Genomic DNA, 57,671 nt, shown 5'->3' on the forward strand with positions numbered 1-57,671 from the left:
GAGAACCTTTCGGTCCTTCTGGACCCTGAGAACCCTTCGGTCCTTCTGGACCACGAGGACCTTTTGGTCCTTCTGGCCCTCGAGAACCCGTTGGTCCTTCTGGACCTTGTGAACCTTGAGGCCCCTGAGGCCCCTGAGGCCCTTGAGGCCCTTGCAAGCCTTGCGGCCCTTCTGGACCACGAGCACCTTGTGAACCCTGAGGCCCTTGGGGTCCTTGCAGTACTTGAGGCTTTAAAGTTCGAGTAAAACAGTATAGCCTAACTCTTCTTGGAGGGCGACACTTTTTCCTCCTTTTAATGGTATAAGATTTTCTGCTACATTTATTTTTAGTTCTTTTTTTTCTTGAGGTAATGGATTTCACCCGTGTAATCACCTCCTCAGTATACGTTTATTTAACATATGTGGTTGAACGTTTAGATGAGTGGACATCTACCTGTCTTATAGAGGGGATGTAGCTATGTTTATGTTCAACAGATCGATGTAGTTGAAAAAAAAGTAATTATGTCGGAAGCAAATTAAAAATATGAATCATTTACTATTATTGGCTATCGTTTCTGCCATTGATTAAAAAAACAAAAGAAAGGAGTGAGAACATGCCAGTTATCAAGCCGGTATTTAATGCAGTCGCCACTGCTCCCGTAGCAACTGGAGGAACAATTAGTACTTCGGTGACGCCTGAAGTAACACGTTACTTTGCTTCAATCACTGCTGATATGATAGGTGCAGTTTCAACAACGATGCCTGCAACTAGCTTTGTAGATGATGCAAATGCAGCGATTACCGCATTTCCAGCCTTAACAGGGTCCGATTATTCCAATGTTTATATCAATGGAGTGCTGCAGCAAAGCTCTATCGGAACACTTACGACTGCCCAGTTGGTTCTGGATACTACAGAAGTTCCAGCAGGTGTTCCGATTCTTGTGGAAATTTCTAGTTTTGCGGACACAACATCAACAATAACAACACAGCCGACGATTTCTGCACCAATTATTACTATTAGTTAAGCGTAAGGGCTGTCCCATAAGTATATGATTCATCAACAATGGAGACAGCTCTTGCATTTTTTCAAAAGAATGAACTTATGTCTGTTGCGTTTACATAAAGGGCTAGAGAGATAGTTTGTGAGTATCTCTCTTATAAAACGAGGAATCTACGTTATTCTACGATTTCATTCCAAAAAAATATTATTGGGTAAAATGAGCAGGAAAATGCTATTGAAGGAAAGAAAGATCTTTCATATAGCTATCGTAAACTGTCTGTTACGCAGGATGAGATCGATACGATTCATTAGTCATCACAAAAAGGATATTATGCGACCCAGCCTAAGAATGTATCCAACAGGAGAGTAATCTGGTCGAGAATTATTACGACCTTGGCTCGAATTGACATGTAGGGGAGGATAAAAAATTTGAACAGCGAGCGATTGAGCGTTACGGCAATGTCGGAAGATGGAAGTAGCGAATCGGTTCGGGAAATCGAAGCCTCAGAAGGTAGAGAGTCCTTGAAAGGCGCTGTAGGATCGACCGATATGCATTATGTAGTAGAGAACTTATTTGATGATTATAAGAGAGTTGATTATAACGAAATTGTTCAGATGGCGGAGAAAACATGGAGAGGAAATGCATGGAAGGGTGACCGTGCAAGTGCACAGCTGGTATTATGGTCGACTAACCAAGGACAGGAGCAAGTTACCTTATCCGTAGGAGATTTGAAAGGGGACAACAATCATAATATTGACGGCTCCCGAATATCTGTTCACTTTGTGAAATCGACCAAAGCTGCAAGAGGAAATCCCTCACAGGGGAATCCGCAGGAGATCATACCGGATATTCTGGGTTCTACAGATCCTGTAAACATCGAACCCTTCAGCGTACAGCCCATTTGGATTTCCATTGATGTTCCAAAAGACGCAGCAGCTGGATGGTACAAGGGTCATGTGACCGCAGCCTCGGCATCCGGTGACAGCGTGAGCTTCAACTTTGAGCTGGAAGTGCTTGATTTGACCTTGCCAGATGTAAAAGATTGGGGCTTTTTTCTTGATTTATGGCAAAATCCGTATGCCGTAGCCAGGGTGAACAATATATCGTCAGATCAGCTGTGGACAAAAGCTCATTTTGATTCCATGAAACCGCATTATGAAATGTTGGCTGCAGCCGGTCAAAAAGTAATTACAACCACCGTAACCTATGATCCCTGGAATGCACAAACGTATGATATCTATGACACGATGGTGAAATGGACGAAAAAAGCTGACGGCACTTATGAGTTTGATTTTGATATATTCGATAAGTGGGTTCAGTTCATGATGGATCTGGGAATCAATAAACAGATTGATGCCTACAGCATGGTGTCATGGGCAAGTAAAATTAAATATTATGATGAATTACAGAATCAAGAAATCACTGAAATCGTATCGGTCACCGATCCCAGCTGGTCCGGTATGTGGCGAGCTTTCCTGGAGGCATTCGTGCCTCATCTGGAGGAAAAAGGATGGTTGGATATTACGTACATGGCGAATGATGAACGCTCGTTAGACGAAATGATCAAGGCCGTGGATTTAATTGAAGAAGTGTCCGGAGGCAGACTGAAAGTGTCGGCCGCCATGAACTACAATAATCTGAACGATCCGAGACTGGATCGCATACATAATATTTCTGTAGGACTTATCTACATTGAGCACGACAGTAAACAATTATACTCGGTATCCGAACACCGGAGATCACTCGGGTTAATCACTACCATCTATAACTGCGTAGGACATTATCCGAACAGCTTTATCCGTTCTAATCCTGCAGAATCGGTATGGGTTATATGGTATACGATGCGCCACAAAACAGATGGTTATCTGAGGTGGGCCTTCGACTCCTTTGTTGAGAATCCGTTCGAAACGACCGACTTTAAAACATGGGAATCAGGGGATTCAGCCCAGGTGTATCCGGGGGTATTAAGCACTGTTAGATTTGAACGGATGAAGGAAGGAATCCGGGATGCTATTAAGGTAAATTACATCACAGAACAAGATAGTGCTTTGGGTGAAGCCATTGAAAAGGAGATTTGGAAGATGGAAGCCGTCGGTTTCGCAGTTGATCCTTATAATGGTGTAAAAGATCCGGGCAAGGTTAATATTCCCCAAACGGTAAACCGGTTGAAGGCTGTTTTGGATGACGCATCCAAACAGTTGATCGGTGCAGTTCATTAGCCTGAGGATTCGGTTGGAAAGCAAGAGGCTTCAGATCATGAAATTATAACGGGCCATCCGAGAATGTATCCTCGGGTGGTCCGTTTGTTTCTTCCTTCCGCTTATTTCATTCTTTTTTAACGGTTTAGAGGGTTTTTGTCCTCTGTTCTCGAATCCGTAACATAATCAGTTAATGGCGGTGAAAATATGAAACGTTAATTTGTCATGACAAATCTTATGAATCGTATAATCAGGAGGTCAAATATATGCTACTAGATAAAGAGACTTGGATTGTTGAAGCAACAATTACCGATATGCAACAAGCGATGGGGAATGGCTGGATCACTTCAGAAGAAATAGTTCAGTTATATATAGATCGCATAGACCAATATGATCCGAAGCTCCGTTCTATCCTTGAGGTCAATCCGGATGCTGCCGAGATTGCCAGAAGCCTTGATATGGAACGTCGGGAAAAAGGAAGCCGGGGCAAGCTGCACGGAATACCGATCGTGCTAAAAGATAATATTGATACAGGTGACCGTATGCACACGAGCGCTGGGTCGCTTGCATTGGCTGATTCATATGCTTCTGAGGATTCTTTTGTTGCCGCTAAACTGAGGTCTGCTGGGGCAGTGCTGCTCGGAAAGGCCAATATGACCGAATGGGCCAATTTTATGTCAACGACCATGTGGGCAGGCTACAGTTCGCGTGGAGGACTGGTGTTAAATCCGTATGGTCCCGGAGATTTATTCATTGGCGGATCAAGCTCGGGCCCAGCAGCGGCAGCGGCGGCTAACTTGTGCGCAGCTGCCATAGGCACCGAAACATCCGGCTCCATCATTAGTCCGGCTAGTCAGACTTGCCTTGTCGGAATCAAGCCAACGGTTGGTTTAGTCAGCCGTACCGGAATCATTCCGATCACATACACACAGGACTCTCCTGGACCGATGACGAGAACGGTTAGCGATGCGGCCATTATCCTTAGTGCATTAACAGGCGTGGATGACCGTGATGAGAAGACGCTGGCAAGTGCGGTGCATGTGAATCAGGACTATACGGCGTATTTGGATGAAGACTATTTGAAGCAGGCACGAATAGGAATTCCCCGCCATTATTACAAGGATTTGGACAAGGACAGACTCGAGGTCATTGAGGCAGCCATAGAGGTATTGAAGGAGCAGGGGGCAACCATCATTGATCCGGTAGACCTTCCAAGCCAAGAAACACAATGGGATTCGGTCGTTCTTAAGTATGAATTTAAAAAGTACCTCAATGATTATTTAGGCAAACTGGAAAAATCCATTCCTGTGCATTCATTGGCGGACGTGATCGCTTTTAATGAAGAGCATGCTGACAAAGCTCTGAAATATGGGCAAAATCTCATGATTATGTGTGAAGAAACGAACGGTACACTTACAGAGCAGGAGTATTTGGACAGTATCAAGCAGAATTTGGAGCTTGCAGGTGAGCAAGGGATCGATTTTGTTTTAAGAGAATACCAGTTAGATGCGATTATGTTTCTGGGAGATGAAGACTGCAACGATCTTGCTGCTCAAATGGGTTATCCGGCTATCACCGTTCCCGGCGGTTATGCGCAGGAAGGAGTTGTTACATCTGACGGTTACAACACAAAGGGACCGCAGGGTGTTACCTTTGTAGGAACTGCTTTCAGTGAGCCTACATTATTCAAGCTTGCTTATGGTTACGAGCAGGCAACCAAGCATCGCAAACCTCCCGTTATGGATCCGTCGTGTTAATGATTCTCCAATAATGGGGAATAGTTAAGTAGGACAGCACGATACGAGTTAACAGTAACATCAAGAGAGAGGGGAGAAGTTGTATGAAACGCAATTTACAGCATGTTCCGTACGGCTACGAGCCACCAAAAGAAGGAGTTAAAGGAACCTTAATATATTATGATATATTTGAAAATGCCCGGGAGTCGGACTTGGATATAGCACTTGGGCTGCTGGAAAGCCAGTCTTTTGCCAAGCTGGTTCTATATCCGCTGCATGAAGAGACCGTAAAACGGATGTCGAAGGAGCCAGCCAGTGCATTTTATAAACGAGAAAAGCCGTTGGTTGCATGGACAGAGGAGTTAAACCGCCGCAATGTCATTGTAGAGTCGTGGGAAGGGAAGCGTAAAAAATATACCCCGATTGATGCGGCGCTTCGTCATCTGACAGATAAATACCAGGCACCACATTTTATTTATATGTCGCCGGAGATGGCTAATGTTTTTGCTTCCTTTTCTTCATTCGAGGAATGGATCGTTAAGTTGAGACTTATATTGTCGTCGAAGCCGGAACAGGTTCATTCGCGCCTTGAGAAGTTCAGCCATCGCTGGGATTCAGTAGAGGAAGTACAAGCTCGAAAAAGCTAGTCTATTTTTGATCCAATGATGTACCGAAAAGAGCCTTGAATTTGATTCAAGGCTCTTTTTAGTGTTCACATCACTGGGAGCAATGAAATCGGATTGACGGGCAGAACAAGAATCGAAACTTTAGTAAAATCTGGAGTGAAAGCGAACATAACCTTACAAAAAATTAAGTTTGGCGTAAGCTGTATCGATACTTCCGATAGGAGGTGCGGATTAAAATGTAACTCAGGACGTGAAATACATCAGACTGAAAGGGAGTTTATGTTGAAACGAATAGATACGCTTGATTATATACGGGGATTTGCTTTAGTCGGCATTATTTTTATTAATATATACCAAATGGTTCCGTATTTTTTTGACCCGAGTGCGACGGACTTTCTTAGTATTATAGATCGTAACATCAGAACATTTATTAACAATGCGGTGTACCAACGTTTTTACACGATATTCAGCTTTCTGTTCGGCATCGGTTTTTATTTATTTATAACACGGGCAAGGGCGAGAGGGGAAAAGGCCAACATTCTGTTTGTCCGCAGACTGATCGTATTATTTGTTATCGGTTTTATTCATCATCAGTTCCAGCCAGGAGAAGCCTTAGTTATGTATTCGATACTGGGTTTTCTGTTATTGCCGTTATATCGTTTAAAGTCTAAGGTGAACTTTGGGATTGCGATTGTGTTGTGGATTCCAGCTCTATGGCTGGGGGCTATAGGATCAACGATCGTTATGTTTATACTAGGCTTGGCTGTGGGTCAGAGCAGAGTCTTTGAGAACATTCACCAACATAAGAAGATTTTTAGAATCATGCAAGTTCTCTCCTTGCTGCTTATTCCTCTGGCTCTGTGGGCTCAAGAACAGATTATCTCTCATACGGGATATGTGGACATTGGAATGACTGTAGGCGGCTTGGTGCTCGACGTGTTCTACGTGACTACGTTAACTCTTCTTCTGGAACGTACTTCGGTTCAGAAATGGCTGATGCCTCTTAACAAATTAGGCAGAATGGCATTAACCAATTACCTGATGCAGACTGTCATTATTTTAAGTTTAAATGCCCTGTTTGATTTAGAAAATAACGTCTTCTACATGACGCTTGCATCCATTGCAGCAGGTATTCTGATCTTTCAAATGGTGTTCAGTTCCATCTGGTTAAAAAAATTCACGATGGGGCCGATGGAGCTGCTGTGGAGAATTGGAACATATGGAAAAGTACCTGATCAATACAAGAGAACATCCAGGGTGTAGCTGCTATTTCATTCCAAGCTCTGTTCCAGATTTCTTCAACGGTTTCCTCAGGTGTCAACTTCGATGTGTCCAGCCATAAACCGATATGGGGTGATGTCCTTCTCTCTAGGTACCTTAACAGCCGCTTAACATGCTTACGAGAAATTTATAAAAATTCAATGTCTGTTAAGATCGTGTTTTTGCTGCCATAAGGTTCCAGGTTTATACTGTTGCTATAGATATGGGAAGGTGCTGGATTGGAGAAAAATATAAAAAAATACAAACATTCAATCCGGCAATAAATTTTTACATTGGAGGATATGTTCATGTTACAAAAAGTATTTATAGAAGATATACCAGCTTTAATGATGATAGGGCAGCACAGCCAAATCTATCAAAACATGAGTGAAGAACTTCAATCTATTGTAACTTTTGACCAATTCAAGTCGATGAGCGACGAATACATACAAGGTGTAATTTCATTTCAGGTGGATTTGAAGAGTAATTTCGATGGAATCACAATAATGAACTGGATCGACGATAGTGGTTTGAAGGGGATTCAAGCTGCTATGGATGGCTCGGGGACGATAGTCGGCCTTTTGTTGTGTCCGCTTGAAAGGTTTCCGGAGACCGATCAACAACAGACCGAGACGACATTCAAGCTTCCTTTTCGAGGGGAGTGGTTTGTGTTTTGGGGAGGCCATCACGTGATGAACAACTATCATTACGAACATGAAAGTCAGCGTTATGCGGTGGATTTGGTACAGATTAAGGATGGGTACACGCATCAGGGTGATTTAATGTACAATGAAAGCTATTATGCATTTGGTCAAGATATAATAGCCGCAGCTGAAGGTAAAGTTTTAATGTCGGAAAATGATATTGCGGACAATACTGCGGTAGGTGTTACGAACGAGGATCAGCCTATGGGTAATTACGTAATTATTGATCATGGGAATAGCGAATACAGTATATACGCCCATCTGAAACAGGGTTCTGTTATAGTGAAAGCGGGAGATCAGGTGAGCCAAGGTGATCTGATCGGATTATGCGGCAACTCAGGTAACTCTACGGAAGCCCACTTGCATTTTCAGGTATCAGACAATCCTGATCTTTTTGAAGACGGATCGATGTCCTTGAACATTAAGTGGGAACAGGAAGCAGCTGTTATACGGGGCAATACGTTAGATGGTGGGAAGTAGACTGCGATTAGAAAGATAGCGAAAAAAAAGATTATACTATGCTGGTGCCGATCATAAATCGGGCCAGTTTTTTTGTATAAGGCCAGCTTTCTCGAGTGCCACTATGTGATGCCGTATCACGCTTTGGGGGCTCATCAAAAGAATATATTATGCGATATATGATATTTGATTATTTACAATAGTGTGTGGCATACAGTATGATAACAATAGGAGTTGATCATATGACTGAAGTGAATGAAATCATCAATGGTTTAATGCAGGAGCTGCGGCGTGGAACGATTATTCTCGGTGTCTTAAGCCAACTTTCAGAGCCTCAATACGGATACTCACTTGTATCTGTTCTAGAGGAAAAGGGAATCAGTGTAGATCCCGGAACATTGTATCCGCTTCTTCGCAGGTTGGAGAAGCAACAACTCTTAGAGAGTCATTGGGATACCAACGAAGCACGCCCGCGAAAATACTATTCACTTTCCCCTTTAGGTCAGACAGTGTACCAACAGCTTTGCGTTGAATGGAGAAATATGATCAACAGTCTGGAAGGCTTAATTGATCATGGAGGAGGATAAGACATGGAGCTTATAAAAAAGTATGTTTATGCGGTAACACAAAAGCTGCCTGCACAACAAAGAGTGGATATTGAGAAGGAATTGAACGGTCTGATCGAAGATATGTTAGACGAACGGACTCAGGGCGCGCCGGTACAAGAAAGCGACGTGGAAGAAGTTCTGATTGAACTCGGTGACCCATCTTCCTTAGCAGACAAATATCGGGGGAAGGAACGTTTTTTAATCAGTCCGGAACGGTTTGACCCTTATCTGTCTGTTCTTAAGATCGTGTTGGTTTCAGTTGCGATTGCAATAAGCGTTGGATTTGTCATCGATTTTTTTATGGGTCCGGTCAATATAGCAAAACAGTTTGCAGAATACTTGGCTTCCTTGTTTTCCGCAATTATTCAGGGCTTTGCTTGGGTAACAATCGTGTTTATTTTGATTGAACACCGGGGGAATCGCACTTCAGATAACAGAACGAAAAAGCCGTGGAGACCATCCGATTTGCCGTCTATTCCTGATCCCAAAACCGTAATTAAGCCAATAGAACCAATTCTCGGAATTATTTTTTCAGTTGTATTCCTTATACTGTTTGCCTATATGCTGAACCTAGTTGGAGTACATCGGTTCTATGACGGTCAATCTACAGTAATACCCGTGTTCAACGAAGAGGTATTCCGTAAATACATTCCGTTTATTTGGGTGCTGACAGCGATTGGTATCCTCAGGGATTGTATGAAAATGATTACGAGAAAGTGGACCCGACAAATCGTTGTTTTTCATCTGTTTTTTAATGTAATGTCCCTGATTTTCACTTTGATCATGTTTACAGACCCATCCATTTGGAACCCTCAGTTTATGAATGAGCTAGTGCAGGCAGGTGCTATTACAGAAGGCAGTGAGGGTTTTCAAACGGTTAGTACGATCTGGGATCGTTCAAGGGAAGGGCTTATTTATGTCATCGCACTCATCACAGTAATTGATTCCATTGCAACAGGTATGAAGCTTTATCGCATTAAATGATCGATCCATTAAGAATATGGGTGAAAGGTAAAGGCCTCTTCGTCAAGAAGGAGGCCTTTTGTATGTTTTCAGGGTTATTATACCAATTCATTCTTTTTGCGAAGATAAAAATACAGAACAGCACACGTAGCTGAGCACAGAAGAGCAAGTATAGCAATAAAGCCATAACCTGCTTGAAGCCCTAGCACGGAACTTTCCGCTGCTCCCCGGCTGGATTGGAAGAACGCACGCACTCCGTCGATAATACCCCCAATGAGCAGATTACCAATGACACTGGCAATTCCCATTAGCGTAACGGTAAACGTAATTGCTGAGTCGGTGCTGCTGGGGTAGCGTTTGGCCAAAAGAGCCATGACCGTCGGATAGATTGGCGCAATCCCGATACCTGCCACTGCGAATAAAATAGCACCTTCCTGACCGATCAGAATTGCAGCAAGACTGCATAGTCCCGAAAAGGCGGATAACAGCATGATCGAGAGTGTATAACCGATTTTGTCTGTGACTGGCCCCAGAAAAAGACGTGACAACATAAAAAAGAGAAAGAAGATAGACAGCATCCCTGAAGCGGAATCAAGAGACCAGCCATAGGCTTTTTCCAAATAGTAAACGAGCCAGCCTCCTACAGCCAATTCCGAAACTACTCCGAAAGACAAAATAGCGACGATCAGCCAAGCGATCTTATCCTTAAAGAATTGCTTAAGTGGGATTCGGTCCTCAGCCTTTAGGTCATCACTTGGAAACTTGCCAATGACAGAAGGAATAATGGGCAGCAACGAAAGAGACAGCATGATCAAATACATACCGCGCCAACCAAGCTCGCCGCCAAATACATTCCATCCCATCATGGAGGAGGCGATAATCGGTGCTATCGTGGAGCTAAGCCCATAGAAGAAATGGGACAAATTCATCATCGTGCCTGTATTTTTCGTGAAGATACGGGCAGCCATAATGGCCAGTCCGATCTCGAGCATACCGTTGCCTATGTACATAAGAAAATAGGATGCCGACAAAAATGCATAACTCGTTGATGAATACATCAGCACCCCGGAAACGGTCATAGAGCTGAAAGCTAGAATTCCGGTCCATTTGATGCCAATCCGTGCGGATAGTATACCCGTGAACGAACAAGCAATCAGGTAACCAAGAGAATTGAAGGCGAGTAATAATCCGAGCTGCATTTCATCAAGCTGGAACTCGGACTGCATCCGAGGAATCGCAGGTCCCTTAATGTTCTCGGAGAAGCCAAAGATGAGAAAGCCACCAAATACAACAAGTAACAATATAAAATAGTTCAGTTTAGGACGTTCCCGCATTTTGATCTTAGATGAATTTTCCAAACCGTAAACCCTCCGTAATGATTTCTGAAGAAATTATAAAAATAATACTACCGCAAATCGGGATAATGAAATACATAATTTTCATCAATCCATAGTCGATTTGTGATTGAGATCAATAAAATTTATTAAAGCAAGAATATTCACGAAAAATAATTGACGAAAATGTGGCTTAATTGTGTCTAAATTATGTACAACGGTGGTATAATAAGGTATGATTAATTGTAAGCACTTTCATTCAATGGATTAATTCACACAGATTGGAGTGTATTTATTATGAACTATCAAATCAAATATGCCACCCGTATGAAAGAAGTTATTTTCGTTTCCTTGGTATTCAGTATCATCATGTTCCAGATCGGGGTTTGGTCCCAGCAATCGTTCCCGGTGCTGTTCTACGCTCAGATGGCAGTGAACGTCATCATGGTGATCGCACTCATTGTGGAATTATACGCCAGAATGGTAAGACGAGGTGTTGAAATTCAAAGCGACTCTAATGTAATTCGTATTCATGGAGAGATCATAAAGGCTGAAGACATTGAGGTTATCCGGGTTTCAGGCTGCCGAAGTGCAGCATTCAGCTTTAAGCTAAAGGGGAAGAAAAGTCCGTGGGTTCGGAGCACATTTAAATTTATGGATGCCAATTGTGAAGGAATCCGTGAAATTTTAAAATGGGCCGAGTCACACAACATTGAGGTTCTTAAGATCGGACCTCAATCCCAGATGGTTACTGTGTAGATCAGACGCAAGTAAAAAGACTTTGACCCGTTGTAAAGCGGTCAAAGTCTTTTTGCGTTTATTTTTCAATATGTTCTTCAAACCAGCGGACGATATGGCTTAGTCGTCTTACGCGAAGGTGCGGGTGACCGGCTCGGGACAAATTGTGGTCCGCGCCAGGAAAACGGACAAATTGAGTATCTTTGCCCAGTCGCTTTAGCGCCACAAACAACTGCTCACCTTGCTCAATCGGGCAGCGCAGATCCTGCTCTCCATGAAGGATGAGAAGAGGAGTACGAATATCCTTCACATAAGCGATAGGGGAATGCTTCCAGAGCTTCTCTAGATCATCCCAAGGGTTGCTCCAAATTTGATCTTCAGTGAAGTAATATCCAATATCACTCACCCCATAAAAGGATATCCAGTTCGATATGGAGCGCTGAGTAACGGCTGCTTTAAAGCGGTCTGTATGACCAACAATCCAGTTGGTCATGAAGCCTCCATAGCTGCCGCCTGTTACACCGAGACGTGTTTCATCTACATAAGTGTATGTCTTCAGTACATAATCCACTGCTTCCATGAGATCCTGATAGTCTCTTCCGCCGTAATCACCGCGGACCGTATTCACATGAACCTGTCCGTAGCCATGTCCACCTCGGGGATTTGTATAGAAGACAGCATAACCTGCGGCAGCAAGCAGCTGGAATTCATGCATAAAGGTATGGCCATACATTACTTGAGGACCACCGTGAATTTCCAAAATGGCTGGAACCTTAGAGCCTTCCTTGAAATTTGCTGGCTTCATCATCCATCCCTGAATCGGCCAGCCATCTGAAGTTTCAAACGTGAACACTTCCGGTTCGCTGAGCTCAAGCTCTGCCCATAACTCTTCATTGCAGCGGGTCAAGCGGTTCTCTTCACTGTTGGTTCGGTTGTATGTAAACAAATCACCTGGCTGCAAAGGATCTGCGGCTGCAAATACGATGTTCTCGTCTTGCGTCAGAGCGAACTGGTAAATCTCACGGTCCCCGCTGACCTCTACATGATGCTCCGAACCATCCAATGCAAAGCGTCCAATATGAACACCGCCATTACGGCTGAGCTGTACGTAGACATATCGCCCATCTTGGCTGAACAAAGGCGCTGTTCCGGCTCCAGAACGCATATCGCTGACACAGCTGTGACCGAGCTGAACATCAATATCATCGTACAGTGCGCGATATAATCCGCCGTTTGTAGGTATCAGATAGATTCTGGTCAGGGTAGCAAATCCATGGGACAAGTCATCTGCCAGCATGAGAATGGAATTTCCATCCGGTGTGTATGTTATGGAATCAATCGATAATTTTCCGTCCGTCATTTGTCTAGTCGACTTGCCTTCACGACCTACAATAAACAGATCACTCGTAAGCCTCAAATCAGGATTCTGATAATCTTCGGATGAAATTTTAGCGGTATAGGCAATATCTTGTCCATCCGTTGACCAGGCAAAGGAAAATACATCAAATGTTCCGGAAGTAAGTTGAGTACAATGCTCCGTTGAGAGGTCCCACAGGAAAAGATGACTTCTACGGCCATTCCATAACCCGCCGCCATCGGCTTTAAATTTAATGCGATCTATCGTTTTTTCCTCAGGCATTTTAGGCTGATCAGCTTTTTCGTTTCCAAGTTCCAGTTCTTCCCCATCAGCTGTTTCAGCTTTGAGCAGTAAAGATTCTCCATCTGGAGACCATTTAAATGCGCTGACTCCATGCTCAACATTTGTGATTACGCGCGCTTCGCCGCCATCAGCGGGAATGATCCATACTTGTCGTGCGTCTTCATGTTTTCGAAGAAAAGCGATACGGGAACCGTTTGGTGACCAAGCCGGTGCAGCATCTTGTTCTCCCGCCGTAAAAGGAATATCACGGCTTCCATCTGCATCCATCAGGCGAATATGGGAGCGATAACCGTCATGCTTATCGCTGACTGTTTTTGAGACGTACGCTATCGCGCCGCTTTGTTGAGAGACGACCGGATCATTCACCCAGTGCATACGGTGCAAGTCTTCGGCGGTAATGACACGTTTTTCACTCATGCTAAAATCCCCCTAAATATGATATGTGTAGATAAATAGAAAATAAATACTATCCCACATTATCCCAGAGAAAAGAACAAAAATCCATCCATATGTATAGAAAAACCAACTGCTTAATCAGCAGCTGGTCAATTATGAGGCCTTTATGAAAGGTGACTTGATTAGCTTAACTGCTGCATCCGCCTCCGCAGCTGCTGCAGGATGAACCGCCACTGCAGGAGGAACCTCCGTCGCAGCCTGAAGTATTGCTGTCATGATCATGCCGGTCATCATTGCCGGAAGTGCACGCAGTACCGGAATATACAGCTGCTCCATCTTTCTTGATCATTTCGGCATCTGGAACCATATGACGTGTAAAATCATCTGGATCATTCCATGAAAAAAAGACAGCGGATGCAAGCAGGATCTCGGGATGATGGTAATTCACTTTGTGTTGATTGACAGGACGCCTAATTGAGGTATCAATCCGCTCCTGTAATCCTGTTAGTACCGCATCGATAGCCTTGTGGGCTTCACTGGAATGTTCATACGTCCAAGCGTTGAATCGTCTATCTGCTGGTAGGGAGCCTGACTTGTACTGATACGGCTCCATCTCATGTCTTGGTACAGGATTTCGAAAGAATGGTCCCCATAGCAGAGCACTTTGTGGCGTCCATCCAAACAGTTCAACATAAACGAGGTCAAACCATGCTCTTTCCCCGGGTATAGGTACCGCTTCAGCAGCATTAGGGCTGTGATGAAGCATTCTTCCAAGAAAGCGTTCTGAGAATCGTTGGTATTCCTGTGTATACATCAGCATCTCATGCCACAACTCATCTACCGCCTTACTGAACATGGGCACTCGATCAAGAACAGCACAAAGAATGAAGAACCGTTGTAGCTCAAGCCATCGCCATTCGTACTCACGTTCGGAGATGCCTGGATGCTCAGACATCATTCTCTGTCTTAATGCATCTTTGAAGCTTGCAGGAATCGATTGTTTCAGTTTGTTAGCCAGATCTACCGCTGGGCTGTCTACTCTGACCAGATCAGGTGGTGGAGGAGCATTCCGCAACCTACGGGTAATATTTAACCTTGAGCGGGATCGTACTTCTTTCAGACTTTTACGTAAAAACAGGCTGATCGAAGCCAAGCTGAACACGACCATGATAATGAGAATTATAATAAGACCTTTGCTCATATCGTTATGTCCTTTCTTAAGGGCTTTAGTGCATTATCACAAATTTATACATTTTATGCAAAACGTTTTGAAAAATGGTTAGCATGTTTCCTTGACCTGAAATGCTTTTCATGAATTATGCTTGATAGGTGACTCAAATATGAGGAGGAAATAAATATGGACAAAAAACTAGTTTTTTTTGATATAGACGGGACTCTATTGGACTATGATAAAAAGGTGCCCTTGTCAACAAAGGAAGCGATTCATGAATTAAAGGCAAACGGACATGAGGTTGCAATTGCGACGGGGCGGCCTCCGTTTCTGTTTAAGGAGCTACGGGAAGAGCTAGGTATCGATTCTTATGTCAGCTTAAACGGTCAGTATGTTGTTTATAAAGGAAACCTGGTTTACAGCAATCCGATCCCGCCTGAGGTTCTTCATTCACTTAATGAATATGCTGTAAGCTTGGATCAACCGATCATTTATACCAGTGAAGAAAATACGAAAATGAACATGACTTACCATAAGCGCGTTGAAGCCAGCTATGCCCCACATAAATTACCTATACCGGAATGTGATCCCGACTACTATTTGGGCAGACATATTTATCAGGCGGCTCTCTTTTGTACTAAAGAGGAAGAGACATCATATATCGTGAAATTCGATGATCTGCTCCGGCTTGTGCGGTGGGATGAAGTGGGCGTTGACGTAATTCCGAACGGAGGCTCCAAAGCAGCTGGAATCGAGAAGTTTATTCAGCATCTCGGTTATAAGCGAGAAGAGGTTATTGCTTTCGGAGACAATCTGAACGATCTGGAAATGCTGCAATTCGTCGGCCATGGTGTGGCAATGGGAAACGCGGACTCCGTAGTCAAGGAAGTAGCCAGATATGTAACAAAGGATGTCGATCAGGACGGCATTATGCATGGACTCCGGCAGCTCGGTTTACTGTCCGTTGACAGCGCCGTAGTATAGCTAGGTTTTCTGGATCCTTTGTACATGTTATATTTAGGTAAAATGAAGGATGAAGGAGAGAAATCTCGTGCACAGCCATCTAATAACATACTGTTTAGCCAAAAAAGGAGCTGCAGAAGACTACCCATTCGGTCCATCTCCGCTCGTCATGAAGGTCGGGGGTAAAATGTTTGCACTGATCTCCAAACCTGAAGAGAACGGGTTTACCCATATAGCATTAAAGTGTGATCCGGAAATCGCTGAGAATCTTCGGGAACAGCATGCTGCCGTTCAGCCCGGCTATCATTTGAACAAGAAACATTGGAACACTATCATCTGTGACGGCTCCTTAACGAATTCAGATATGCAGGATATGATTGATCACTCCTACGAGCTGGTTTTTAAAAGTCTTCCAAAATCTATGCGAGATTCGATTAGTGCGGTGATTTAAACAAGGGTATCGCATTGGTATATGATATATGGATTCGATTTAAGAAGCGAGGAGCCATTCATAATGCTTAAAGGTTGGAAATTTTCTGTGCTGGGTATCGTTATCGTTGGAATTGCCGCAGCGGTTGTGCCACAGTTCGGACTGATTGACTATGGAAGATCTGTTTCTTTGTTCATTTTGTTCGTTTTGTTTGTAGCGGCGCTGGAAATTATGGAACGGCTTGGCAAACGAAAAAAAGGTTAAAAATTCATCTACAATTAAAGGTGCGCCCCTCAGCAAAACGTGATATATTAAGAAAAAGTCACTATGTGTAACTGGCGTAACATGGAATACCATGAGGGAGCACATAGATAACAGCCGTACGCCTGGGCAGAGGTAAGGAGATTCCATAGGATCTCCTTACCTCTTTGTGTTTCTATAAACATAAATTGTCGAAAGGGCTGATCACATGAGCAAGGAAACGTTGATTTTGGATGGCAATCAAGTGGCGAACAGCATTAAAGAAGCATTGAAAGAGCGTGTGAAAAGATTGGTTCAGGAAGGGACAACACCTTGCCTGGCGACGGTCTTGGTCGGAGATGACCCTGCTTCGGAAACGTATGTCCGTATGAAGGGCAACGCATGCAAGAGGCTGGGGATTGACTCCAAGCGTGTGGTATTGGATCAGATGACTTCTACTGAACAGTTAATCCATGTAATAAATGAGCTGAATAACGACCCTTCTGTGCACGGGATTTTGCTGCAGCATCCTGTGCCGCATCACATTGATGAGCGGGCCGCGTTTGAAGCGATTTCGATTGAAAAAGACGTAGATGGTGTAACAATGCTCGGTTTTGCTCAAAATGCGTTTGGTCAGGCTCTATTTCCTTCCTGCACGCCTGCAGCGATTATGGCAATTATGGATGCTTACCACATTCCGATTGAAGGAAAGCATGCGGTTGTCGTTGGGAGAAGTCCGATCCTCGGCAAACCGGTATCTATGATGCTTCTGAACCGGAATGCAACGGTAACAATTTGCCATTCCAGAACACAAAATTTGGATCACCTGGTGTCACAAGGTGATATCGTGGTGGCAGCGGTCGGAAAACCGAACTTCATACAGGGAGATTGGATTAAACCGGGTGCTGTAATTATGGATGCCGGTTATAACGAAGGAAATATCGGAGATTGCGATTATGAAGCTTGCTTCCCGCATGCAAGTGCAATTACCCCAGTTCCGGGCGGAGTAGGACCTGTTACGATTGCAACACTGCTGAAACATACGGTTGATGCCGCTGAAAGATCGATGAAAGCATAAGTTTGAGCGCAAGTTGAGAGGGCAGTCCCAAAAGTGATTTTTAATTAATATCAGGGACAGTACGATTCGTACGCGTAGCGTCTTCAGTTAATCATTTTATGCTCTGCCCCGGTGTCTGAAATTTGTTATGCATGCGTTTACTATGATATTATGCACCTGACGATGGTTGAGGCTTGATTTTTGTATCATTATTCTCGAACTAACTTATAAGGAGGGTGAATATGGAGTGGTTAGCTGTACAACCCTATTATAAGATTCAAAGGGAAGTTGGAAGTACGGAACAAGTGATGTATGAGGATCATCGGACGTTATATTTGTATCGCGATAAGATCGTAACACATTATCGTGAATTTCCCGTCGCAGATGTGTTTGACCTATCTTTCCGTCAGATGGGGGATGTAGGGGGTTTTTTATACCTGCACACGAAGCTTGGAGTTTATTCTTATACTGTAAAGGAAGACCCATCCGGATTCATTGGAGCCTTTAAAAGTTTAAAACAATGAATAGTAAAGTGATAAAAATCGTCAGCGCATAGCTGGCGTTTTTTTTATCTTACGGGGTCTGTAAAGATCGCACGGTCCAGTAAATAACTGGACTAATGTCGGGAATGAAGACTTGGCTCAAGCAGGTTCCCAGAATATGCCTGTTTTTATAAACTGATAACACCAAAATGAATTGCAAGAATTTGCAAGGTAATTGTTGTCAGGAGGATTTGCATTGGGATGAAGGGGATGTCATATCCGAGATTCGCCGTATATTCCTATTCGGCAGCTTTTCTCTGGACGGCTGCATATTTCTCCCTCGGTATGTTTGTGTTCGGGGATAATTAGTCAGCCGAACGTTGAATTATACGGATATATTCACGTGGACGAAAGGATTGGGTTCCTATATCCGTTTCCAATGTGTTGATTGTGTTTATATTATACTTGGGACTGTGTGGTGCATACTTTGGTTCCGGGTAGTGTAAACGGTTGACATGCCAGTCCAGCACAGCGGCCCCCAGCACAAGTAAAGCGAACAAAATACAGCATACTGTAATCTTTCGGACGATCATTCTAATCACTCCTCACTTAAGAGTGATGCCCACTTAGTGTATTTTCATTCACAATACCTTTGACAAAAGTATTATTCATAGGCTATACTGATTCACAGTTTGAGATGTGTTTATTTTTGAGTTAATAACTACATATGGAAATAACCGGAGGAGCCTGCCAACAGCAGGCTCTTTTTGTGTTTTTTTGGTCTTACGAATTTTTGATTGGTAATACTGAGAAAAGATTAACATATTGGGGTTAAGGAGGAATCAACTTGTCGCTGCTTCATGTCGCCATTATGGCACCTATTATTTTTGCCGTTCTGGTACCTCTTATTTACAAGTTTACGAAACGTATTCACACAGGATGGTTTGTCCTTCCTGTACCGGTCATCTTATTTGTTTATTTCCTAAGCAGAATTCCTTCTGTACAGGAAGGTGAGGGAGTGCTCTCAAGCTTACCGTGGATACCTTCCCTGGGCATCAATTTTACGGTATACCTGGATGGGCTCAGCCTTTTGTTCGCCCTGTTGATTACCGGAATCGGCTTACTTGTCATTCTATATTCTGTCTTTTATATGGATAAGAACAAGGAAGCGATTCATCGGTTTTATGTATACCTGCTTCTGTTCATGGGTGCGATGCTTGGTGTCGTTTTGTCCGATAATGTGATGGTTCTTTACGGATTTTGGGAGTTGACGAGCGTTTCATCCTTTCTGCTGATTGCTTTCTGGTATTCCCGTGAACGATCAAGATACGGAGCTCTGAAATCGATGCTCATTACAGTATTCGGCGGTCTTGCCATGTTTACTGGCTTCCTGATGCTTTCTATTATGTCCGGAAGCATGAGCGTAAGGGAGATCATTGGTCAGGTCTCTGAAATGACAGATCATACATTATTTATTCCCGCCATGATTTTGATTCTGCTTGGCGCCTTTACGAAATCGGCCCAGTTTCCGTTTCATATTTGGCTGCCGGATGCGATGGAAGCACCGACTCCAGTCAGCGCCTATCTTCACTCGGCAACAATGGTTAAAGCAGGGCTTTATTTGGTTGCACGCTTTAGTCCGGTGTTTGCCGGGCAGGCGGAATGGTTCTGGCTGGTTACAGTTGTCGGCCTTACTACGTTGATTTACGGATCCATCCGGGCCATTAAGCAGACTGATCTAAAGGCACTGCTTGCGTTTTCAACGATAAGCCAGCTCGGTCTGATTATGAGTTTGCTCGGGCTTGGCTCGGCTGCCGCTTTTTATTCCGGGAGTCCCGAATCTCTGATTTACACGAAAGCAACGACAGCCGCTATTTTTCACTTGATAAACCATGCCACCTTTAAAGGTGCGCTGTTTATGGTGGTTGGTATTGTCGACCACGAAACCGGAACGCGTGATATCCGGAAGCTTGGTGGTCTGATGGCACTGATGCCAATCACATTTACGGTGGCTGCTATTGGGGCTTTCTCCATGGCCGGGTTACCGCCGTTCAACGGATTTTTGAGTAAAGAAATGTTCTTTACGGCCGTTCTCCATGTAACGGAAATGGATTTCTGGAATGTACAGACTTGGGGCGTACTCATTCCTGTTGTGGCTTGGATCGCGAGCGTATTCACATTCCTGTACAGCATGATTTTGGTGTTCAAGACTTTCACAGGCAAACTGCAACCGGCCAAGCTGGATAAGAAGCCGCATGAGGCGCCTCTTGGAATGCTGATACCGCCAGTGATTTTGGCATCACTTGCCGTTGTATTCGGTTTGTTCCCAAACCTGCTGTCCTACTCACTTATTGAACCGGCGATGGCTGCCATTATGCCAGATATGCTCGCACCAGGCGAGAAATTCATGGTGAAGATCGAGTTCTGGCACGGGTGGACAACCGAGATTTTTATGACGATAGGCATTATCGTGCTGGGGACGATTCTGTACAAGTTTTATGGAAGACTTCGTCTGCTCAATCGCCCATTATTCAACCGGGTTACGTTTAACCGGATATACGACCGGGGATTAAATTCTCTTGAACAGGGCGGGAAAAAGCTGACAGGTAGCTATATGACCGGGTCTATTCGGCACTACATGATTTATATTTTTGGGTTTATGATCTTACTTTTAGGATATGCCATGGTGTATTCGGATGGGATCAAGATTAATATTTCACAATACGCTCCGATATCGTTCTACGAATCGATCGTCATTATCGTGCTTGTGATATCGGTTCTTGCGCTTCCATTTGTCCGCTCACGTCTAGTTGCCATTATTTTGACAGGCATGTCGGGCTATATGGTCACATTGTTCTTTGTATTGTTTCGGGCGCCGGACTTGGCTCTTACACAGATGGTTGTGGAGACAGTCTCCGTTATGCTGTTCCTGCTGTGCTTCTATCATCTGCCGAAACTCAAGAAGGAGCATGTTCCACTGAGATTCAAGTGGACCAATGCGCTAATCTCGATCGGTGTAGGCGTTGTGGTGACACTCATTGCTTTGGGAGCAACCAGCGGCAGAATGTTTGAACCTATTTCAGACTTCTTCTTGAAAGAAAGCTATACGTCAGCTGGAGGTAAAAATGTCGTCAACGTCATTCTAGTAGATTTCCGTGGATTTGATACGATGCTAGAAATCACGGTGTTATGTATTGCAGCTTTGGGTATCTATGCCATGATCAAGATCGATCCGGGCGATGCCATTCTGGGGCAACGGGAGATGAGACAGGATATCCTCTTACCGAAAAGCAACGACGTAATACTGAAAACGATCTCGAAAGTGGTCATCTTTATCGTCTTGACGTTTGCTCTTTATTTATTCCTTGCCGGACACAACAGCACAGGTGGAGGCTTCGTCGGGGGACTAATGACTGCCTCAGCGTTGGTGCTACTTTCGATGGCCTTTGGTATGAATGTAAGCCAGAAAATGATTCCGGTAAACTTCAGAACGGTCACGGCTATAGGCCTTCTTTTGGCGTATTTTACAGGTATGGGATCCTTCCTGTTCGACATGCCGTTCCTCAGTCATGCTTTCGGGCATTTTGAACTGCCGCTGCTGGGAGATACTGAGCTTGCTACCGCTCTGCTGTTCGATATGGGTGTATATTTGGCAGTTGTAGGAGTCACCATGACGATCATTTATTCAATTGGGAGGGACAACTAGCCATGGAATTATATATGTCACTTGCGATCGGTGTTTTATTTGCTGTTGGGGTATACTTGATTCTCTCCAAAAGCCTGCTTCGCATTATTTTGGGAACTTCTCTAATTTCACACGGGGTTAACTTGCTGCTGCTGACAACGGCCAAGCTTAAGACAGGTGCAGCACCGCTGCTTGGGGAACAGGCGAAATCGTATGTTGATCCGCTCCCTCAGGCGCTTATTTTGACGTCCATTGTTATCAGCTTCGGCGTGACGTCGTTCTTTTTCGTACTTGCTTATAAAGCGTATCAGCGGCTCGGGACTGATGATATGGAAGAATTGAGGGGGGAAGAGGATGAATAATCTGATCGTTCTTCCGCTCCTGATTCCATTGCTTACAGCAGTTATCCTCATTTTCCTGTCCAAAAGAGTGAAGGTGCAGCGATGGATAAGCCTGATCAGTATCTTCCTTAATGGGGTATCAGTTGTGCTCATTATGGATCAGGTTCAGGAAAAGGGAATCCAGACGTTATATATGGGTGGCTGGTTGCCGCCTTACGGCATCGTGTTCGTGGCGGATATGTTTGCGGTGCTGCTTGTGCTGACAACACTTATTGTGGCGGCAGGATGTCTCCTATACGCTTTTCGCACGATTGGCGAGCAGAGAGAGAAGTATTACTTCTATCCGTTTTTTCAATTTCTATTAGCGGGTGTTATCGGTTCATTTCTGACCGGTGATCTGTTTAATTTGTTTGTCTGTTTTGAAGTCATGCTTATATCTTCCTATGCGCTGATCGTTCTGGGAGGTACCAAACGACAGCTTAGAGAGACGCTAAAATACATTTTGATCAATATCATTTCGTCTGCGCTGTTTGTTGCTGCCATGGCTTATCTTTACGGTGTGGTCGGTACACTGAATATGGCCCATCTATCCGTTCGTGTAGCAGAAGCAGGACAAGGTGGCTTACTGAGTGTGATCGCCATCATGTTTTTGATAGTATTCTCATTGAAAGCAGGGCTGTTCCTGTTCTTCTGGCTGCCGGGGTCCTATAGTGTTCCTCCCGCAGCTGTAACTGCGTTATTCGGTGCACTGCTGACGAAAGTAGGGCTGTACGCGATCATCCGCACGTTTACACTCATCTTTTATCACGATCAAGGCTTCACGCACAATATCATTGCTTGGATGGCCATGGCTACAATGATTCTGGGTGGGCTTGGAGCTGTGGCGTACAAGGATATTCACCGGATTCTTAACTACAATGTGGTCATCAGTGTCGGATTTATCGCTTTCGGTTTGGCTGTGGCAACGAAGGATTCGCTTGACGGTGCGGTGCTTTATCTCATTCATGACATGATTGCAAAAGCGCTGATGTTCATTCTGGGAGGAATGATCATCTCCGCTGCTGGTACGAACAAGCTGAACGAGATGGGCGGATTAATTAAACGTTACCCGCTTTTGGGATGGATGTTTTTCATTCTTGCCTTAGCTCTGGTCGGTATTCCGCCCCTTAGCGGTTTTCCAGGTAAAGTTCTAATGGTTCGCGGCGGTCTGAGTGAAGGTGAATTCCTGCTGACGGCGGTTGCGGTAGCTTCAAGCCTGATTGTGTTGTACTCCTTAATGCGTGTATTTATAGGAGCATTCTGGCGGGAAGATCACATGCTGCCTGTTCGGGAAAAGAAAAAATGGCATAGTTCGGCTTATGTATCTGCAATCGGTCTATTAGTATTGGTTATTGGACTTGGTGTCGGTTCGGAATGGATTTATTCCTTCGCCGGACAGGCGGCTGAGGTTCTAACCAATCCGTCAATATACATTGAAGCCGTATTAAAGGAGTAGTGGAGATGGGCCTTCAAATTGTATTAAATCTAATCATCGCCTTCGTCTGGATGTTTCTTTATTCGGACTGGTCTCCCCAGCGATTCATCCTTGGATATCTGATCGGTGCCATCCTCATTGGACTATTGAACCGATTCTGGCCGCATGACTTTTATTTGCGGAAGTTATGGGCAGTTATTGCACTGCTCTTCCTGTTTCTGAAAGAGCTGTTTAAGTCGAGCATTACCGTGCTTGGTCAAGTTATTAGACCGAGACTGAATATTCGCCCGGGTATTTTTGCATATGAGACGGAGCTAAAAAGTGATTGGGAGATCACCGTGTTGTCTTGTCTGATATGTCTGACCCCTGGCACGCTGACCTTGGAAGTGTCTCATGACAAGCGGACGTTATATATTCACGCCATGGATATAGAGGATAAGGGTGAGGTTGTTCGGCAGATCAAGGATACCTTTGAAAAAGCAATTTTGGAGGTGACAAGGTAATGCTTAATAACATACTTATCGCTTCTCTGGTTATATTGTCACTTGCTATGCTCGGATGTTTATATCGCTTGATCAAAGGGCCTTCCATGAACGATCGGATTATGGCGCTGGATACGATTGGAATTATTTTACTGTCTATGATCGCTGTTCTTTCGATGCTATTCCGGACAGAAGCGTATTTTGACATCATATTACTGATTGGTACTCTGACATTTATAGGCTCTACAGCCTTGGCAAGATTTATTGAAAGAGGTGATGTCATTGAACGGAGTAACGATGAGTGAAGTTGGAGAACTGCTGATCGGGCTATTGGTGCTAATCGGTGCGTTGATAAGCGCTGTGAGCGCATTTGGCTTAATCCGTCTGCCTGATGTGTATTTGAGATCGCATGCGGCGACCAAAAGCTCGACGCTGGGCGTTCTCTTAATACTAACAGGTGCGTTTCTGTACTTTATGTTCTATGTAGACCATGTTAGCGCGAAGCTTTTGCTAGGTATTATCTTTGTATTCATCACGGCACCGGTTGCAGGCCATCTGAATGGGAGAGCCGCTTACCGCTCAGGTGTTCCACTGTGGGATCAAAGCACGCATGATGACCTTCGCCCTGCACTCGAGAAGGAATGTAAGAACAGTAAGGATAAAGGTACAAATTAGAAGGATCACACGTTAAAAAAAGTTTATTTACATTTACTGGATCGTTGGCGATATAATAATGCTGAAGGAGCTGATATATTGTCAATGGTCCATTTGAACCGTCATGTATTCAATAGTCTGGATGAGATGTCTCTCGGAACAACGTGTTTTGAACCGTTAATTCAAGCTTTCAAGGAAGTACGTATGCGTGGAGGGGATGAGCGTACTTTCTACACGGGGCTATCAGAGGGGCAGCAGCAGCTGTTTATTTTTCGCGTGTATTATGATCACGTACATCACTCGCCGGAGGAATTATTTTGGTGGAGTGCATATTTCCTGGCCCAGCCACTGAGATGGTTGGCTTTGAAAAGCAGTTTCCGGGTTCATGGAGATGACGAGGCTGCCGGGCTTTTGGAAGAAATAGAAAGCTTTTTGACAGCTAGTGGGTATTCCCAGAGTTTGGAAATATTTGATGTTTCTCGTTCGGATATGGCGGAGAACCTTGAACTTCTAAACTCATTTAACGATTACTATGACAGGCTTCAAAAACACACTGAGGTAATTCATCAAAGGCTTGCTCAATATATCCGTTCTCATCCCGATGAATTTGTTAATTTGGAGTAGAGGAACGAAAAAACCGCCAATAAGGCGGTTTTTTGTTGTATAGAAGTGTTTATGTTAGGCATGATGGTAGCGGTTCTCCATCTTTTTGCCTGCGAGCCACAGCAACCAAAGGACACCAATGGCAATCAGTATACGCCACGGCTGATGAATGAATCCCTGCCAATCATGACCGATAAAAGCGACCATAAAAATCATGACCGATTTGCCTGCCATAACGGCAATGATGAATGTTCTCATAGATACGTTACTAATACCGGAGGCCACATTGATGAGCGCCGATGGGGTAAAGGGAAAGCAGTAGAGTATGAATATCGGAGTAAAACCTTTTTCCTCAATCCAGTGAAAGAAACGCTGTGTTCCCGGCATTCGCTTTTGGATGTACAGTCCGAGCTTTCCTCCCAGTTTACGTGCCAGCCAAAATACAGCAATAGAGCCGGCGCACACGCCGATCCATGAGAACAGGAACCCCAACCACAAGCCATAGGCGGCTGCGTTGCCCATTACAATGACGATAAGCGGCAGAATCGGAAGAAATGCTTCAATGAAGGGAAATAATATGCCCGGCAGAGGGCCCAGGCTGGAATACTTGTGAAGCCAGGATTCTACCTGATTCATGTCGATATTTTTCATAAACGTTAAAACCTGCTCAATCCAATCTAACATAATAAGTACGATCTCCCCTATGGTTATCTGTTTGTTTGAATAATGCTTTTATTTGATAAACTGAATTAAACTTTTGCAGTCGTTTTATGTAAAAAATCAATGAATTTTATTATATCATATTAACCCATTGGACCGCATCTGAGCAAACCGGAGGGTTCGAAAAACGTTGTTAGAAGATATTAATCGTGGATGATTTTTTCAAGTTGTACAGGAGAGAATGTTGATATTAGGCAACAATATTTGAACATTGCTTAGAATTCCTATATTATTATAAAGTAAATTTTCGACAATTATCGCCAAAGCGGTAATATTCTACACCGAAGGGGTTCTCTGAATGTCCAAAAAACACCGAAAGCTATCTGTCGGCGAGATCATTAAACGTATCATTTTCATCACACTCGGAGCTGTCATGATGGCCGTCGCTCTCGAAGTATTCCTCGTCCCTAACACCATTATTGATGGAGGGATAACTGGTATTTCTATCGTTTTATCCAAAGTTACTCCAATAGCACTTGGATTGTTCCTTTTCTTGTTCAACCTCCCTTTTCTGTTTATTGGTTACAAGCAAATTGGCAAAACGTTTGCCTTATCCACGCTGTACGGCATTATCGTCCTGTCGGTTACAACGGGGCTGCTTCATGATGTTGAGCCTTTTACGAATGAAAAAATATTGGCCGTTCTCTTCGGCGGACTGATTCTTGGATTTGGGGTAGGGTTAGTAATCCGTTACGGCGGGGCGCTTGACGGCACGGAAATCGTTGCAATTCTTCTCTCCAAAAAATTGCGTATACCTGTTGGCCAGATCGTTATGTTCATCAACGTATTTATTTTTATTGTGGCTGGCTTCGTCTTCGGTGCCGATTCAGCGATGTTCTCCATCTTCACCTATTATATCGCAGCGAAAGTTATGGACATTGTTGTTGAAGGTTTGGACGAGTCCAAATCCGTTACAATCATCTCCAATGATTATGAGGATATTTCAGATGCGATTAACGACCGGCTGGGACGCAGCACGACTCTGCTGTATGGTAGAGGAGGTTACTCCAAGGAAGAGACTCAAATGATTTACTGTGTAGTCAACAGACTTGAAGTTTCCAAGCTGAAAACCGTCGTCCAGGAAATCGATAAGAACGCATTTATTTCGATTCAAAATGTTGCGGATGTACTTGGCGGCAGCATCGTGAAGAAAGATATTCATTAGACGAATTAGACTACAGAAAGCATCTCATGTGTCAGAACGCATGGGATGCTTTTTTATTATGAAGAGAGTCATACAAATTTTAATCATCTAAATCCAACAAAAAGCCCTTTACAGGTATAACCTAAGCAAAGGGCTTCATGTTTTAGATTGATTTATTTCCGAACCTCAAAAAATTCGCACTCTTCACGTTTATGGTAACCGAGAGTGCTTACTCCGGATTGTGTAATAATCGTCTCATCCGTAAACCGAATAACGATCGTGCCGGAATCAATGAGATGATTATCTTTAAATATTCGAATTTTGTACTGGAAATCCGCAGCTTCCTGAAAATCCTGGTCCGTAATCAGAGGTCTGACAATTGGCATGACGTTGGTTGTGTCTCCTTTAATTATAGTGGGGGATTGGTGTGACATTTGCGGCAGACGGGGAAGTAGGTGTCGTTCCCTCCAATGACGATCTGCTCTCCGGTGTAGATCGGCTTTCCGTCTTTTACCCGAAGGTTCATAATCGCTTTACGTTCACAAAACCAGCAGATCGTTTTCATTTCTTCGATTTTATCTGCATATGACAGCATGAAGCGGCTTCCTTCAAAGAGCTCATTCTGAAAATCGTTCTTGAGTCCGAAACCCATAACCGGGACATCCAGCTCATCGACAATACGAACCAGCTGCAGGATACTGTCCTTGCTTAAGAATTGACATTCATCAACGAGAACACAGTAAGGTTTAGGTTCGTGATTGCTTACAATTCCGTATATATCAGTATTCTCCATGATTGGAGTAGCTTGTCTTCTAAGGCCGATCCGGGAGGAGACATATCCAACTTCATCGCGGTTATCTATGGCGGAAGTGAAGATCAGGACCGGTTTGTTTTGTTCCTCATAGTTGTGTGCGACTTTCAAAATTTCAATCGATTTTCCGCTGTTCATTGCTCCATATTTGAAATATAACTGTGCCATTCTCATTTCCTTTCCCATTGAACATGTAAAGTACATATCATTTTCTCATTATCAGGTGGTGTGTGTAAATAACAATTCTTATGAAAATAAAGACTGCATTGCAGTCATTTGACTACAATGCAATCTTTAGTCTAATCAAGCCTATGTTTAATAGTGAAAACACCGAATGATGATAACGAGTAAAATAAACAGAATTAGTTCTGGGGCGACACCTTTTTTGACAACAGGTACATGAATTGGTGCAGGTACACAACCGTGACCATGCATATGATCGTGATGGACGTGACCATGCATTTGGCCATATTTATGTCCAGTCATGTGATGCCCAGAGCCGGCCACATGGGAATGCCCACCCCATTCTGTTTTCATGTGAACATCAGGAACACCTTTTTCGCTTCTTACGTATCCTGTTTCAGCTCCGCCTGTTACTCCTCCAAGACCAGCCATTACAACAGCTCCTTCTCGTTAAGTTGTGTGTTTATCTTGGGTATAGTATGACGGTAAGGATAGATGTACCTGTGCCAATACCCATATGGATTAAAGTTTTCTCTGGATCATCACTGATTGAGAAATTGAGCGTGTTTATCGCGGCTTTTTGTAATTTAACTGTTCAGAACACCTATTTATGTTATAACATATGGAAGTGAATGATTAGTAACATTTGTAAGTTGAGTTTGGGAGTGATTTCGATTGTCTATTAATATTATCAAACTCCTGTTTGTTCCTTTTATATCCCTATTTATTATCGTCTCATCGATTTCATTAGGGAAAGATGCGAGTTTGGGACTGATGATTTTTACAGGTTTGTCATTATCAATAAGTTTGGCTCTAGATCGTAAATACCCGAGACTAAAAGTATTTCAGTTTATCTTTTTAGGCGCATTTCATTTCGTTAGCAATTTAAATTGGTGTATACTGCTTTACTACATCGTGATTATTAATCTAATCCAGGACAAAGAGAAGTTTAAAGAGACGATGCCCGTGGCCTTTCTGTTAGTCATGCAATACTCCATCATTCGACTGACCTACACGCCATTAGATGAATATAACTTGCTCGTATCGATTTTTGATATCATATCATCGTTTGTTATCATTATGACGTTACATATTATGATCCGTATTGAATCTGAGAAAATAACTTTAACGAAGCAGAACGATTACCTCATTAATCATGATTCGCTTACCGGTTTTCTGAATTACGAAGGCTACATGAAAACCGTTCAAGAGCTTACCGATAACAGGACTAACTTTCAGCTTGTACTGCTCGATATTAACAACTTCAAATCATTGAATGCCAAAGATATAGCCACAGCGAATGAGATTCTTATCCATTTTTCACGCTCAATACAAAACCACTTCACGAACATGCTTGGTTCCGCCCGATATGCAGGAGATCGGTTTGCGATTCTTCTACCATCTACTGACAGGGTAAAGGATTTAATGCCTTTTGATGAACTCGGCATACAGATCACCTACAGCGTAACTAAATTTCCCCAAGAAGCATCAACATTTCAAGAAATCATCAGCATGGCCGAAGAACGGATATTCCAAATGCGCAGAGAAAGCTGGCTAAAAACCCAGGAAGAATTCATGCGCTCCGCTAAAATGAAAACGGTTGGCGAGTTAGCGGCCGGTATGGCCCATGAAATCCGCAATCCATTAACAGCGATAAAAGGGTTTGTCCAGCTATCCAAAATTCAAAATTACAACATTGAGCCATGGTATGAAGTCATCATGGGTGAAATAACGCGGGTCGGAGAGCTGACGGCAGAGTTTCTTCAGTTTTCCAAACCTCATGCGAGCAATATGAAACCGGATTCTTTGCGTTTTTGTATGACCAGAGTCTTCTCCCTTTGTGAATCCGAAGCGGCCTCGCGCGGTCATTCGTTTACGATGGATATTCTGGATGATCGGGCTATGGTCTACATGGATAGGGACAAAATCATCCAGGTCATGATTAACCTCATACGTAACGCATTTCAGGCGATGGAGACGACAGGTCATGTCCATTTCTCATTACATATAGAGGGAAAGACTGCAATAATTGAAGTTTCGGATACAGGGAAGGGAATAGCCGAAGCAGATATCGTTCAAATTTTTGATCCGTTTTATACAACCAAAGAAGAAGGAACAGGGCTTGGGTTATCCTTGTGTCAAAAAATCGTGGAGGATCATGGAGGCTCGATTTCCGTTCAAAGTGAGTTGGAGAAGGGAACGGTCTTCACGATTAGGCTACCGATTTCAGAAGATCCAGTTTCTACAATATAAAAAGAACAAGGCTCCCAGGATTGAACATCTCCAGGAACCTTGTTGTTATTACATCTAGATGTTTACTTCTACCATCCAGCCGAACGGATCCGGTATGGTTCCGCGCTGAATGCCTGTTAATGTGTCGTACAACTTGCCGGAGATTTCACCTGTCTTGCCATCAGATATGACTAGTTTTTCATCAAGCCAGTTAAGCTCACCGATCGGAGAAATGACAGCTGCAGTACCTGTGCCGAATGCTTCCTCCAGAGCGCCGCTCTTGGCGTCTTTGAACAGGTCTTCGATGGACATCGTACTCTCTTCCACCGGAATGTCCCAATGCTGTAGCAACTGAATAATCGAGCTCCGAGTAATGCCGTCCAGGATGCTTCCATTTAACGCAGGAGTATGAACGGTTCCATTGATCTTGAAGAAGACGTTCATGCTGCCGACCTCTTCGATGTATTTACGGTGGACACCATCCAGCCACAGAACCTGGGAGTAACCCTTTTCCTTAGCAACTTCTTGTGCCTTCAAGCTGGCAGCATAGTTACCGGCAGTCTTAGCTTCACCAATTCCGCCTCTTACCGCACGTACATATTCACTTTCTACAAATATTTTAACCGGGTTCACACCTTCTGCGTAGTAGTTGCCTACCGGCGACATGATGATGATGAACTGATACTGGGTTGAAGCATCAACCCCAAGCGCCGGCTGCGTTGCAATAACAAACGGGCGGATATATAAAGAGGTTCCGGGTTCCGTAGGAATCCATTCCTGATCAACGGCGATTAGGCTTTTCAAAGCATCAAGAGCTAACTCTTCATCCAATGCCGGCACACCCAGACGTTCATTGGAACGGTTTAGACGCTGAATATTTCTTTCCGGTCTGAAAAGAAGGACCTTGCCTTCCGTGGTTTTGAATGCTTTCAATCCTTCAAAAATCGTCTGGCCGTAATGAAATACTTTGGCAGCGGGATCCAGTACGATTGGTTGATAAGGCACGATTCGGGGTTCATGCCAACCTCGATCGTCAGCGTAATCCATAATGAACATGTGATCTGTAAAGTGAATGCCGAACCCTAACTCATGTTGAAGCGGTTTTTGTTTTTTCTTCGTTGTTGTTTGGATATCTATTGATCTAGCCATTGTTCCCATCGCTCCCTAACATATTTATTCTTAATTGAATGCTATCATTTCAGAAGGTATATTTAAAGTATCTATTTTGTTTAATTATCATATCATTTAGGTATGGGCGGACAGGTGAATGTTATGGACATGCGACAAATGAAGTATTTTCTTGCCATTGCCAGGGAAGGTCAAGTCACCCGTGCGGCCAAGCAGTTGAATATGGAGCAGCCACCGCTTAGCCGTCAGCTGAAGCTGATGGAAGAAGAGCTGGGCGTCAGATTATTTGACCGCACCCCTAAACGCCTAAACCTGACGGAAGCAGGGGAGCTTCTTAGGCAGAGGGCAGAGATTTTGCTGGCACAGTTCGATGAAACCATTAAGGAAGTCAAGGAGATAGAAGAAGGTGTAAGGGGAGTTCTCTCACTTGGATCCGTGGTATCCTGTATATCATTGTTGCCGCACCGCATCCAGCTGTTTAGAGAAACATACCCGCAGGTGACCTTTAAGATTCTGGAGGGGGATCATATTTATTTGGGAGAGCTGCTGCAGAAACGAGTCATTGAACTGGTTGTAGCTAGGCTTCCTTTTGAAGCAATTACACATATTGATCATTGTGAAGTGCTTTCTCTTCCTTCAGATCCTTATGTAGCCGTCATTCCAAGTTCGTGGACTTCTCAAATCGGAAAAAAGACCGTACAGATGAAGGAGCTTGCACACTTTCCATTTCTGACCTTGAAGACGGACAAGACGACACGTATGCATGAGCAGGTCATGAATGAATGCAAGCGTCACGGCTTTCAGCCTAATATTATCTGTGAATGTTCGAGTGTGGCGATTATTATGTCACTTGTAGCAAGCGGGATCGGAGCGACGATCTTTCCTAAATCGGTCATATCATCGTACCCCGTCAGCGTTGTTCAGATGCTAGATATTGAAGATGCAGACTTCCAATCCGAAGTGGGGATTGTCTGGCTCAAGGACCATTATTTATCCAAGAGTGCTCAGCGTTTCATTGACAGTTTTAGAGAGAGGTTCATATAGCGAATTTATTAATGATAATATATGATTTACTCATATGAATGAAAGGTGGGCGAATCTATGATTATGCATATCTTGAGTTATCCGGCTTGGAGGCAGACCCTTCAGGATGGGGAATACGCTCCAGCAAGTTTAGAAAAAGAAGGCTTTATTCACTGCTCCAAACCGGATCAGGTTGTTGACGTTGCGAATTCTATATACAAAGGTCAAACCGGACTCTTCTTGATGTTTATAGATGAAGAGAAGGTTGAATCTAACATCGTGTATGAAGACTTGTACGAGTTAGGAAAGCTTTTTCCACATATATATGGACCTTTAAATTTAGATGCGGTCACCCAGATTGTAGAGTTTATACCAGACGAGGACGGAAACTTCACGTTGCCAACAGGAGTGCTTCAGTGAAATTCTACAAGGAAAAGCTGCCTATTGTAGAGTTGGGGAGAAAAGTGTTGGGTGCTCGAGGTCATAAGCAGTTTGTCGGCACACCCGAACAGCTAGTTGCTTTTATGCAGGAATGGTACGAAGGATACGGCTGCGACGGTTTCAACATTATGGCACCGGTTTTGCCGGGAGGCATGGACGAGTTTGTGAATGAGGTTGTTCCTGTGCTGCAGAAGCAGGATCTTTTTCGTACAGAATACGAAGGCGTGACATTGAGAGATCATCTTGGATTGTTACGTCCCCAAAACGGACACTTCCGATAGGACGGGAAGGATGCTCCGGCATTGTCTACGTTGTCTAGGAGCTGAGCAGACAGAGTTGGTCCATCCTATATTGAATGTACAAAGAAATCGCTCCTTTAAATGGTGGCTAGACACTTCCATTTTACCAGAGGGCGATTTCTTTTTGTCTTTTTTAGTGGGATATGCACGAAGCAGCGGAGGGGACGAAGCAATTCCGGACAAGCGGAGCGATCGCCTTTGCCCCCGAATTTCCCTATCTACCAAGACCGTTCAAGAAATTCGGGGGCAACAGCGATGGGAGGAATGTTTCGTACGTGGAGCGTCTTCCAACAGAAGTAAAGGCTGCCCCGTAAGATCTAAAATCTTTGGGACACCCCCTTATGCTACTGATGAAGATTGTATTAGCTATTTACAATACCTAATACAAAACCATCATAACCTTTACTGCCAACAGTCTGAATGGCAGTTGCCGTAATCTTGGGTTCATCAGCTAACAGATCATAAAACGTCCTTACTCCCTTGACACGGGGATCTTGACTATTTTCATTTATAACTTCGCCTTCACGAATGACATTATCTCCAATAATAACAGTTCCAGGATAAGACAGATGAAGTGCCCATTTTAGATAGTTTGGATTATTTGGTTTGTCAGCATCAATTAATATAAAGTCAAAGGGCTCTACGCCCTCACTTTCCATTTGAGCCAATTGATCTAAAGCTTCTCCTACTCGAAGTTCTACAATACCACTTAGCTGAGCTAGGGATATGTTCGCCTGTGCTACCTGAGCATGAACTGGGTCTAGTTCCAATGTCACTAATTGTCCATCAGACGGCAGTGCTCTCGCCAACCAGATTGTACTGTATCCCCCCAATGTACCAATCTCCAAAATTCGTTTTGCGCCTTTCATTTGAGCTAATAAGTTTAATAACTTCCCTTGACTTGGTGTAACATCATAGGGTGGTAACCCTGCCTGTTGATTTGCGGACAACACTTGTTCCAGTACCGAGTCATATGGAATCAGACGCTCCGAAATATACTCATCCACCTTCACCCAAGTATTCATTTGATTCATACTTATCATTTCTCCTTTTGAATTTTTTACCTTCAGCTGTATTGTATGTGAGAATTAATCATAAAAATAATATATGTTTCTAGTTGATTCATATATATAATATATATATTTGAAGCGAAGGGAGCTTATAAATGAATTTACATGCATTACGCTTATTTCATGTGGTCGCATCTACTGGAAGCGTGACACGCGCTTCGGAATTGTTAAATATAAGTCAGCCAGCTATTACCGCTCAAATTAAAAAATTTGAGAAAGAGTTGTTACTCACCCTGCTTAAGCCTCTAGGAAGAGGGATTGCACTAACAGATGCTGGTGAAGAGCTTGCTCTACTTGCAAAAAGACTCTTCGCGGTTGAACAGCAAATTGAACAATTCGCTCAGGATTATCGTAATGGTACGAAAGGATGCATTAGATTAGCCGCAACGTATTTACCCGCTCACTTCCTGATACCCGCTTGGATCGCAAAGTTCAAACAACAATATGAACATGTTGAAATGATGATTACTACGACCAATTCAAGTGATGCACTGAAGCAGCTTTTAAATGTAGATGTGGATATCGCTATTTATGGGGGGATAGCCGAGAAATATCCAGATACGATTCTGACAGAAGAATTGTTTCAGGACGAGCTATGGTTTGTAGTTGCACCTAATCACCGATATGCGAATCAGCAAGTTACTCTGTCGGAAATGATGAAAGAACCTTTTGTCATGCGTGAGGAAGGCAGTTCAACTCGGGATAGACTACTATCTTTATGTCGCACATACAATTCATCAGTTCCTACAATATCTTTGCAATTTAACGGACTGCATGAAGCGATCACAGCTGTTATTGCCGGATACGGTGCAAACTTTGTCTCATCATTAGTTGTACGCGAATATGTAGAACGTGGGGAGTTGTCCCGCGTTTATGTTGAAGGGATCCATTTAAAAAATACAATTGCCATTTGTACACGAAAAAACGAGACATTGTCAGCTTCCTCAATGAACCTCATTCAGATGATCCGTCAAAATCCATATATCAAATAGTGAGATTACCTAATTTCCAAGTTCCAGCATATTGAAACAAGCATATTACATATATTTCAAATAAATGAGGATAATTAAAATTTACAGGAGGAGGGATGAGGTTGACAGATGCTTTCGTGGCACGCTCGTTAGACGAGATACGGTTTTGGTCTAGAATCATGAAGGAGCATTCCTTGTTTCTTCGATTAGGCTTTAGATGCGAAGATACCCAGCTTATTGCTGAGGCGATGCAGTTTCAAGCCACTTTCGAAGATATCGAGAGAAGGTCCCACGCATATTCTTTAAATACGGATCCTTCCACGATTAGGGAGTTTAATTGCGAGGTTCAAAACGCGGCAACCCATATTTGGGCGTTTAAAAGAAAGGTGCTCGGTCTCATATTGCGATGCAAACTTCCAGGGGGGACCAATTTTCCGCTATTAGTCGATCATGTGAGCAGGGAAGCGAATTATTTTCGAAACCGCCTTGATGAGCTGAATTGTGGGCAACTGGAGCCTCTGCATGATGCGATTATAGACGAAAATGTATTTTTCTTAAGAATCATGGCTGACCATGCAAAATTTATAGGCCATTTGCTGGACCCATCAGAGCGGAAGCTTGTAGAGCAGGCTAGGGAGTTCGGTCATGAGTTTGATCAATTGATGTTTCAAGCTATAGATCTAAGCTCGATGCGACCACAATCACAAACTGTTCCGCTATTAAGCCAATTTGTCGATGAAAACAAAGTATCGGTAAAGTCCCTTCGCGATTTCAAGAAAACAGCGGCTGACTTGATTGAGCAGTGCCGAATAAAGAGCATTATTCATCCGTTGTTGGCAGACCACGTATTCCGCGAAGCCGAAAGGTTCCTCTTCATTCTTGAAATGTTTGATCGATCCTTATCAGGTCATCATGTCAACAAAAAAGAATTGCTTTTCTAAGCTGCAAGGATATCGAACCATCTTCTCTAAATTCACATATATTGAATCTGAATATGGGATCTAGGGAGGTTTTTATCTGTGAGCAAACCAGTAAAAGGGGTTTTGTTCTGTTTAAACGATTCTGATGCTAATTCTGAACATTCTCATAAGTTGTTTATTACTTCCTGGGACGGTAGACCTGTTAACCTTCATGTTCATCCATTTTCCGGTGATACTTCGTATGATGTAGGTCATTATCATCATTATGCCGGCATTACAGAGGCTGCACCAACTGGAGTTCCGCATGTCCACAATTATTATGCCGTAACTTCATTTAATGATGGGCACAAGCATACGATTAGAGGCACGACAGGGCCAGCATTCCCTTTACCGGAAGGGGGCCATTATCATCATTTTGAAGGCTACACTACGGTTAATGGAGCAATTCCACATACCCATAAATACGCTGGAAACACAGGGAATGAAAAAAACTATTAAACCTAAATGGAATAATGAGGGCTGCCTGTCTCGGGCAGTCTTTTTTACGTTCTCTAATCCGATTTGCTAAAAGATAGAAATCATATCCTCAAATTAAAGGCGCTATATGGTAATTTAAATTATGGGTCATTTTTTTTGAGGAATTGTCAGAAATCAAGAACTTCCCGAGTCTATATAGCAGGTCAACTTTTTGAAAGCGGGGTTATATGTTGAATACTTTGGAAGACAGCAGCATCAAGGATTGGGAAGAGCTAGAAGACGGAGAACTGGTGAAGCGGGCTCAGTCAGGTGAAAACGAGGCGTTTGGAGAACTGGTTCGTCGGCATCGTGCCAAGGTGTACCGCTATGCCAGAGCGTATACTCAAGAATCCTTCCTGGCAGAGGATATTGTACAGGATGCTCTCATTCGAGCATTTATGCATCTTGGTAAACTGGTCGATGTGGAACGATTCCTGCCCTGGGTTCACCGAATTGTTCGCAATCAGGCGTTCTCTAGACTGAACAGCACAGCAGCTGTGAAGGAACAGTCGTTTACCGCGCTGGCTTCCATCATGGACCGGGATGCTAATGATTCCGCAGATTGGAATGATCTCGATGGTATTTTGCGGCGTCTTAACCAGACCCACATGGAGGACACGTTTATATCAGCTGTCCCGGAAAGCCGGTTGATGCAGAAGGAAACACTTCGTGTCTTGACGGAGATCATTCAATGTCTCAAGCCGAGGGAACGTCTAATTTTTGAATCCCATTTCTTCGAACAGCTGTCCCCACAGGAAATTGCGAATCTATTTCAGCTTAAGACAGCCAATGTGTACCAGATTATTTCTCGATCGCGAAAAAAAGTTATTCAACAAAAAATCCGTGTCACAGTTGACTCCTATATTAAATCGAGAAGGGATTTGGGGATTGTGAAAAAAACGGTGCTTACGTACAAAGATACTTTATCAGAGGCCAGAACATGTACATCGGCTGCAGAGTCGATCTATAAAATGCTCCAATATACGGACTATAAGTTGTCACTCCCTATGATCATGGGTCTTACAGGTCACGCGTTCCGAATTAATATCGTACCAGATAGCGTTCATATCGCCGGCCCAACAACGTACAACTTTGCAGACGTTCTGACAAGGGGATTAAAAAACATGGGCTTCCGCTCTAAGACGGTAGATGGGAAGTTGGCTGGAATAGGTCCCAATAAGAACTTGCTTCAACAAGACCAACTAAACGTTAACGCAATGGAGAAACGTGATATCCATCATGCGCTACCGGAGGCATTGAACCTTATACACCGTTCCCTGGACCGGGGAGTACCAGTGCTGGCGTGGGATCTATTTTTCCCGGAGTTTGGTATTATATATGGGTATGATGATGCGCAGAGATCCTTGTTCGCCGAGGAATGCGGAAGAAAAGATTCGCTGTCTTATGATAATCTAGGACGCAGTGTGCTCGAAGAAATCTTCGTACTTGCTATTGAGGACTACACCAAGGTCTCATTACGTGAACAGCTGCAAAATGCACTGCAATCGATTTTGGAGCATTACGATGGGGAAGAGGAAAATATCCCAGTTGATAGTGTTAAAGGTTTGGCAGGGTACGATGTGTGGATGAAAGCTTTCGAGAATGGCAGCATTGAGCCGAACGGGAATGCTTACAATATCGCTGTGGTCAGGGACGCTCGAGGTAATGCGGCTGCATTTTTCAAGGAGCTTCTGGAAATCTGGCCAACGGAACAGGATCAAGACCGGAACATCCGGGATTGGTTCGGTAAGGCGGAAGCTGCTTATCGAAATATCACGAAACATTTTGATAAGCTGCATGAACGGTATCCGTTCCCTGAAGGAGGGACGCCGAATGGACAGTCAAGATCTGAGGATATTGAACAATTGCGTCTAATTAAAGAAGAAGAGGCGAAGGCGGTTGGGGTACTGCGTAAGATTCTGAAAGGGTTGTAAAGCGCAAAAGATTATAAGAGGATGTTCAAAAAGTCCGCTTTTGATCACGAAGTGAATCAGGAAGTGTGCTCGGCATCGAATCTTGAATTCAGCCGGTCCTTCCGGTGCTCACGTACCCAAAACGTACGCTCCGCTCCTCAGTCCCTAGCTTCATCCAACCTTCTCGGTGCTGAAAACCGACCTTTTTGAACACGCACTATAAGAGTCGCGACCATTTACATTCACCATAATTTAGCATACAATATAACAATAATTTGATATCGCATTTTTCAACCCCACTTTTTTTTGTTTTTTGGTATCCAAAACAAAAAAAAGTGGGGTTTTTCTATGGGGGAGAGAATCTTGTTTCAATTGCTAAAGAATTCGCTGTATGTATTTTTGGGAGCTTGCTGTTTCGGTATTCTGTCGACGGTAGTCAAGCTGGCATATAGCAAAGGGTTTGTGTTCGAAGAAGTCATGATAAGCCAATTCGGAACGGGATGGATGATCCTGCTTGTTCTAATGCTATTTTTTGCGAGAAGAAAAGTGACACTTAAACAGTTTGTAAGACTTGCGTGTGTCGGTCTGTGCACCTGTTTAACAGGGGTATTTTATTATCTATCCCTGCAGAGTATTCCCGCATCCATCGCAGTAGTGCTTCTGTTCCAGTTCACATGGATGGGGGTTATTATTGAAGCGATTGTGAACAGGTCAATGCCTGACAAACCAACACTGGTGTCTATCGTGATATTGTTCATCGGTACGATATTAGCAGGAGGATTGCTCGGAGCAGATCATCTCCAGCTTAATATAAAAGGCGCGTTGCTGGGACTCGCTGCCGCTCTCATGATGGCGTTGTTTGTATTTTTCAGCGGGAGAGTGGAGACACAAATGCCGCCGATTACCCGCAGCTTCTATATGTCATGTGGCGGATTGATCCTGTTAACTGTGCTATTTACGCCCAAAGTATTTATAGAGGTATCGCCTGTCGACGGCCTGTGGATATATGGACTAATACTGGGCATATTTGGGGTGGTGCTTCCGGTTCTGCTGTTCGCCATGGGTGCGCCTAAGATTAGCACGGGGCTGGCAACCATACTTGGAGCAGGAGAGCTACCGGTTGCAGTGATCGTATCTGTCCTTTTTTTGAATGAGCTTGTCACGGGATTGCAATGGATTGGGGTATTGGTCATCCTTTTAGGTATCGTGTATCCGCAAATAGCAACTGTTAGAGCTAAGACAGCACAAAAAATATAAAGGATGAAGGCAGGTGGAAGCGGGAAAAGAGCTTGAATGTTAATATATAAGTGTGAAAGTTTTTGACAATTAGCCGAAGGTTCGGAACGAAAACGGATACTTACAGCCCATCATAGCCATAGAAAGTTGCAGTGATGCTCCTTAAAGGCTTAAAATCTATAGGAGAGAAGAAATGATGCTATTTACTCATTTGATCCATCACGTAACCGAAAGGACGACTTGAGATGAACCAACAGCAAATAGGACAAATTAAAACAATCCGAAATGAAATTACCCGATTTATGATGAAATATAAGTTCGCCTTGGATGAAATCGAGACAAAAATCGAGATATTGAAAGAGGAGTTTCAGGCTCTGCATGACTACAGTCCGATTGAGCACACGAAAACAAGGTTAAAATCCTTGGAAAGTATTTTAAAGAAGCTGTACCGTAAAGGAAACGATCTTTCTCTGGAATCCATTGAAGAAAATATTAAAGATATTGCGGGTTTGCGCATCACCTGCTCTTTTCTCTCCGATACTTACAAAGTCAGTGAAATGTTGCAGAAGCAAAGCGATCTGAAAGTGATAAACGTGAAGGATTACATTAAAAATCCGAAGCCAAATGGATACCAAAGTCTTCATTTACTCGTCGAAGTACCCGTGTTCTTGTCTGACCGTGTAGAGAATGTGTGTGTGGAAGTGCAGATACGGACTATAGCCATGGATTTCTGGGCAAGCCTGGAGCACAAAATATTTTACAAATACAACCAGTCTGTACCGGAAAAGCTGCTGCTTGAGCTGAAAGCTGCGGCGGATACGGCAAACGATCTTGATCATCAAATGGAACGGCTGCAGCGTGATGTTCAGCTTATCAAGGACTCGCATGCTGAGGAAGCACTGTTAGAAGAACTTCGAAGCTTTCAAATGAACAATCAACAATTTAAACTGCCTGCTGGGCTGATCGAAGTACTTAAGAAGGATTTATAAATTGTTATCTTAGTAGCCATTGGAAATGAATCGAGGACTCTGCGAACTATCGTAGAGTCCTTTTGTTATGATTCTTATGATCTGCAAACCGAGCTAAAGAAGCGTCTATGTCATCTCTAACTAAAATTTCATGAAATTAAGTCTAAAAATTGAATTGACATTTAACTTTATATACAAGTAAAATACATGTATGTGAATTGACTGACATGAATGACACCCAAAGGATATTTAGCGAATGAGACATATATAGCTCTGTCAGAATGCATAATCGGTCAATACATCCAACATAAAATGATAGCGTTTACTTTACTTAATGCTTCGGTGCATTTTCGAGAGAGGAGTACAGCATCCATGATTTTTATTCATTAAACAACGGAATAACGAGAAAAATCGACTTGTTATGCAAATATGGATCCCGCAAGAAGGGAGTGAAGGGATTGGAAACCGTCATTCAGACCACTGATGAGTTGAAACACACCGTACCAAAACGTAATCGCTGGCAGCAGGTTCGAACGAGAATGTGGAAGGACCGTTATTTATATCTGCTACTGCTTCCAGGTCTCTTATATTTTCTTATTTATCGGTATTTGCCGATGCTGGGTATTACCATCGCATTTAAAAATTTTAGCCCCTTCATGGGAATTGCGGATAGCCCGTGGGTCGGGTTAGACAACTTTCGCCGGATATTTGAAAATCCCGAAGTGTTGCAGGTCATATGGAACACCCTGGTCATCTCATTTTTACAGATCGCATTTGCGTTTCCTGCGCCGATTCTGCTCGCCATCATGCTGAACGAGGTGGCTAATCCGCTGTTGAAACGCTTGATGCAGTCGGTAGTTTACATGCCTCACTTTTTATCGTGGGTTGTTGTTGTTGGGATCGTTACGATTTTTTTCAGAAATGAGGGATTGGTTAACGATGCATTAAGGGAATTGTTCGGTGTACAGCAAAGTATCGGATTCTTAACGGAACCAGACTATTTCCGACTGTTTCTGGTGTTTGAGGTCATATGGAAGGAAGCTGGATGGGGAACGATTATATTCCTTGCTGCCCTCGCGGGCGTGAACCCGGCATTATACGAGGCGGCGGTTATGGACGGTGCTAGTCGTTTCCGGCAAATCTGGCACATTACGTTACCAGCCATTCGGAGTACGATTATCATCATGCTTATTATTCGGCTCGGTGACGTGCTTGAGGTCGGATTCGAACAGGTATTCCTCCAACTCAATGCGTTTAACATGCAGATTGGTAATACGCTGGATACGTACGTTTATTACAAAGGGATTCAGCAGTCCGATTACAGCTTTTCCACAGCGGTGGGGGTCTTTAAAGGATTGGTCGGCCTTGTGCTAGTTATGTGCGCCAACAAACTGTCTAAACGGTTTGGCGAACAAGGTGTGTATTGATCTGTCCTATCGGGCTACCGGAAAGGAGATTGTAGACAATGAACCAAAAATCAATTGTTGAAAGGCTGTTTGATTCAGTCAATATCGGCTTGTTGCTGCTGATTTGTGCGGTCATGTTGTTTCCGTTTCTATATTTATTCTCGGTCTCATTTTCGTCTTATGAGGATTTTCTTGGCAGCAAGCTGCTGCTCTGGCCATCCACCTGGTCAACAGATGCTTATGAATATATATGGAAATCACGAACATTTCGTCAAGCTCTTCTGACAACAACAACGGTAACAATTCTCGGAACCGCGGTTAACCTGTTCTTTACGAGCACGATGGCCTATGCATTATCGAGACCGATTGTTGGTCAGAAGCCTATAATGTTTATGGTTGTATTCACATTGCTGTTCTCGGCTGGAATGATTCCTACCTATTTGGTGGTGCAGGCGACAGGTTTGCTTGATTCGATATGGTCGCTCATCCTGCCGGTTGCAATTACTCCATTTAACTTGATTGTTATCCGGCAATTTTTCATCAATATTCCGAATGACATGATTGAAGCAGGGATCGTGGACGGTGCGAACGATTTGCAAATTTTCGCTCGGATTATTGTCCCATTATCAAAACCTACGCTGGCCGCATTCAGTTTGTTTTACGCGGTAACGCATTGGAATAACTACTTCGCCCCGATCCTCTACATCAACGATTCAGCTAAATGGACAATTCAGGTCGTTCTCAGACAAATTGTTGTTGTTGGCGAAACGACCGGTACGCTTGGCGGAGACAATATGTTTACGGATAATCCGCCACCACCAGAGACGATTCAGATGGCAGCGATCCTGCTTGCAACCGTTCCAATCCTCATCGTATATCCGTTTTTGCAGAAGCATTTTGCCAAGGGTGTCATGCTGGGGGCTGTAAAGGGTTGACCATTTCAGGTGATCGAACCATGGCGATCATCTGAATGAATCATAGATGGAGCCTCAGCTCCACATTATTATGAAAAAATGGGGGGACGTAAATGTCCAGAAAACGCAGATTCACAGTCATTATGGCTGCAATCATGTCGGTCAGCCTGGTAGCATGTAGCCAGAATACGCAGAGTGTGAAGGAACAACCCGTAACCGCAACAACAAGTGAGAAGCAGCCTACAAATGTAGAAGAGACGTATACCATCACAGCGATCGATTATCGGTATGGTGATCCACCGCCAACGTCAAGTCCGGGGCTGACGATGATTAACGAGAAGTTCAACGTGAAGTATGAACCCACTTTCGTTCCGAACACAGCTTTCGAGGAGAAGATCAATGCTACGTTTGCGTCCGGTAAAATTCCGGATATTGTAGGATTGATGTCCGCGGACATCAAAAACCGGTACAACAAATTTGCGAAGCAGGGGGCATTTCTTGAGATTGAACCATACATCAATGAATATCCTTCACTCAAGATGGTACCTGATTTCATATGGGATGCTGTTCGTGTAGATGGCAAGATATACGCCATTCCGCAGTACTCGCCTAAATACCAGGTCGTTACGGTCATCCGTAAGGATTGGTTAGAGAAACTGGGTCTCAAAGTGCCAACAAATTATGAAGAGCTGAAAGAAGTCGCTCTAGCTTTTACGAATAATGATCCGGATGGAAACAGCAAGAAAGATACTTACGGTATCGCAATCGGTCAAGATATCAACCCTAACTTCAACCAAGGCCCGTACTGGGATCCGGATGCGTGGTATCACCAAGATCAGGACGGCAATTATATTCCGGGAATCATTGGAGAAGGACGCAAGGAATTTATAACGATGCTCTCCGAGCTCTATAAGCAAGGGGCCATGACGAAGGACTATGCCATTTTGAATTGGGGAGACACCAACAAGGAGTTTTATTCCGGCAAGGCTGGTATTTTTATCGGGACACCGCGGGGTATGTCACAGGAGTATATGGACGGGTTGCTGAAAATCCATCCCAATGCAGAGTTTGTAAGCCTTGCACCGTTCCAGGATAAATACGGCAACACGGCTCTGACATCCGGTGCGGGTTATAACGGTATTACGGTGTTGAGCGCCAAGTTATCCTCTGAACCGGAGAAGGTAAAGCGTATCTTGGAAATGATCGATTTCGGCCGAAAGTTCTACCCACAGGACGAGCGAAACGAGAAGAATGCGGACTTCGATTGGTGGTCAGGTAAAATTGGCGTTGGCTATGATGTGACGGACGGCGTTCCTGTGAACAAAGAGAATTTTGCTTCAGATGGTCTTGCTCCATCCACCTATTTCGTGGATAACACCTCTTGGGCACCTAATGATTCCGACAATGATTACTCTATAACATATCAGACGAAACAGCTTGTCGATTTGGTAGAGTCTATCGAAATGATGTATAAAGACATAAAACTTTATGCGAATCCGATTAGCGGCCTGGAATCACCGTCGGACAATACGAGCGGGGCAGAGCTTAGAAAATATGTGATGGATGAGCAGGTCAAGATGATTGCCGGCACACGTCCGGTCAGCGACTGGGATAAACTCGTCCAGGAGTATAAGGACAAGGGCGGAGTCAAGATTATTCAGGAATACAATGCAGGTATCAAAGAGAAGGATCCAAAGGCATTGTTCAAATGAGCCGCAAGGAAATGAGGGGCATATTGTTGCCCCCATTTCTCTGTTTCATAAAATCAACACCAGAGAAGGGAGCGATGATTGAAATGAATCATGCCGCAAAAATCGGGGTTTGGCTACACCCGGATTCAGCTGGTTACAACTGGAAGCATGGGCAGAATCTTTTTCAGCTTTATATCGAAGAAATACTGTCTCATGCCGGGGTTCCATTCCGGAAGTTTGAGGACGCTGACTCGCTGAAGAACTACGAACCCGATATTATACTGATCGCCCATCATGGGGAGAAAGAAACCGATATTGTCCGATTGGAACAATGGATTAAAAACGGTGCCACAGTGATCGATTACGGCAGTTTAAACCGAATGGCAAGCAAGTTGGGCTGCAGAGAAATACGATGCCGTGAGGCGGTATATGCCGAGCTGGACGAAGTGAGCTTTGGGGACATCAACTCTTCACTTCGAGCGGTACGTGTAAAGCCTTGGATTCCTGAAGAGCAGAGTTCATCTGTAATACAGAGCTATGGAACACTTCGTCTTGGCAAAAAAGGTACAGAAATTGCTCCTGCTCGTTTGACCTTTCGCATCGGGAAGGGCAAGCTGATCCGTTGGAACGTTGATATTCCTTCGACGATCGTCTGGATGCAGCAGGGAAGAGAGCCCGTATTTCAGGATGGTATTCCATCCTTGGATGGCACGGGGGACATCGATGAAGGGATACTCAAAGCCGATGACGGCTCCGAGATGGATTGGGATAAGGACCGTACTGTAACCGGGACGGGAGTTCCATACTTTCATATTCCTTACGCCGATTTGTGGCGTGAAGTGATGATACAGCAGCTCATAGCGGAATCGGATGCGCTCGAACTCACTCTACCGTTACTCGATTATTGGCCGGAAGGAACAGAACAGGTTGCTATGATCTCGCATGACAGTGACTTTAACGTAGAGGAAGCTGCGCATACCACATTGCAGGTGCTGGAAGAGTGTGGAGTTCGTTCTACTTGGTGCATGATTGAACCTGGTTATTCTCCGAGTATTTATAAGCTCATTCAAGAACAAGGGCATGAGCTGGCTTTTCATTATAATGCTCTGGAAAAGGAAGGCGGTATTTGGAGCCCAGATGAGTTTAATCGTCAGCTGGACGTCATCAGGAGGTCCACTGGTGCATCCATCATCTCGAACAAAAACCACTACACCCGTTTCGAAGGGTGGGGAGAGTTCTTTCGGTGGTGCGAGGACAGCGGCATACAAGCTGACCAGACCCGAGGTCCCAGCAAAAAAGGAAATGTTGGTTTTCCGTTCGGAACCTGCCACCCCTACTATCCTATCGCTTGGGCCGATGAACACAATAGGATCTACAGTGTGCTACAGATTGGATTTTTGACTCAGGATCTTGAGCATCCATCTCTGCCGGACGTCTCGGTGATCAAGCCGTTTTTGGAAGCGGTGGCAGGCGTTCGGGGCGTGGCTCATTTTCTGTTTCATCAGCAGCATATTCATCAGCTTCCGGCGGTTCGAGATGCTGTCAGGTCACTTGTAGCTGCAGCACGTAGCATGGGTTATGCGTTTTGGACATGCGAAGAAATAACGAAGTGGGAACAATCCCGCCGCTCGGCGAGGTTATATGTAGAAACAGATAGATCCTTTTATGCGGAACAACTGCCGCAAGGTGCGGTGATGTTGACTCCTGTAAACGAAAGTGAGCGTTCATTAGAAGATGGGAATCGAGTGATACGGTTCGGCGTTCCTTGTCATAAACAGGTCGACTTCAGCAGAACTTTAACGGAACAGCAGATTTAAAGGAGGCTTAGGCAGAATGGAACAGCTAGCGCTCTACGGGGGTCCTCAAAGTAAGACCACACCGTTCAGTACGGGAAAGCGATTCGGAGAAGAAGAGGCGGTGCAACTACTAGAAGCATTGGATCAGAACACGCTGTTTTATCATTTTGGTGAAAAAGTGAAACACTTTCTATCAGACTTCAATGTCATGTACGGAAGCAAATATAGTGTAGCTACTTCATCAGGAACTGCAGCCCTTCATGTCGCGTTAGGTGCGGCTGGTGTCACCGTAGGCGACGAAGTGATTACAAGTCCGATCACCGATCAAGGCACACTGATCGGTATATTATATCAAAATGCCGTGCCGGTGTTTGCCGACCTTGAACCGAACACGTACAACTTGGATCCGAAATCCGTAGAAGCTCGGATTACACCAAAGACGAAGGCCATCATTGTGGTTCATCTTGCAGGCAATCCTTGCGATATGGATCCTATTATGGACATAGCACACCGATACGGAATCAAAGTAATTGAAGATTGTGCCCAGGCGTATCTTACGAAGTACAAAGGCAGACCTGTAGGAACGATCGGGAATTACGGATGTTTCAGTACAAATGACTTTAAGCATATTTCCACGGGAGACGGCGGCATAGTGCTGGTCAACTCTGGGGAAGAGAAGGATTATGCAACAACGCATGCTTTTGCAGATAAAAATTATCGCCGACTCGGAACGACGCTGGAACGAGGCACGCAATTTATTGCCCCGAATTACCGAATGACCGAGCTGCAGGGTGCCGTGGGCATCGCCCAGCTTAAAAAATTGCCATGGATTTGTGAGCGTCGAAGAACATACGGGGATCGAATGAATGCGGCGTTATCATCCGTGCCGGGTATTCATATCCCCAAGGTAAATACCCATGACGAGTGTACTTATTGGTTTTATATGTTCAGGTTGGAGATGAACGCACTAACCTGTGAACGGGATGAGTTCTGCAAGGCTCTTGAAGCGGAAGGGATACCGAATCGTGCAGGCTATATTCCGGAAGTATGTTATATGCAGCCGTTGTTTCAGAACCGACAAGCCTATTTAGGAAGTCATTTTCCATTCGATTTAAGCGATACGACCTATTCACAAGGAATTTGTCCCGTTGCGGAGGAGATTTTACAGACGGCTGTACAAATACCTTTAAACGAATTTTATTCTGAGCAAGACGTAGAGGATATTATCCGTGCTTTGCAGAAAGTAGCGGCTCATTATGCAGTCGGCAAGAACTAAAGGTGACACCATGAGTAAACAGGGAGCGATGGAACTAGAACAATTCACTTGTCTTGGCATGCCAGTTACAGCTGACGAGACCCGTTCAGCGGCCGTGTGTCGAAATAAAGAAGGCGAGGAACGCCTCGTGATTGCGGCAAGAGGGTATTCACTTGTTGTTCATCCCATCTCGGGAGAGTGCCAACAGTTAGCATTTCCTGATGGTATCCATGAATATCCTTATGCTGCGATGAGTGGAAACGATGGTTTATTCTATACAGGGGCGGGAGCCTACATATATATTCTTGATCCGTTTGTTCCCGCATATATCGGCCGTTTCGCAGTACCTTCCGGGGAAGAATCGGCCGGATTTGCGTTTGTAGAGAGCGAGTATGGCCATGTCTATGCAACGACATATCCAGGCAGTTATTTAATGAAGCTGGACGTTTTAGCAGGTGAGTGCCAGGTCGTAACACGTCTGGACCGTGATCGGAAATATGCCATGAGTTTGGCTGCCGATCGTACTGGCTGGGTGTATGTTGGCTTAGGCACAACTTCTCCCGCATTACTTTGCTTGAGGCTGGAGGATGGCTTAAGGAAGGTTATCGTTCGTGGACAATCGGGTATGATTCAACCGGGAAGCGGACGGGTGTTCAATGGCATTGATGGAAATGTTTACGGGTGGCTTCCAGATGGGGATGACCACGGTCCAGGCCAGTGGTACAGGTTGCACAGCGGGAAATCAGTATCCATATCTGAACAGGATTGCGCACCTTCAGTGTTTGACGGCGATGGGTACAAGAAGCTCCACGGTAACTTGGCTGGTGGTCGTCGTTTAGTAGAATGGGAACTCTCTGACCGACAAGTATCGATCCAGGAGCCGGATGGAATGGTTACCGTATTGCCTCTTCACTATGATGGAGGTGGTACGGCGCTATCTCCTATATTTAACGGGCCGGATGGAAAATTGTACGGAACCTCAAATCATCCCCTTCATTTCTATACGTATGATGTGGATAAGTCCCGTTTAGTGAATCATGGAAGCGGGATAATCGAGCGCGGTGGCGGAGGTAATATTGCCGCGTATGCTTTACAAGGTAGCAAACTCATGGGTGCTGCTTATGCAGGTGGTCTGATTCATGTGCTCGACACTTCGAAGCTGCTGGACACAACGAGCGGATCCAATCGAAACCCGAGACTCATTTACGCTGATGATCGGATTCATCGTCCAAGATGCGCAGTTTCATATGCGGATGGACGCCATGTGCTGTATGGCGGCTTTCCGGGATATGGCGCGGTTGGCGGCGGGTTAGGAATCGTTGACCTGAAGACAGAGCAAGTGACCATGCTAGAACATCATCAGGTTGTATACGGTCAAAGCACCGTCTCACTTACAACTTCATCGGATGGCCGTATTATCGGTGGAAGCAGTATCGAAACACCGGGTGGGGGCGAGCCAATCGCTTCCGAGGCTGTTCTTTATGAGTTGAACTTTTCTAACCGTAAGGTTGAGCGGCAGTGGACACCTATCCCTGAAGCCCGTGAAATCTCTCAACTGTCGGCGGGTGATGACGATCTCGTCTATGGCCTAACCTCTGACAGTATGTTTTTCATCTTCGATCTTTCAAAGGGGATCGTTGTCTATCAACAGGATTTATCTTCTTGGGGATCGGTTGTCAGACAGGGATTGATTAAGACTATTCATCAGGGTCGACCGATGGTTCTTGGCCTGCTAAGCAGAGCATTGTTTACTGTAACACCAGGAGAGTTAGTACCGGATCAACTTGCCGAACTGCCGAAAGAGGCAACATGCGGCATTGCCTATATAAAAGGTGGGGTTTATTACGGCAGCGGAGCCGAACTCTGGCGCTTTGGATGGGGAGAGGAGTGAAATCAAAAGTATGGATCATGCACAAAAAACAGCTCAAACCGGGATAAATAGTCAAGACGGTGTCATGAAGCCACTTCTTCAAGGTATCGAATCGCTAGCGGACTGGGAGATTAAACAGGCTCAAATCCGTTCGAACTGGCTGAAGATGCTCGGTACACCTCCTATAGAAGGGATGAATTTTGAAGCTGGGAGTGATGGGAGTTATGAAGTCATCTCCGAAGCGGAAGAAGAGGATCATCGTCGTTTATATATCCGATATGAGACAAGGGATGGAGATACGGTTTTTGCCTATCTATTATTACCTCAGCAGTCAGGTGAGGCTAATAAGAATCATCCTGCGGTTTTAGCTCTTCATCCAACCACTGAGGCAGGGAAATCAGACATCTCTCTCAAGGAAGGGCGGGACAACCGCAGGTATGGACTGGAGCTCGTGAAGAGAGGATATGTCGTTCTCGCTCCGGATTCGATTACCTTCGGGGATCGGGTGTACGAAGGGGAGAACCCTTTTCAGACAGCACCCTTTTATAAACGATATCCGGAATGGACTGCGGTCGGCAAAATGCTGGCTGATCATATCCGCGGCGTTGATATACTGGTCTCGCTTCCTCAGGTAAAGGCGAACCAAATCGGAGTTATTGGTCATTCTCTCGGCGGATATAACGGTTGGTTTATGGCAGGAATAGACCGAAGAATTCGTGCTGTCGTCTCAAGCTGTGGCTTCTCCATGTTTTCCGGTGATCCGGAGCGTAACCGCTGGGGAAGGCGGGAGTGGTTCTCCCATATCCCATCTCTGACCGAAGAGATCAACCGAAACCATTATTCTTTTGAATGGCATGAAATTGCTGCACTAGCAGCTCCTACGCCAATGTTTATGTGGTGCGGAACGAGGGACAAGATTTTTCCGAATTGGCGTGAGAATGTAGGAGGATTGGCCGACATCGAAAGTCTTTACCGTTTTCTGAACAAGGAACAGGTTTTCGATTGTTGGTTCGGAGCTGAAGGGCATGATTTTCCGCTTGATATACGCGAAAGAGCATACCGTTTTCTGGATCAACACCTTGGTCGATTGACAGTAGAGACTTAGAAATGACAGACTATGGAAACGGCATGTCACACATGGTATACTGGTACTTATAGACATGTATAGGAGCGGTATATATTGTTGCGTAGACGAAATGAATTTAATGAGCGTTATGAACGCTTTCTCCAAGAACTTAGAAATGAAATTGTCAGCGGCACACTGCTGCCGGGTGAATTTATTTTACCGGAAAATACGCTAAGCCAGAAGTATGACATGAGTCGCGTTTCTATTCGTAAGGCACTTGAAGAGCTGGTTAACGAAGGATTAATTGAGAAAATTGCCGGTAAAGGTAACCGCGTTAAGCTGCCGGATGAGGACCTTTCGCCTGTCGTCTTGAAATTGGCTTGGTTCTCCAGTTCTTATGAGATTCATATTGTTCAAAAAATCATTGAAGCTTTTGAGCGGAAACATCCGTTTGTAAAAGTTGAGATTGTCCTATACTCGGAAGACAACTACACGGACACGATCATTGCCCTACTAGAGGATCAGCAGGGGCCAGACGTGTTTATGATGTCTGATTCACATTACCGCCACTGGGTGGAAAGCAAACGCACGGATATGGTCACGGGTTATGTACCCCCTCATCTATTGAAGGAGGGAGTATCCTACCCGGAGGTGTTCAGATTGTTTCAGCATGACAACCGCATCCTGGCAGCGCCGTTTATTTTCTCGCCTGTCGTGATCTGTTTTAACCGATCGATCTTCCGTCAGTATGGTTTGTCGGACGAGACATTGCTTGAGAACTGGTCAGACCTTCTTCAGACAGCCAAGACGTGTACGGCCAAGCCTAATGAAGATGGCATGATTGAGCAGTTTGGTTTCTGTTTCTCTTCATCGCCTAACCGTTGGCCCGTATTCCTTATGCAGAATGACGGTGAGATGATGACAGAAGACCGAAGCCGCAGCACGATGGCGAATGAGCGAAATATTGAGTCATTGGAATTCTGCCTGTCACTCATGTACAAAGAGCATGTGTCTCCGATTTATTCGCACGGCAGCAGTCATCTTGCGGAAAGGCTGTTCATGAAAGAAAGAGTAGCCATGATTATGTCGACTTATTATTTCATGAACGAATTTCGGGATCATTCCATCGAATGGGATGTCATGCAGCTTCCGAAAGAGCGGAAACCGGCAACACTTCTTCTCGGTGGTGGTCTTTCCATCAGCGCGAGTAGCAGCCATCGAAGTGTTGCGGAGCGATTTGTTGATTTTATGACCGGAGAAGAAGCGCAGACACTGATTAAGCAATATGGATGCACGATTCCCGTCCTGCGTTCCGTGGCAGAAGATGATTCGTTGCTGATTCCTGATATTCACCCGAAGCATTATAACCGGTATTTGGACGTTTTGCCGCATGCATATCCTTTACATTCACTAAATTTGAGTCAGTCCGAAATATTAATGTTGTTTGATGAACTGAATTTACTTTGGGCCGGAATGGAAAACCCGACTGACACCTGCAACCGAATTGAGCAGCTATTTAACAATAATAAGGCTGCCTTAAAGTCAAGTTAGAGCTAGCCGAATTTGTGAATTTGGTGTTTCATCTCTGATAAAAACTCTGCTAAGCATTCGCAGAGTTTTTTTGCCTTTATATTATCAAGCGAAATGCTACCTACCGGTTGGACATATTTCACCCTCATGTTCACATAATTGAAGGGAAAGTATTGAACGGGATGCTAAGCCCTATGGTATACTTTTGATTTGGATAGAATGTTTATCAGGGGTATTATGCATGATCCTAACTTACATATACGAGGTGTATTTTTAGTGACAACAACCGTAGTCATAGGTGGAGGAATTACCGGTCTGTCAACTTTGTATTATCTTCAGAAAGAGATGAATGAGAAAAATCTGGACATGCAATTGGTGTTGGTGGAAGGTGACGACACGCTTGGCGGAAAAATCCGGACGTTCTCTGACGGAGAATTTACTATGGAGACCGGGGCGGATTCCATCGTTGCCCGCAAGTCCAATGTTGCTCCTTTCCTAGAAGAGCTGGGGTTAAGCGATCAGGTTGTGTATAACGCGACCGGAATCTCTTATATTTACAATGAAGACGGTTTGAATAAAATCCCGGCGGATGCGGTTTTTGGCATTCCCATAGGATTAGAATCGTTGGTTCAGAGTGAGTTGATTTCTGCCGAAGGCAAAGTGGAAGCGCTTAAAGACTTTTATACGACAAACGAAACGTTTACGATGAATGATTCGCTTGGATTGTTTCTGGAAACTTTTCTCGGTAAGGAACTGGTTCAGAAGCAAATTGCACCGGTCGTTTCGGGTGTATATTCCGGCGAGCTGAATGATTTAACGATTGCATCCACATTTCCTTTTCTGCTCGAATATAAAAACAAGTATGGCAGCATTATTAAGGGTTTATCCGAAAACAAACACATCTATTTAGGTGCAGCAAACAAAAAGTTTATCTCATTCAAAAATGGGATGTCGGTCCTGATCGACCGGATGGAGGAGTTGCTGGCGGATGCTCAAATTTACAAGGGGATAAAGGCGGAGTCTGTTGAGAAAATGGATAAACGTTATATCGTCACCCTGGCGGATGGCCGGAAGATCGAAGCGGACTATGTTGTGTTCAGCAACAGCAGTCTGCAGGCTCAGGAGCTGCTTCAGGATAACCAGCTTGCTGAGGATTTTTCGCAGCTACATACGAAATCGATGATTAGTATCTACCTTGGATTTGATGTGCCGGATAGCCAGTTGCCGAGTGACGGAACCGGGTTTATTTCCGTAAAAGAAAGTGATGTATTGTGCGACGCCTGTACTTGGACTAGCCGAAAGTGGGAGCATACGTCCAAGGGACGACGGCTTCTGCTTAGACTTTTTTATAAAAGCTCCAATCCTGAATACGCAAGATTAGTCCGTCTGTCGGAGGAAGAACTGAAGTCGGTAGCACTTCAGGACATTGCGAAAAGCTTGGGGCTGACCGCAGAGCCAGTCACGGCAGAAGTAACGAAGTGGCATGAGAATATGCCTAACTACCATCTGAAACATCGTGAAATTGTAGATTCCCTAGAGCTGAAGCTGGAACAAGGCTATCCGAATGTTTTGCTGGCGGGTTGTTCTTATTATGGTGTGGGAATTCCAGATTGTATTGCCAATGGCGAGAGAACGGCTCACGTCATTGTTGATCGATTGTTGCAAAAGTAAGTACTCATCCAGAGTGAAACGATTCGTACATGTACGTCTTACAAGAGAAAAAGGGGTGTTCCAGGTCAATGGACCTTGGAACACCCCTTCTTTTAGCGCATTAAGTTCAGTTTAAAGCCGGCAAACTGCAACCGGGCATCTCGGAGAATCAGGACATCTGCAAATTTCGCGCAAATGTGCAATCTGGCGGATGATCATCTTACCTTCTTCAAACTCAATCGTTCCATCGTTTTTCCAATCCCCCAGCATACGATTAACGCTTTCGCGGGTACACCCGATCATTTCGCCTAGTTCTGTATTGGTCAGTTTAAGCTGAATATGGATAGATCCATCAACTGCTGGAATCCCATATGTGTTGCTCATGCGGATTAATGTCGAGGCAAGCGCGCCTGCTTTCCCAAATAAAAGCAGATCCCGCAGTTTGGTCTCTATAACCTGATTGTTCATTCCGAGCCAATACATAAATTGTATAGCGATATCTCCATGCAGACTCAATAGCTCATCGAGGTCTTTTCGCAAAATCACTCCTACTTGCACATTGCTCATGGTTTCGGCGCTATAGCTGTATTGGGCGTTCTGCAAACCGTTGAACTGTGCGATTAAATCCCCGTTTTGCAAAATCGAAATGATCAGGTCTTTACCTTCCTCGGTCGATTTCAGAAGTTTCACCTGACCTGAAATGATGAAGTACAGTTTGTCGGCTTTATCGCCTTCCCAGAACAAATAAGAGCCTTTTGTAATTTTTCTCGTCTGCATGATGTCTTGCAAATATTGAAATTGTTCCTCTGACAAATATTGTGCAATACCATATTGTTCCGATGATCCGGTTTTTCTTTCCGTACGTTTTCCGCATGTTTTAAAAGTTTGTTGGTGCTCAATTGTCATAGCCATTGATAGTTGCCCCCCCGTGTCCTCTTGTTACATTTATCATAGCGCACGGGGCATTTTAGGAACATCGGGGAAGGCTCTGAATTATTAATGGGGCATTCCCTGTTTTTTGTGAGATTCATCACAGAAGATAGCGGGGAAATCCCGTAAACTATCGGGTATCCTAGCATGCATTCATACTTACACCCTTAGATTATTTTCAGGGAATACCCTGAGGTACAATCCTGACGGTTAGGGCTACAATAAATTATGTAAGTACAATGTAAGCATGGGAGGGACCCGGTATGATGGCCGGAGTAATGGATTGGGAAGAACGTTTATCGGAATTGCGCAAGCGGACGGATAGTGATTTTTGCGCAGTTGCGATATATGCTGCTTCCGTCCGACAGATTCGATGGGTTGCGGCTTCGGGTTACACCAATGAAAAATTTCGTTATATGGTGAATCGTCCAAGTCAAGGTATAGCCGGTGATGTGATTCGGATCGGCCGGACGGTGCAGAAAACCTGCTTATCGGATGAACACCAGAGGCGAGATGGTGATTATATGATGCTTGCTGAACACCTCATAGTAACAGCGGCGACAGCTATACAACAAGAGCATGGCGAAATCGCAGGAATACTGCTGATGGGCAGAAGGAAGGGCGAGATTTACGGGGCGTCTGAACTGACACAGCTGGAATCTGCAGCTGAGCATTTTTGGGAAAAGATCGAGAGGCAGCAGTCGTAGATCGGCGTTAATTAACAATGACAAACCCTATTTATATAATTAGACAAACAATCCTCGATTGCCGGGATTGTTTTTTTCTTATATCATGATATATGTCACACTTGCTGGAACGGATATAGGAGGGAGAACTATGATACGTTTGTTAATCGTAGACGACCATGCAGTTGTTCGATCCGGACTCAAGCTGCTTCTTGGAGAAAAACAAAATATTGATGTGGTTGGTGAAGCGGCGGACGGGGATGAAGCAATTCGTTTGGCGGAAGTTTTGCTGCCGGACGTTATTTTGATGGATCTTAGCATGCCGCATGGTAAAGACGGAATGACAGCTACGGAGGAGCTGAAAAAGCTGCTGCCGGATATATACATATTAATCTTAACGATGCATGACGATGAGCAATATTTATTCCGTGCGATTCAAGCAGGCGCTTCCGGGTATATTTTGAAAAACGCTCCTCATGAAGAGCTGCTAACAGCAATCCGTTACGTGGCTGCAGGCAGCGCTTATTTGACGCCGTTAGCTACGAAACGATTAATGGGTCAGTATATTGAAAAGGTGAAGAACGGAGAGGGAACGGATGAATTCGAATCTCTATCGGAGCGTGAAAAGGAAGTGCTGTCCTGGACTGCCAAAGGATATTCCAATAAGGAAATCGCCGAAAATCTGATCATTAGCGTCAAAACGGTTGAAAGTCATAAAAGCAATCTGATGGAGAAATTAGGGCTCAAAACGCGTCCCGATTTAATTAAATATGCTATGAAAAAGGGGCTGCTTACTTTTGAATAAAAATCAAGGTACTCATTACCCCGAGGTGATTGGTCAACATGTGATGGCGCTTTTGGACCAGTTGGACGAAATTCATGCTGATCAGCATCTAATTGAAAATGTGAAAAATTCACTGCTGCAGTTAAACGATTTGAAGATTGCCTTGGATGAGTCCTCGATTGTTGCCGTTACAGATCATAAAGGCCGTATTCTTTATGTTAACGATAAATTTTGCCAAATATCCAAATACTCACGTGAAGAACTGCTGGGCAAGGATCACCGGATTATTAACTCTGGGCACCACGATAAATCCTTTATGCAAAATTTGTGGGAAACGATTAAATCAGGCTTCGTATGGCACGGGGAAATTAAAAATAAAGCTAAAGACGGAATCTATTACTGGGTCGATACGACGATCGTACCTTTGCTTGACGAAGCGGGACAGCCCGTGCAGTATTTGGCGATCCGGCATGAAGTTACTCGACTGAAAGTGGTCGAAGAAGAGTTGAAGCATATGATGGTTAAGGTCATGGAGATTCAGGAGGAAGAACGCAAACGATTTTCCCGTGAATTGCATGACGGTATTGGACAGAGCTTGTTTTCGCTTCTAATAAGTATGGACCGTCTCCTTATTGCCGAGCAGGAACGTTCAGAGGTTTCTTTAGAGACAGATGATCCACAGAACGGTTCAGCTGTAGAGGAACTGTCGGTAATCCGCCAACAAGTTTCTCATATTATTGAAGATGTTCGCGGACTGGCATGGGAGCTTCGGCCATCCATTCTGGATGATCTTGGTGTTGTGCCTGCTATCCGAACCTATATCGAAAATTTCACGGAGCATTATGGCATAAGGGTGGATTTTCAGTCCAGCTTGACCAAACGATTAAATCACCAACAAGAAACGGTCATATACCGGATCATCCAGGAAGCCTTATTGAATGTTGGTAAATATGCTGATGTGGATCAGGTTGAAGTCATGATAAAGCAGGATGAGACATACATAGAGGTTGGCATTATTGATAAAGGTAAAGGAATTATTCGGGATGGTGGAAAAAAAGGAGTCGGGCTTTTCAGCATGGAGGAACGTGCACGGGGGATCGGCGCCAAGTTCCACATTGAAACAGCCCCGGGAGAAGGGACCACCATACGTCTTATTATTCCGATTAAATAATAATTAGATTATGGGCGGAGTGTGTATCCGTGGGACGTTGATGAAGGCTGTAACCGATAATGAATAGATGTTCCGTACCGATTTGTACGCGTAGCGTCTCATA

57 protein-coding genes and 1 riboswitch are annotated in these 57,671 nt (G+C 44.3%); of the genes, 46 read left to right on the forward strand and 11 right to left on the reverse strand.

What is annotated here, in order from left to right:
* The 9 genes from B9N86_RS30625 to B9N86_RS11015 form a co-directional block, all read left to right on the forward strand.
* Positions 1 to 246, forward strand: a 246-nt coding sequence (locus tag B9N86_RS30625; protein ID WP_280174983.1) for a hypothetical protein, incomplete at its 5' end; no start/stop codon positions are given.
* Positions 247 to 593: 347 nt separating this feature from the next.
* The gene (locus B9N86_RS10980) at positions 594 to 1,004 is read left to right on the forward strand and encodes a DUF4183 domain-containing protein (RefSeq protein ID WP_208919260.1); all 411 of its coding nucleotides are present in this window, start codon (positions 594 to 596) and stop codon (positions 1,002 to 1,004) included.
* A gap of 404 nt (positions 1,005 to 1,408) precedes the next feature.
* Positions 1,409 to 3,199 carry a DUF4091 domain-containing protein gene (locus B9N86_RS10985; protein ID WP_208919261.1) on the forward strand — a complete coding sequence of 597 codons (1,791 nt, stop codon included), beginning with the start codon at positions 1,409 to 1,411 and terminating at the stop codon, positions 3,197 to 3,199.
* Between the two features lie 245 nt (positions 3,200 to 3,444).
* Positions 3,445 to 4,935, forward strand: coding sequence for an amidase family protein (locus B9N86_RS10990; protein ID WP_208919262.1), 1,491 nt, complete (start codon positions 3,445 to 3,447; stop codon positions 4,933 to 4,935).
* Between the two features lie 83 nt (positions 4,936 to 5,018).
* Entirely contained in the window at positions 5,019 to 5,561 is a 543-nt protein-coding gene (locus B9N86_RS10995; RefSeq protein WP_208919263.1) for a hypothetical protein, read from the forward strand.
* A gap of 258 nt (positions 5,562 to 5,819) precedes the next feature.
* Positions 5,820 to 6,803 (forward strand): DUF418 domain-containing protein, encoded by a 984-nt coding sequence (locus tag B9N86_RS11000; protein WP_208919264.1) that lies wholly within the window; start codon positions 5,820 to 5,822, stop codon positions 6,801 to 6,803.
* 305 nt (positions 6,804 to 7,108) lie between these two features.
* Positions 7,109 to 7,984: a M23 family metallopeptidase gene (locus B9N86_RS11005; RefSeq protein ID WP_208919265.1), complete on the forward strand. Its 876-nt coding sequence runs from the start codon at positions 7,109 to 7,111 to the stop codon at positions 7,982 to 7,984.
* Positions 7,985 to 8,205: 221 nt separating this feature from the next.
* Positions 8,206 to 8,550, forward strand: coding sequence for a PadR family transcriptional regulator (locus tag B9N86_RS11010; protein ID WP_208919266.1), 345 nt, complete (start codon positions 8,206 to 8,208; stop codon positions 8,548 to 8,550).
* A gap of 3 nt (positions 8,551 to 8,553) precedes the next feature.
* Positions 8,554 to 9,555, forward strand: coding sequence for an HAAS signaling domain-containing protein (locus B9N86_RS11015; protein WP_208919267.1), 1,002 nt, complete (start codon positions 8,554 to 8,556; stop codon positions 9,553 to 9,555).
* Positions 9,556 to 9,632: 77 nt separating this feature from the next.
* On the opposite strand, the gene B9N86_RS11020 is transcribed toward B9N86_RS11015, so the two are convergent.
* Complete coding sequence (locus B9N86_RS11020) at positions 9,633 to 10,868, reverse strand: MFS transporter (RefSeq protein WP_208920217.1); 1,236 nt, start codon at positions 10,866 to 10,868, stop codon at positions 9,633 to 9,635.
* A 297-nt stretch (positions 10,869 to 11,165) separates the two neighbouring features.
* Between B9N86_RS11020 and B9N86_RS11025 the strand changes: the two genes are divergently transcribed.
* The gene (locus B9N86_RS11025) at positions 11,166 to 11,627 is read left to right on the forward strand and encodes a hypothetical protein (RefSeq protein WP_208919268.1); all 462 of its coding nucleotides are present in this window, start codon (positions 11,166 to 11,168) and stop codon (positions 11,625 to 11,627) included.
* Between the two features lie 58 nt (positions 11,628 to 11,685).
* On the opposite strand, the gene B9N86_RS11030 is transcribed toward B9N86_RS11025, so the two are convergent.
* Both B9N86_RS11030 and B9N86_RS11035 read right to left on the reverse strand, forming a co-directional pair.
* Entirely contained in the window at positions 11,686 to 13,683 is a 1,998-nt protein-coding gene (locus B9N86_RS11030; protein ID WP_208919269.1) for a S9 family peptidase, read from the reverse strand.
* A gap of 166 nt (positions 13,684 to 13,849) precedes the next feature.
* The gene (locus B9N86_RS11035; protein WP_208919270.1) at positions 13,850 to 14,863 is read right to left on the reverse strand and encodes a glycine-rich domain-containing protein; all 1,014 of its coding nucleotides are present in this window, start codon (positions 14,861 to 14,863) and stop codon (positions 13,850 to 13,852) included.
* A 156-nt stretch (positions 14,864 to 15,019) separates the two neighbouring features.
* On the opposite strand from B9N86_RS11035, the gene B9N86_RS11040 reads away from it, so the two are divergent.
* From B9N86_RS11040 to B9N86_RS11060, 5 genes are all read left to right on the forward strand, one after another.
* Positions 15,020 to 15,817: a Cof-type HAD-IIB family hydrolase gene (locus B9N86_RS11040; protein WP_208919271.1), complete on the forward strand. Its 798-nt coding sequence runs from the start codon at positions 15,020 to 15,022 to the stop codon at positions 15,815 to 15,817.
* Between the two features lie 67 nt (positions 15,818 to 15,884).
* Positions 15,885 to 16,247, forward strand: a complete 363-nt coding sequence (locus tag B9N86_RS11045) for an MmcQ/YjbR family DNA-binding protein (RefSeq protein WP_208919272.1) — start codon at positions 15,885 to 15,887, stop codon at positions 16,245 to 16,247.
* Between the two features lie 63 nt (positions 16,248 to 16,310).
* A complete protein-coding gene (locus tag B9N86_RS11050) occupies positions 16,311 to 16,490 on the forward strand; it encodes a hypothetical protein (protein WP_208919273.1) in 180 nt (59 codons plus the stop codon).
* A 57-nt stretch (positions 16,491 to 16,547) separates the two neighbouring features.
* Positions 16,548 to 16,625, forward strand: a riboswitch (ZMP/ZTP riboswitch).
* 70 nt (positions 16,626 to 16,695) lie between these two features.
* A complete protein-coding gene (locus B9N86_RS11055; RefSeq protein ID WP_208919274.1) occupies positions 16,696 to 17,544 on the forward strand; it encodes a bifunctional 5,10-methylenetetrahydrofolate dehydrogenase/5,10-methenyltetrahydrofolate cyclohydrolase in 849 nt (282 codons plus the stop codon).
* A 221-nt stretch (positions 17,545 to 17,765) separates the two neighbouring features.
* Positions 17,766 to 18,047 carry a hypothetical protein gene (locus B9N86_RS11060; RefSeq protein WP_208919275.1) on the forward strand — a complete coding sequence of 94 codons (282 nt, stop codon included), beginning with the start codon at positions 17,766 to 17,768 and terminating at the stop codon, positions 18,045 to 18,047.
* 323 nt (positions 18,048 to 18,370) lie between these two features.
* On the opposite strand, the gene B9N86_RS11065 is transcribed toward B9N86_RS11060, so the two are convergent.
* Positions 18,371 to 18,598, reverse strand: coding sequence for a hypothetical protein (locus B9N86_RS11065; protein WP_208919276.1), 228 nt, complete (start codon positions 18,596 to 18,598; stop codon positions 18,371 to 18,373).
* A gap of 254 nt (positions 18,599 to 18,852) precedes the next feature.
* On the opposite strand from B9N86_RS11065, the gene B9N86_RS11070 reads away from it, so the two are divergent.
* The 7 genes from B9N86_RS11070 (at position 18,853) to B9N86_RS11100 (ending at position 25,265) form a co-directional block, all read left to right on the forward strand.
* The gene (locus B9N86_RS11070) at positions 18,853 to 21,711 is read left to right on the forward strand and encodes a Na+/H+ antiporter subunit A (RefSeq protein WP_208919277.1); all 2,859 of its coding nucleotides are present in this window, start codon (positions 18,853 to 18,855) and stop codon (positions 21,709 to 21,711) included.
* A gap of 2 nt (positions 21,712 to 21,713) precedes the next feature.
* Positions 21,714 to 22,052: a Na(+)/H(+) antiporter subunit C gene (locus B9N86_RS11075; RefSeq protein ID WP_208919278.1), complete on the forward strand. Its 339-nt coding sequence runs from the start codon at positions 21,714 to 21,716 to the stop codon at positions 22,050 to 22,052.
* On the forward strand, positions 22,045 to 23,526 hold the full coding sequence (locus B9N86_RS11080) for a Na+/H+ antiporter subunit D (protein ID WP_208919279.1): 1,482 nt from the start codon (positions 22,045 to 22,047) through the stop codon (positions 23,524 to 23,526). Before B9N86_RS11075 ends, B9N86_RS11080 begins: the two co-directional genes overlap by 8 nt.
* A 5-nt stretch (positions 23,527 to 23,531) precedes the next feature.
* Positions 23,532 to 24,008: a Na+/H+ antiporter subunit E gene (locus B9N86_RS11085; protein ID WP_208919280.1), complete on the forward strand. Its 477-nt coding sequence runs from the start codon at positions 23,532 to 23,534 to the stop codon at positions 24,006 to 24,008.
* On the forward strand, positions 24,008 to 24,292 hold the full coding sequence (locus B9N86_RS11090) for a Na(+)/H(+) antiporter subunit F1 (protein ID WP_208919281.1): 285 nt from the start codon (positions 24,008 to 24,010) through the stop codon (positions 24,290 to 24,292). The genes B9N86_RS11085 and B9N86_RS11090 overlap by 1 nt, the downstream gene beginning before the upstream one ends.
* The gene (gene mnhG, locus B9N86_RS11095; protein WP_208920219.1) at positions 24,285 to 24,662 is read left to right on the forward strand and encodes a monovalent cation/H(+) antiporter subunit G; all 378 of its coding nucleotides are present in this window, start codon (positions 24,285 to 24,287) and stop codon (positions 24,660 to 24,662) included. Before B9N86_RS11090 ends, mnhG begins: the two co-directional genes overlap by 8 nt.
* 78 nt (positions 24,663 to 24,740) lie before the next feature.
* Positions 24,741 to 25,265 carry a hypothetical protein gene (locus B9N86_RS11100; RefSeq protein ID WP_210190660.1) on the forward strand — a complete coding sequence of 175 codons (525 nt, stop codon included), beginning with the start codon at positions 24,741 to 24,743 and terminating at the stop codon, positions 25,263 to 25,265.
* Between the two features lie 54 nt (positions 25,266 to 25,319).
* Here B9N86_RS11100 and B9N86_RS11105 read toward each other — a convergent pair whose 3' ends face one another.
* On the reverse strand, positions 25,320 to 25,928 hold the full coding sequence (locus tag B9N86_RS11105; RefSeq protein ID WP_208919283.1) for a TVP38/TMEM64 family protein: 609 nt from the start codon (positions 25,926 to 25,928) through the stop codon (positions 25,320 to 25,322).
* A 334-nt stretch (positions 25,929 to 26,262) separates the two neighbouring features.
* Between B9N86_RS11105 and B9N86_RS11110 the strand changes: the two genes are divergently transcribed.
* Complete coding sequence (locus B9N86_RS11110; protein ID WP_208919284.1) at positions 26,263 to 27,129, forward strand: YitT family protein; 867 nt, start codon at positions 26,263 to 26,265, stop codon at positions 27,127 to 27,129.
* A 152-nt stretch (positions 27,130 to 27,281) separates the two neighbouring features.
* Here B9N86_RS11110 and B9N86_RS11115 read toward each other — a convergent pair whose 3' ends face one another.
* The 3 genes from B9N86_RS11115 to B9N86_RS11125 form a co-directional block, all read right to left on the reverse strand.
* The gene (locus B9N86_RS11115) at positions 27,282 to 27,494 is read right to left on the reverse strand and encodes a hypothetical protein (protein ID WP_208919285.1); all 213 of its coding nucleotides are present in this window, start codon (positions 27,492 to 27,494) and stop codon (positions 27,282 to 27,284) included.
* Between the two features lie 23 nt (positions 27,495 to 27,517).
* On the reverse strand, positions 27,518 to 28,087 hold the full coding sequence (locus tag B9N86_RS11120) for a thymidine kinase (RefSeq protein ID WP_208920221.1): 570 nt from the start codon (positions 28,085 to 28,087) through the stop codon (positions 27,518 to 27,520).
* Between the two features lie 147 nt (positions 28,088 to 28,234).
* A complete protein-coding gene (locus B9N86_RS11125) occupies positions 28,235 to 28,534 on the reverse strand; it encodes a hypothetical protein (protein WP_208919286.1) in 300 nt (99 codons plus the stop codon).
* Positions 28,535 to 28,777: 243 nt separating this feature from the next.
* On the opposite strand from B9N86_RS11125, the gene B9N86_RS11130 reads away from it, so the two are divergent.
* Positions 28,778 to 30,355, forward strand: a complete 1,578-nt coding sequence (locus B9N86_RS11130; protein ID WP_208919287.1) for a sensor histidine kinase — start codon at positions 28,778 to 28,780, stop codon at positions 30,353 to 30,355.
* A gap of 54 nt (positions 30,356 to 30,409) precedes the next feature.
* Here B9N86_RS11130 and B9N86_RS11135 read toward each other — a convergent pair whose 3' ends face one another.
* Positions 30,410 to 31,483: a branched-chain amino acid aminotransferase gene (locus tag B9N86_RS11135; RefSeq protein WP_208919288.1), complete on the reverse strand. Its 1,074-nt coding sequence runs from the start codon at positions 31,481 to 31,483 to the stop codon at positions 30,410 to 30,412.
* A gap of 123 nt (positions 31,484 to 31,606) precedes the next feature.
* On the opposite strand from B9N86_RS11135, the gene B9N86_RS11140 reads away from it, so the two are divergent.
* From B9N86_RS11140 to B9N86_RS11155, 4 genes are all read left to right on the forward strand, one after another.
* Complete coding sequence (locus B9N86_RS11140) at positions 31,607 to 32,506, forward strand: LysR family transcriptional regulator (RefSeq protein WP_208919289.1); 900 nt, start codon at positions 31,607 to 31,609, stop codon at positions 32,504 to 32,506.
* 57 nt (positions 32,507 to 32,563) lie between these two features.
* The gene (locus tag B9N86_RS11145) at positions 32,564 to 32,905 is read left to right on the forward strand and encodes a DUF952 domain-containing protein (protein ID WP_208919290.1); all 342 of its coding nucleotides are present in this window, start codon (positions 32,564 to 32,566) and stop codon (positions 32,903 to 32,905) included.
* Positions 32,902 to 33,207 (forward strand): LLM class oxidoreductase, encoded by a 306-nt coding sequence (locus B9N86_RS11150; RefSeq protein ID WP_208919291.1) that lies wholly within the window; start codon positions 32,902 to 32,904, stop codon positions 33,205 to 33,207. Before B9N86_RS11145 ends, B9N86_RS11150 begins: the two co-directional genes overlap by 4 nt.
* Before the next feature lie 161 nt (positions 33,208 to 33,368).
* Positions 33,369 to 33,539: a hypothetical protein gene (locus B9N86_RS11155; protein WP_208919292.1), complete on the forward strand. Its 171-nt coding sequence runs from the start codon at positions 33,369 to 33,371 to the stop codon at positions 33,537 to 33,539.
* A gap of 48 nt (positions 33,540 to 33,587) precedes the next feature.
* On the opposite strand, the gene B9N86_RS11160 is transcribed toward B9N86_RS11155, so the two are convergent.
* Positions 33,588 to 34,259 carry an O-methyltransferase gene (locus B9N86_RS11160; protein ID WP_208919293.1) on the reverse strand — a complete coding sequence of 224 codons (672 nt, stop codon included), beginning with the start codon at positions 34,257 to 34,259 and terminating at the stop codon, positions 33,588 to 33,590.
* Positions 34,260 to 34,390: 131 nt separating this feature from the next.
* On the opposite strand from B9N86_RS11160, the gene B9N86_RS11165 reads away from it, so the two are divergent.
* The 15 genes from B9N86_RS11165 to B9N86_RS11235 all read left to right on the forward strand — a co-directional run bounded on the left by B9N86_RS11165 (position 34,391) and on the right by B9N86_RS11235 (position 54,018).
* Complete coding sequence (locus B9N86_RS11165) at positions 34,391 to 35,287, forward strand: LysR family transcriptional regulator (RefSeq protein ID WP_208919294.1); 897 nt, start codon at positions 34,391 to 34,393, stop codon at positions 35,285 to 35,287.
* Between the two features lie 101 nt (positions 35,288 to 35,388).
* Positions 35,389 to 36,207 carry a DUF2935 domain-containing protein gene (locus tag B9N86_RS11170; protein ID WP_425298581.1) on the forward strand — a complete coding sequence of 273 codons (819 nt, stop codon included), beginning with the start codon at positions 35,389 to 35,391 and terminating at the stop codon, positions 36,205 to 36,207.
* A gap of 78 nt (positions 36,208 to 36,285) precedes the next feature.
* Positions 36,286 to 36,684, forward strand: a complete 399-nt coding sequence (locus tag B9N86_RS11175) for a YmaF family protein (RefSeq protein WP_208919296.1) — start codon at positions 36,286 to 36,288, stop codon at positions 36,682 to 36,684.
* A gap of 206 nt (positions 36,685 to 36,890) precedes the next feature.
* Positions 36,891 to 38,636: an RNA polymerase sigma factor gene (locus tag B9N86_RS11180; protein ID WP_244563031.1), complete on the forward strand. Its 1,746-nt coding sequence runs from the start codon at positions 36,891 to 36,893 to the stop codon at positions 38,634 to 38,636.
* Between the two features lie 342 nt (positions 38,637 to 38,978).
* A complete protein-coding gene (locus tag B9N86_RS11185) occupies positions 38,979 to 39,872 on the forward strand; it encodes an EamA family transporter (protein WP_210190661.1) in 894 nt (297 codons plus the stop codon).
* Between the two features lie 224 nt (positions 39,873 to 40,096).
* Positions 40,097 to 40,840: a GTP pyrophosphokinase gene (locus B9N86_RS11190; protein WP_208919298.1), complete on the forward strand. Its 744-nt coding sequence runs from the start codon at positions 40,097 to 40,099 to the stop codon at positions 40,838 to 40,840.
* Positions 40,841 to 41,277: 437 nt separating this feature from the next.
* Positions 41,278 to 42,246 carry an ABC transporter permease gene (locus tag B9N86_RS11195; protein WP_208919299.1) on the forward strand — a complete coding sequence of 323 codons (969 nt, stop codon included), beginning with the start codon at positions 41,278 to 41,280 and terminating at the stop codon, positions 42,244 to 42,246.
* A gap of 38 nt (positions 42,247 to 42,284) precedes the next feature.
* Positions 42,285 to 43,160 (forward strand): carbohydrate ABC transporter permease, encoded by an 876-nt coding sequence (locus B9N86_RS11200; protein ID WP_208919300.1) that lies wholly within the window; start codon positions 42,285 to 42,287, stop codon positions 43,158 to 43,160.
* A gap of 92 nt (positions 43,161 to 43,252) precedes the next feature.
* Positions 43,253 to 44,851, forward strand: coding sequence for an extracellular solute-binding protein (locus B9N86_RS11205; RefSeq protein WP_208919301.1), 1,599 nt, complete (start codon positions 43,253 to 43,255; stop codon positions 44,849 to 44,851).
* A gap of 74 nt (positions 44,852 to 44,925) precedes the next feature.
* On the forward strand, positions 44,926 to 46,647 hold the full coding sequence (locus tag B9N86_RS11210) for a polysaccharide deacetylase family protein (protein ID WP_244563032.1): 1,722 nt from the start codon (positions 44,926 to 44,928) through the stop codon (positions 46,645 to 46,647).
* A 16-nt stretch (positions 46,648 to 46,663) separates the two neighbouring features.
* Complete coding sequence (locus B9N86_RS11215; protein ID WP_208919302.1) at positions 46,664 to 47,902, forward strand: DegT/DnrJ/EryC1/StrS family aminotransferase; 1,239 nt, start codon at positions 46,664 to 46,666, stop codon at positions 47,900 to 47,902.
* 10 nt (positions 47,903 to 47,912) lie between these two features.
* Complete coding sequence (locus B9N86_RS11220) at positions 47,913 to 49,772, forward strand: hypothetical protein (RefSeq protein ID WP_208920227.1); 1,860 nt, start codon at positions 47,913 to 47,915, stop codon at positions 49,770 to 49,772.
* Between the two features lie 10 nt (positions 49,773 to 49,782).
* On the forward strand, positions 49,783 to 50,856 hold the full coding sequence (locus B9N86_RS11225; RefSeq protein ID WP_208919303.1) for an alpha/beta hydrolase family protein: 1,074 nt from the start codon (positions 49,783 to 49,785) through the stop codon (positions 50,854 to 50,856).
* 78 nt (positions 50,857 to 50,934) lie between these two features.
* Positions 50,935 to 52,368 (forward strand): extracellular solute-binding protein, encoded by a 1,434-nt coding sequence (locus tag B9N86_RS11230; protein WP_244563033.1) that lies wholly within the window; start codon positions 50,935 to 50,937, stop codon positions 52,366 to 52,368.
* 255 nt (positions 52,369 to 52,623) lie between these two features.
* Complete coding sequence (locus B9N86_RS11235; RefSeq protein WP_208919305.1) at positions 52,624 to 54,018, forward strand: protoporphyrinogen oxidase; 1,395 nt, start codon at positions 52,624 to 52,626, stop codon at positions 54,016 to 54,018.
* Positions 54,019 to 54,129: 111 nt separating this feature from the next.
* On the opposite strand, the gene B9N86_RS11240 is transcribed toward B9N86_RS11235, so the two are convergent.
* Entirely contained in the window at positions 54,130 to 54,909 is a 780-nt protein-coding gene (locus B9N86_RS11240) for a Crp/Fnr family transcriptional regulator (RefSeq protein ID WP_244563034.1), read from the reverse strand.
* Positions 54,910 to 55,190: 281 nt separating this feature from the next.
* Here B9N86_RS11240 and B9N86_RS11245 point away from each other — a divergent pair, with 281 nt between their 5' ends.
* The 3 genes from B9N86_RS11245 (at position 55,191) to B9N86_RS11255 (ending at position 57,568) form a co-directional block, all read left to right on the forward strand.
* Positions 55,191 to 55,634 (forward strand): GAF domain-containing protein, encoded by a 444-nt coding sequence (locus B9N86_RS11245; protein WP_208919306.1) that lies wholly within the window; start codon positions 55,191 to 55,193, stop codon positions 55,632 to 55,634.
* A 130-nt stretch (positions 55,635 to 55,764) separates the two neighbouring features.
* Positions 55,765 to 56,418, forward strand: coding sequence for a response regulator transcription factor (locus B9N86_RS11250; protein ID WP_208919307.1), 654 nt, complete (start codon positions 55,765 to 55,767; stop codon positions 56,416 to 56,418).
* A complete protein-coding gene (locus tag B9N86_RS11255; RefSeq protein WP_425298582.1) occupies positions 56,411 to 57,568 on the forward strand; it encodes a PAS domain-containing sensor histidine kinase in 1,158 nt (385 codons plus the stop codon). Before B9N86_RS11250 ends, B9N86_RS11255 begins: the two co-directional genes overlap by 8 nt.
* Positions 57,569 to 57,671: the final 103 nt, after the last annotated feature.

Source organism: Paenibacillus uliginis N3/975 (assembly GCF_900177425.1).
Lineage (GTDB): Bacteria > Bacillota > Bacilli > Paenibacillales > Paenibacillaceae > Paenibacillus_AQ > Paenibacillus_AQ uliginis.

Excerpts from the sequence above, each read along its gene's own strand:
- B9N86_RS11210 (WP_244563032.1), top strand. The coding sequence starts at position 44,926 with ATGATTGAAATGAATCATGCCGCAAAAATCGGGGTTTGGCTACACCCG.
- B9N86_RS10995 (WP_208919263.1), top strand. The coding sequence starts at position 5,019 with ATGAAACGCAATTTACAGCATGTTCCGTACGGCTACGAGCCACCAAAA.
- B9N86_RS11055 (WP_208919274.1), top strand. The coding sequence starts at position 16,696 with ATGAGCAAGGAAACGTTGATTTTGGATGGCAATCAAGTGGCGAACAGC.
- B9N86_RS11010 (WP_208919266.1), top strand. The coding sequence starts at position 8,206 with ATGACTGAAGTGAATGAAATCATCAATGGTTTAATGCAGGAGCTGCGG.
- B9N86_RS11030 (WP_208919269.1), bottom strand. The coding sequence starts at position 13,683 with ATGAGTGAAAAACGTGTCATTACCGCCGAAGACTTGCACCGTATGCAC.
- B9N86_RS10980 (WP_208919260.1), top strand. The coding sequence starts at position 594 with ATGCCAGTTATCAAGCCGGTATTTAATGCAGTCGCCACTGCTCCCGTA.
- B9N86_RS11200 (WP_208919300.1), top strand. The coding sequence starts at position 42,285 with ATGAACCAAAAATCAATTGTTGAAAGGCTGTTTGATTCAGTCAATATC.
- B9N86_RS11105 (WP_208919283.1), bottom strand. The coding sequence starts at position 25,928 with ATGTTAGATTGGATTGAGCAGGTTTTAACGTTTATGAAAAATATCGAC.
- B9N86_RS11040 (WP_208919271.1), top strand. The coding sequence starts at position 15,020 with ATGGACAAAAAACTAGTTTTTTTTGATATAGACGGGACTCTATTGGAC.
- B9N86_RS11245 (WP_208919306.1), top strand. The coding sequence starts at position 55,191 with ATGATGGCCGGAGTAATGGATTGGGAAGAACGTTTATCGGAATTGCGC.
- B9N86_RS11240 (WP_244563034.1), bottom strand. The coding sequence starts at position 54,909 with ATGGCTATGACAATTGAGCACCAACAAACTTTTAAAACATGCGGAAAA.
- B9N86_RS11035 (WP_208919270.1), bottom strand. The coding sequence starts at position 14,863 with ATGAGCAAAGGTCTTATTATAATTCTCATTATCATGGTCGTGTTCAGC.
- B9N86_RS11155 (WP_208919292.1), top strand. The coding sequence starts at position 33,369 with ATGCACGAAGCAGCGGAGGGGACGAAGCAATTCCGGACAAGCGGAGCG.
- B9N86_RS11005 (WP_208919265.1), top strand. The coding sequence starts at position 7,109 with ATGTTACAAAAAGTATTTATAGAAGATATACCAGCTTTAATGATGATA.
- mnhG (WP_208920219.1), top strand. The coding sequence starts at position 24,285 with ATGAGTGAAGTTGGAGAACTGCTGATCGGGCTATTGGTGCTAATCGGT.
- B9N86_RS11145 (WP_208919290.1), top strand. The coding sequence starts at position 32,564 with ATGATTATGCATATCTTGAGTTATCCGGCTTGGAGGCAGACCCTTCAG.
- B9N86_RS11135 (WP_208919288.1), bottom strand. The coding sequence starts at position 31,483 with ATGGCTAGATCAATAGATATCCAAACAACAACGAAGAAAAAACAAAAA.
- B9N86_RS11050 (WP_208919273.1), top strand. The coding sequence starts at position 16,311 with ATGCTTAAAGGTTGGAAATTTTCTGTGCTGGGTATCGTTATCGTTGGA.
- B9N86_RS11080 (WP_208919279.1), top strand. The coding sequence starts at position 22,045 with ATGAATAATCTGATCGTTCTTCCGCTCCTGATTCCATTGCTTACAGCA.
- B9N86_RS11090 (WP_208919281.1), top strand. The coding sequence starts at position 24,008 with ATGCTTAATAACATACTTATCGCTTCTCTGGTTATATTGTCACTTGCT.
- B9N86_RS10990 (WP_208919262.1), top strand. The coding sequence starts at position 3,445 with ATGCTACTAGATAAAGAGACTTGGATTGTTGAAGCAACAATTACCGAT.
- B9N86_RS11085 (WP_208919280.1), top strand. The coding sequence starts at position 23,532 with ATGGGCCTTCAAATTGTATTAAATCTAATCATCGCCTTCGTCTGGATG.
- B9N86_RS11065 (WP_208919276.1), bottom strand. The coding sequence starts at position 18,598 with ATGATCGTCCGAAAGATTACAGTATGCTGTATTTTGTTCGCTTTACTT.
- B9N86_RS11075 (WP_208919278.1), top strand. The coding sequence starts at position 21,714 with ATGGAATTATATATGTCACTTGCGATCGGTGTTTTATTTGCTGTTGGG.
- B9N86_RS11180 (WP_244563031.1), top strand. The coding sequence starts at position 36,891 with ATGTTGAATACTTTGGAAGACAGCAGCATCAAGGATTGGGAAGAGCTA.
- B9N86_RS11125 (WP_208919286.1), bottom strand. The coding sequence starts at position 28,534 with ATGGCTGGTCTTGGAGGAGTAACAGGCGGAGCTGAAACAGGATACGTA.
- B9N86_RS11110 (WP_208919284.1), top strand. The coding sequence starts at position 26,263 with ATGTCCAAAAAACACCGAAAGCTATCTGTCGGCGAGATCATTAAACGT.
- B9N86_RS11225 (WP_208919303.1), top strand. The coding sequence starts at position 49,783 with ATGGATCATGCACAAAAAACAGCTCAAACCGGGATAAATAGTCAAGAC.
- B9N86_RS11060 (WP_208919275.1), top strand. The coding sequence starts at position 17,766 with ATGGAGTGGTTAGCTGTACAACCCTATTATAAGATTCAAAGGGAAGTT.
- B9N86_RS11020 (WP_208920217.1), bottom strand. The coding sequence starts at position 10,868 with ATGCGGGAACGTCCTAAACTGAACTATTTTATATTGTTACTTGTTGTA.
- B9N86_RS11025 (WP_208919268.1), top strand. The coding sequence starts at position 11,166 with ATGAACTATCAAATCAAATATGCCACCCGTATGAAAGAAGTTATTTTC.
- B9N86_RS11140 (WP_208919289.1), top strand. The coding sequence starts at position 31,607 with ATGGACATGCGACAAATGAAGTATTTTCTTGCCATTGCCAGGGAAGGT.
- B9N86_RS11215 (WP_208919302.1), top strand. The coding sequence starts at position 46,664 with ATGGAACAGCTAGCGCTCTACGGGGGTCCTCAAAGTAAGACCACACCG.
- B9N86_RS11160 (WP_208919293.1), bottom strand. The coding sequence starts at position 34,259 with ATGAATCAAATGAATACTTGGGTGAAGGTGGATGAGTATATTTCGGAG.
- B9N86_RS11250 (WP_208919307.1), top strand. The coding sequence starts at position 55,765 with ATGATACGTTTGTTAATCGTAGACGACCATGCAGTTGTTCGATCCGGA.
- B9N86_RS11220 (WP_208920227.1), top strand. The coding sequence starts at position 47,913 with ATGAGTAAACAGGGAGCGATGGAACTAGAACAATTCACTTGTCTTGGC.
- B9N86_RS11015 (WP_208919267.1), top strand. The coding sequence starts at position 8,554 with ATGGAGCTTATAAAAAAGTATGTTTATGCGGTAACACAAAAGCTGCCT.
- B9N86_RS11000 (WP_208919264.1), top strand. The coding sequence starts at position 5,820 with ATGTTGAAACGAATAGATACGCTTGATTATATACGGGGATTTGCTTTA.
- B9N86_RS11120 (WP_208920221.1), bottom strand. The coding sequence starts at position 28,087 with ATGGCACAGTTATATTTCAAATATGGAGCAATGAACAGCGGAAAATCG.
- B9N86_RS11165 (WP_208919294.1), top strand. The coding sequence starts at position 34,391 with ATGAATTTACATGCATTACGCTTATTTCATGTGGTCGCATCTACTGGA.
- B9N86_RS11115 (WP_208919285.1), bottom strand. The coding sequence starts at position 27,494 with ATGCCAATTGTCAGACCTCTGATTACGGACCAGGATTTTCAGGAAGCT.
- B9N86_RS11205 (WP_208919301.1), top strand. The coding sequence starts at position 43,253 with ATGTCCAGAAAACGCAGATTCACAGTCATTATGGCTGCAATCATGTCG.
- B9N86_RS11190 (WP_208919298.1), top strand. The coding sequence starts at position 40,097 with ATGAACCAACAGCAAATAGGACAAATTAAAACAATCCGAAATGAAATT.